General features: G+C 42.6%; 41 protein-coding genes (1 of these 41 running past the window's edge). 21 read left to right on the top strand and 20 right to left on the bottom strand.

What is annotated here, in order from left to right; translation table 11 throughout:
* Positions 1-423: the 3' portion of a hypothetical protein gene (locus tag V7K42_RS03645; protein ID WP_334913629.1), read on the top strand. Its footprint begins 15 nt before the window's first position; only the last 423 of its 438 coding nucleotides appear in the window; its start codon lies off the left edge, out of view; the stop codon is at positions 421-423.
* Positions 424-450: 27 nt separating this feature from the next.
* Here the strand turns inward: V7K42_RS03645 and V7K42_RS03640 are convergent, their stop codons facing one another.
* Both V7K42_RS03640 and psbQ read right to left on the bottom strand, forming a co-directional pair.
* Positions 451-1,563: an NAD(P)/FAD-dependent oxidoreductase gene (locus V7K42_RS03640; protein ID WP_334913626.1), complete on the bottom strand. Its 1,113-nt coding sequence runs from the start codon at positions 1,561-1,563 to the stop codon at positions 451-453.
* A gap of 79 nt (positions 1,564-1,642) precedes the next feature.
* A complete protein-coding gene (psbQ, locus tag V7K42_RS03635) occupies positions 1,643-2,098 on the bottom strand; it encodes a photosystem II protein PsbQ (protein ID WP_334913684.1) in 456 nt (151 codons plus the stop codon).
* A gap of 360 nt (positions 2,099-2,458) precedes the next feature.
* Here psbQ and V7K42_RS03630 point away from each other — a divergent pair, with 360 nt between their 5' ends.
* The 4 genes from V7K42_RS03630 to V7K42_RS03615 all read left to right on the top strand — a co-directional run bounded on the left by V7K42_RS03630 (position 2,459) and on the right by V7K42_RS03615 (position 7,889).
* On the top strand, positions 2,459-2,893 hold the full coding sequence (locus V7K42_RS03630) for a hypothetical protein (protein WP_334913624.1): 435 nt from the start codon (positions 2,459-2,461) through the stop codon (positions 2,891-2,893).
* Between the two features lie 518 nt (positions 2,894-3,411).
* Positions 3,412-4,587: a hypothetical protein gene (locus tag V7K42_RS03625; protein ID WP_334913622.1), complete on the top strand. Its 1,176-nt coding sequence runs from the start codon at positions 3,412-3,414 to the stop codon at positions 4,585-4,587.
* A 189-nt stretch (positions 4,588-4,776) separates the two neighbouring features.
* The gene (locus tag V7K42_RS03620; RefSeq protein WP_334913620.1) at positions 4,777-6,225 is read left to right on the top strand and encodes an NB-ARC domain-containing protein; all 1,449 of its coding nucleotides are present in this window, start codon (positions 4,777-4,779) and stop codon (positions 6,223-6,225) included.
* Complete coding sequence (locus V7K42_RS03615) at positions 6,219-7,889, top strand: tetratricopeptide repeat protein (protein ID WP_334913618.1); 1,671 nt, start codon at positions 6,219-6,221, stop codon at positions 7,887-7,889. Before V7K42_RS03620 ends, V7K42_RS03615 begins: the two co-directional genes overlap by 7 nt.
* A gap of 236 nt (positions 7,890-8,125) precedes the next feature.
* Here the strand turns inward: V7K42_RS03615 and V7K42_RS03610 are convergent, their stop codons facing one another.
* The 7 genes from V7K42_RS03610 to V7K42_RS03580 form a co-directional block, all read right to left on the bottom strand.
* Positions 8,126-8,383, bottom strand: a complete 258-nt coding sequence (locus V7K42_RS03610; protein WP_334913616.1) for a hypothetical protein — start codon at positions 8,381-8,383, stop codon at positions 8,126-8,128.
* Between the two features lie 121 nt (positions 8,384-8,504).
* Positions 8,505-9,998, bottom strand: a complete 1,494-nt coding sequence (locus V7K42_RS03605; RefSeq protein WP_334913614.1) for a catalase — start codon at positions 9,996-9,998, stop codon at positions 8,505-8,507.
* 341 nt (positions 9,999-10,339) lie between these two features.
* Positions 10,340-11,713 (bottom strand): alkaline phosphatase family protein, encoded by a 1,374-nt coding sequence (locus V7K42_RS03600; protein ID WP_334913612.1) that lies wholly within the window; start codon positions 11,711-11,713, stop codon positions 10,340-10,342.
* Positions 11,714-11,728: 15 nt separating this feature from the next.
* On the bottom strand, positions 11,729-12,955 hold the full coding sequence (gene eboE / locus V7K42_RS03595; RefSeq protein ID WP_334913610.1) for a metabolite traffic protein EboE: 1,227 nt from the start codon (positions 12,953-12,955) through the stop codon (positions 11,729-11,731).
* Between the two features lie 200 nt (positions 12,956-13,155).
* The gene (gene eboC / locus V7K42_RS03590; protein WP_334913608.1) at positions 13,156-14,088 is read right to left on the bottom strand and encodes a UbiA-like protein EboC; all 933 of its coding nucleotides are present in this window, start codon (positions 14,086-14,088) and stop codon (positions 13,156-13,158) included.
* Positions 14,089-14,170: 82 nt separating this feature from the next.
* A complete protein-coding gene (locus V7K42_RS03585) occupies positions 14,171-15,076 on the bottom strand; it encodes a TatD family hydrolase (RefSeq protein ID WP_334913606.1) in 906 nt (301 codons plus the stop codon).
* 81 nt (positions 15,077-15,157) lie between these two features.
* Positions 15,158-16,078: an EboA family metabolite traffic protein gene (locus V7K42_RS03580; RefSeq protein ID WP_334913604.1), complete on the bottom strand. Its 921-nt coding sequence runs from the start codon at positions 16,076-16,078 to the stop codon at positions 15,158-15,160.
* Between the two features lie 473 nt (positions 16,079-16,551).
* On the opposite strand from V7K42_RS03580, the gene V7K42_RS03575 reads away from it, so the two are divergent.
* Positions 16,552-17,754, top strand: coding sequence for a 3-dehydroquinate synthase (locus V7K42_RS03575; protein WP_334913603.1), 1,203 nt, complete (start codon positions 16,552-16,554; stop codon positions 17,752-17,754).
* A gap of 6 nt (positions 17,755-17,760) precedes the next feature.
* Here the strand turns inward: V7K42_RS03575 and V7K42_RS03570 are convergent, their stop codons facing one another.
* Complete coding sequence (locus tag V7K42_RS03570; protein ID WP_334913602.1) at positions 17,761-18,459, bottom strand: YdcF family protein; 699 nt, start codon at positions 18,457-18,459, stop codon at positions 17,761-17,763.
* A 312-nt stretch (positions 18,460-18,771) separates the two neighbouring features.
* Between V7K42_RS03570 and ctpB the strand changes: the two genes are divergently transcribed.
* Together ctpB and V7K42_RS03560 are read left to right on the top strand one after the other, a co-directional pair.
* Positions 18,772-20,112, top strand: a complete 1,341-nt coding sequence (gene ctpB / locus V7K42_RS03565; protein ID WP_334913600.1) for a carboxyl-terminal processing protease CtpB — start codon at positions 18,772-18,774, stop codon at positions 20,110-20,112.
* 148 nt (positions 20,113-20,260) lie between these two features.
* Entirely contained in the window at positions 20,261-21,250 is a 990-nt protein-coding gene (locus tag V7K42_RS03560; protein WP_334913598.1) for a glycosyltransferase, read from the top strand.
* 387 nt (positions 21,251-21,637) lie between these two features.
* Here V7K42_RS03560 and V7K42_RS03555 read toward each other — a convergent pair whose 3' ends face one another.
* Positions 21,638-27,139, bottom strand: a complete 5,502-nt coding sequence (locus V7K42_RS03555; RefSeq protein ID WP_334913596.1) for a calcium-binding protein — start codon at positions 27,137-27,139, stop codon at positions 21,638-21,640.
* Positions 27,140-27,562: 423 nt separating this feature from the next.
* Between V7K42_RS03555 and V7K42_RS03550 the strand changes: the two genes are divergently transcribed.
* A complete protein-coding gene (locus tag V7K42_RS03550; RefSeq protein WP_334913594.1) occupies positions 27,563-31,198 on the top strand; it encodes an NB-ARC domain-containing protein in 3,636 nt (1,211 codons plus the stop codon).
* Between the two features lie 32 nt (positions 31,199-31,230).
* Positions 31,231-31,926, top strand: coding sequence for a response regulator transcription factor (locus V7K42_RS03545; RefSeq protein ID WP_334893996.1), 696 nt, complete (start codon positions 31,231-31,233; stop codon positions 31,924-31,926).
* Positions 31,927-32,477: 551 nt separating this feature from the next.
* On the opposite strand, the gene V7K42_RS03540 is transcribed toward V7K42_RS03545, so the two are convergent.
* On the bottom strand, positions 32,478-32,762 hold the full coding sequence (locus V7K42_RS03540) for an Npun_R1517 family heterocyst differentiation transcriptional regulator (RefSeq protein WP_334913592.1): 285 nt from the start codon (positions 32,760-32,762) through the stop codon (positions 32,478-32,480).
* 894 nt (positions 32,763-33,656) lie between these two features.
* Between V7K42_RS03540 and V7K42_RS03535 the strand changes: the two genes are divergently transcribed.
* The 4 genes from V7K42_RS03535 (at position 33,657) to V7K42_RS03520 (ending at position 39,353) form a co-directional block, all read left to right on the top strand.
* A complete protein-coding gene (locus V7K42_RS03535) occupies positions 33,657-34,022 on the top strand; it encodes an NAD(P)H-quinone oxidoreductase subunit M (protein WP_334913590.1) in 366 nt (121 codons plus the stop codon).
* A 542-nt stretch (positions 34,023-34,564) separates the two neighbouring features.
* Complete coding sequence (locus V7K42_RS03530; protein ID WP_334913588.1) at positions 34,565-36,835, top strand: PP2C family protein-serine/threonine phosphatase; 2,271 nt, start codon at positions 34,565-34,567, stop codon at positions 36,833-36,835.
* 145 nt (positions 36,836-36,980) lie between these two features.
* Complete coding sequence (locus V7K42_RS03525; protein WP_334913586.1) at positions 36,981-38,558, top strand: CHAT domain-containing protein; 1,578 nt, start codon at positions 36,981-36,983, stop codon at positions 38,556-38,558.
* A 147-nt stretch (positions 38,559-38,705) separates the two neighbouring features.
* Positions 38,706-39,353, top strand: coding sequence for a hypothetical protein (locus tag V7K42_RS03520; protein WP_334913584.1), 648 nt, complete (start codon positions 38,706-38,708; stop codon positions 39,351-39,353).
* Between the two features lie 357 nt (positions 39,354-39,710).
* On the opposite strand, the gene V7K42_RS03515 is transcribed toward V7K42_RS03520, so the two are convergent.
* The 6 genes from V7K42_RS03515 to V7K42_RS03490 all read right to left on the bottom strand — a co-directional run bounded on the left by V7K42_RS03515 (position 39,711) and on the right by V7K42_RS03490 (position 48,072).
* Positions 39,711-41,093 carry a PrsW family glutamic-type intramembrane protease gene (locus V7K42_RS03515; RefSeq protein ID WP_334913582.1) on the bottom strand — a complete coding sequence of 461 codons (1,383 nt, stop codon included), beginning with the start codon at positions 41,091-41,093 and terminating at the stop codon, positions 39,711-39,713.
* Between the two features lie 439 nt (positions 41,094-41,532).
* Positions 41,533-42,135, bottom strand: a complete 603-nt coding sequence (locus V7K42_RS03510) for a DJ-1/PfpI family protein (protein WP_334913580.1) — start codon at positions 42,133-42,135, stop codon at positions 41,533-41,535.
* Positions 42,136-42,465: 330 nt separating this feature from the next.
* Positions 42,466-42,918, bottom strand: coding sequence for a nitrate reductase associated protein (locus V7K42_RS03505; protein WP_334913579.1), 453 nt, complete (start codon positions 42,916-42,918; stop codon positions 42,466-42,468).
* Between the two features lie 506 nt (positions 42,919-43,424).
* A complete protein-coding gene (locus tag V7K42_RS03500; RefSeq protein WP_334894012.1) occupies positions 43,425-43,883 on the bottom strand; it encodes a phosphate-starvation-inducible PsiE family protein in 459 nt (152 codons plus the stop codon).
* Between the two features lie 282 nt (positions 43,884-44,165).
* The gene (locus V7K42_RS03495) at positions 44,166-46,376 is read right to left on the bottom strand and encodes a molybdopterin oxidoreductase family protein (RefSeq protein WP_334913577.1); all 2,211 of its coding nucleotides are present in this window, start codon (positions 46,374-46,376) and stop codon (positions 44,166-44,168) included.
* 193 nt (positions 46,377-46,569) lie between these two features.
* Positions 46,570-48,072, bottom strand: coding sequence for a NarK family nitrate/nitrite MFS transporter (locus V7K42_RS03490; protein WP_334913575.1), 1,503 nt, complete (start codon positions 48,070-48,072; stop codon positions 46,570-46,572).
* Between the two features lie 39 nt (positions 48,073-48,111).
* On the opposite strand from V7K42_RS03490, the gene V7K42_RS03485 reads away from it, so the two are divergent.
* Positions 48,112-48,507, top strand: coding sequence for a hypothetical protein (locus V7K42_RS03485; protein ID WP_334913573.1), 396 nt, complete (start codon positions 48,112-48,114; stop codon positions 48,505-48,507).
* On the opposite strand, the gene V7K42_RS03480 is transcribed toward V7K42_RS03485, so the two are convergent.
* Positions 48,504-50,126: a ferredoxin--nitrite reductase gene (locus V7K42_RS03480; protein WP_334913571.1), complete on the bottom strand. Its 1,623-nt coding sequence runs from the start codon at positions 50,124-50,126 to the stop codon at positions 48,504-48,506. The two genes, V7K42_RS03485 and V7K42_RS03480, sit on opposite strands and share 4 nt — an antisense overlap.
* A 466-nt stretch (positions 50,127-50,592) precedes the next feature.
* Between V7K42_RS03480 and V7K42_RS03475 the strand changes: the two genes are divergently transcribed.
* The 6 genes from V7K42_RS03475 (at position 50,593) to V7K42_RS03450 (ending at position 55,676) form a co-directional block, all read left to right on the top strand.
* Complete coding sequence (locus tag V7K42_RS03475; protein ID WP_334913569.1) at positions 50,593-51,006, top strand: QcrA and Rieske domain-containing protein; 414 nt, start codon at positions 50,593-50,595, stop codon at positions 51,004-51,006.
* 17 nt (positions 51,007-51,023) lie between these two features.
* Positions 51,024-52,286, top strand: a complete 1,263-nt coding sequence (locus tag V7K42_RS03470; protein WP_334913682.1) for a HEAT repeat domain-containing protein — start codon at positions 51,024-51,026, stop codon at positions 52,284-52,286.
* 325 nt (positions 52,287-52,611) lie between these two features.
* Complete coding sequence (locus tag V7K42_RS03465; protein WP_334913567.1) at positions 52,612-52,887, top strand: BrnT family toxin; 276 nt, start codon at positions 52,612-52,614, stop codon at positions 52,885-52,887.
* Positions 52,871-53,116, top strand: coding sequence for a hypothetical protein (locus V7K42_RS03460; RefSeq protein ID WP_334913565.1), 246 nt, complete (start codon positions 52,871-52,873; stop codon positions 53,114-53,116). Before V7K42_RS03465 ends, V7K42_RS03460 begins: the two co-directional genes overlap by 17 nt.
* Positions 53,117-53,557: 441 nt before the next feature.
* Positions 53,558-54,505, top strand: coding sequence for a LysR family transcriptional regulator (locus V7K42_RS03455; protein ID WP_334913563.1), 948 nt, complete (start codon positions 53,558-53,560; stop codon positions 54,503-54,505).
* Between the two features lie 79 nt (positions 54,506-54,584).
* Positions 54,585-55,676 carry an anthranilate phosphoribosyltransferase family protein gene (locus V7K42_RS03450; RefSeq protein ID WP_334913680.1) on the top strand — a complete coding sequence of 364 codons (1,092 nt, stop codon included), beginning with the start codon at positions 54,585-54,587 and terminating at the stop codon, positions 55,674-55,676.
* Positions 55,677-55,808: 132 nt separating this feature from the next.
* Here the strand turns inward: V7K42_RS03450 and V7K42_RS03445 are convergent, their stop codons facing one another.
* Positions 55,809-57,230 carry an LCP family protein gene (locus V7K42_RS03445; protein WP_334913561.1) on the bottom strand — a complete coding sequence of 474 codons (1,422 nt, stop codon included), beginning with the start codon at positions 57,228-57,230 and terminating at the stop codon, positions 55,809-55,811.
* Positions 57,231-57,671 lie beyond the last annotated feature (441 nt).

Genomic DNA, 57,671 nt, shown 5'->3' with positions numbered 1-57,671 from the left:
CTTTCTGATATAGAAATAGAAATTTTACTTTTTGGAAAATGGCGTTTTGATACAGCTTGGGAAAAAATATCTATTATCTTTAAAGATGATATGACTTACGAACAAACTAGGGTTCAAACATTTATTCTATATAAACCTAAAGAACTGATAACAGGGAATAAATTTAATGGTGTATGGTACGTAACCGATCGCAAATTGTATCTAAATATTAAAACCATTCCCAAATCATTTTTAAATTTACAAATACCCCTAGCTTTTAAAATTTCTGTTGCAGATATTGTAGCTACTGTGGGTTCTTTATTTACAGCCGAAAAGTATGATGTCGTTAAAATTAATAGTTCTAAATTTTTACTAAAGGATGGAGAACAATCAATTATTGGTACAAAAATAAATATCCCATCGGGAATGCGTGGTAACAATTAAAAATTATCAAATTACAGACAGCTAGGTTTACCTACTTGCTACTGCTTGATCGCTAATCATCTCACGAATTGCATAAGCTGTGGCGGGTGCTAGTAAAACACCGTTGCGATAGTGTCCGGTAGCTAGGAGGATGTTACTAAATCCTGGTAATTTCCCAATAACTGGGGCTGGACGACCTTCAGGACGGGGACGTAACCCCGACCAAGTGCGGAGAATTGTTGCTGTGGCTAACTCTGGGCAAAATGCGATCGCTTGTTTTCTCACAGATTCTAATAGTTCTTGATTTGGCGGTATCTCATTTTCATTGCTGGGAAACTCTACAGTCGCACCTACCCAATAATCTGTGCCGCCTATAGGAACAATATGGACATCGTTACCCGTTATCGCTGGCTGGAAGTCGGGATTGCCTAATGGATGCCCTAGACGCATTTGCAACGCTTGCCCAAGTACGGGACGGATATCAATTATCTGATTTAATTTTGCCGTCAGTGGTGTAGAACCTAGCCCTGCTGCAATTACAAACCAATCTGCGGCTATTTTTCCTTCTGTAGTCTCAAGTTGAATGCAAAATTGGGGAGAAGATTCAGGTGATGAGGTTTGAGCATCCAAAACAGTCACGCCAAATTTGAAAGTTACACCGTTTTGCTGGGCAGCCTCAACTAAAGCTAAGGTGAGGGCAGTTGGATCGAGTTGACGATCTTGGGGAGAATAGACAGCGCCAATAATTTTTTCGCAATCAACTTGAGGACAGATATTCTGGAGTTTAGCAGTATCCCATATTTCTAAATGCCAGCCTTGTGAGTGGCGGATTTCTACAAGTTTTTCCCATGCAGCTAAATTCTCTTCTTCCAAACCCAAACTGAGAATTCCCTGGCGGTTAAAAGGGATTTTGCGACCTGTTGAAGCTTCTAATTCGGGAATCAAAGTTTCATAGCGTTGGATGCTAGTTTGTCGCATCTGCCAAGCTTTGCCCTTAATTTTTTGACTGACTGCGCCCATCAAAACGCCAAGTGCAGCGCCCGTGGAAGCTTGGGCTGGTGGTTGGCGATCGCAAACTGTAATTTTCAGCCCTTTTACTTGACTCAGTTCGTAAGCGATCGCAGCCCCAACTACACCACAACCGATAATTACTACATTCATTACTTGTGCTTTCAGCGATAAATGAGGTTAGGAGTTAGAAGTTAAAAATTTTTAACTCTTAACTCCTAACTATGAACTCTTAACCTTCTTCTTTTTTAGGAAGCAGATCGAGGAATTTGTCAAGGTCTGTGAAAGCAGCTTGGGATTGATTCAAAGCAACTAGAGGATTGCTAGCACTAGTAGCTTTATCAAGTTTAACTAGGTCATTAAACAAATCTCGCGTTATTTGACGGGCTGTGGGTTGGTCTTTGGGTAGAAGGTTGGGAGTGACATAAGTCAGGTTCAGCCTTGCTTCCGTTATGGGGCCATGTATAAAGTTACGCACATTTATCCAATCACCTTTTTGGATCAGGGTTTTCAACTCATCTGAGCGATCGCGCACAGCCTGAATTTCAGGAACATAAGTTTGAATTCTTTCAAGTTGAGTTGGTGTGTAACTTGGAGGTGTTACTGAAGCACTAGGGCCGCCACAACTCATGAGGAATGTGGCCAATAATACTAAAACAAATGAAAAAATTGAGCGTTGACGCGCCATGACAATGAACTTAATTGCTTTTTGTTTACCGATTAACAGTGTCATTTTAGATCGTCGCTAGCGCAATCGTTCTTGTCTGCCAAGGATTTTGCAGAAAATCTTGATATTTGATCCAAAGATCAGATTTTCATCTGCTTTTAAGGAATTTTTAAGTACAATTACTTAATAGGTGTTAGACAGTCCCAATAAGAAGCTATTTTTCACATCTACTTAGTTACCAGCATTGTTAGGAAAGTCTGATTTAGAGTTGCTAAATCTCAAAGGTCTTGATAAGCTGAAACACCAATAATATAAGCCTTCTGGCGATTTTTCTATCTTCAGATCACCGAAGATGCCGACGCAATATAGGAGTGTTTTTTAGTGAATGCAGCTGAACAGGCAACAAACCTTGAACTCGCCAGCAATATTGCCACGGTGGTTAACTTGTTCAAATTCGAGTTTCCTGATGCCAAATCCGATCTCAAACCCTGGAAAAATGACCCGGAAACCAGGGAGTTAGTCGATCCAGAGTCTATAGATATTGGCTTTCACTTTCCTGGTATCAGCAAATCTTGGCGAAGTCGCAGTATTTTAATTCAAATCAGATTTCATCAAGATCCCATCAATAATTCCCGGCGTGCGATCGGCGTGGAGGTTGCTGGATTCGATCATCGCGGTGAGGCGTGGCGACTTTCTACGGTAGAAAACTGGAGTGTTGTCGGCACATCTTCGCCTTCTGGTGAAATCGAGGAGAAGCTCAAACAAATTTGCCGCCAGATTTTAGAAGTTTTTAATAAACCAGGACTTACGCATTGAAAACCTGAAACCTAGATCCCCCCTTAAAAAGCTACGGTGTATACACAAGTCTGAAAATAGCTGAAGAACTTAGAGGATGAATGAACAAGTCCTCTCGTTGGTAGCAAAACATTTCAGATCCCCCTAAATCCCCCGATAAATTGGGGGACTTTGATTCTTCCCCTTTTTAAGGGGGGCTAGGGGGGATCTCTAAGTGCCTAAAATCACAGCGAAATACTTGTTCATTCAACCTCTTAGGTCTTACCCCACCCTAACCCTCCCCTTATAAAGGGGAGGGAACCGGAAATATTTATTATTTCCCCCCTTGATAAGGGGGGATTAAGGGGGGTAATACGACTTGTGTATACACGGTAGCCTTAAAAAGGGGGGAACGATAAAAGCCCCCTTTTTAAGGGGGTTGGGGGATCTCTTGTGCGTAAGTTTTATAAACCAAGTGAATGAAATCAACTTGTGTTAGAGAAAGTAGTAAGGAATAATACAGAGAAAAGCTTTGCGTAGGCATAACCTGCCTTATCACAATGACCACCGTAATATTTGTACATGGCACTGGTATTAGGGAACGAGAATACAACGAAACCTTTCAGGTAATTGAGCAAAAGATTCACGCCCAACGTCCTGATATAAAGGTTGCTCCCTGCCTTTGGGGTGCATTGGGTGCGAAGTTCAATAATAATCGGGCATCAGTACCCTTGGAAGATGCGACGCTGGCTTTATCTTCAGGAGAAGAAGACGCAGAGATTGTATTGTGGGGGCAATTATATCGCGATCCTCTGTACGAATTGCGACTGTTTTCTTTGCAACCTATTGAGTCAGGAAATCCCTTTGGGGAAGAACCAGGGGATGTTTTACAATCTCGTGTAGCCAGTCTCACACCGACATCTGAACTGGAAGCTAACTTCCAAGAGGCGGGAATTGCAGAGGTATTTGAGCAAGCACGAGAGGCTATTATCCACAGCGAACCGTATGAACGGGCATTGCTCACAGTTTCCGAAGCTGATTTGAGTGAATATTATGCACTAATAGCTAGAGCAGTTGTGGCTCAAGCAATGTTTATTAGCGAACAGCAAGAAAAATTTCCCCCCATACTCACCGATGCCCAATTGCGCGATAAAGTTGTGGACTTGCTGACTCTGGCTTTAGGAGAGGCGGAGTTAGGATTGGGCGGCTGGTTATTAAAGCCATTTGTTGAACTAGCGCAGCACGGCGGCACAAATTATGTCAGAGGAAACCGCCTAGAGTTAACTGATAAAATTTCGCCTATGCCTGGTGATATTTTGTTGTATCTGACGCGGGGTGAAAAAATTAGGGAGTTTATCAAGCAACAAATCGAAGAAGCAGAACCGCCAGTAGTTTTAATCGCCCATAGTTTGGGAGGTATCGCTTGTGTAGATTTGCTAGTGCAGCAGCAGTTGTCTCAGGTGGAATTATTGGTAACAGTTGGTTCCCAAGCACCATTTTTATATGAGATTAACGCCTTCTACAGCTTAGAATATGGGCAGTTATTGCCAGAGCATTTCCCGGAATGGTTGAATATCTACGATTTACGGGATTTTCTTAGTTACGTGGGTAAGAATATTTTCCCTGAGCGAGTGCAGGATGTGCGAGTGGATAGCAGACAACCATTTCCCCGTTCCCACGGTGCTTATTGGACAAATGCTAAAACCTGGGAGGCGATTATTTCGAGGTTGCCATAATGCTTTACTTTTTACGGTATCTAGAAAACCCCACTCAAAACCTCTCCAATACAAGGCTACGGTGTACACACGAGTTAAATTACCCCCCTCAATCCCCCCTTTACAAGGGGGGAAGCCGGAAATCTAGTTCCCTCCCCTTTACAAGGGGAGGGTTAGGGTGGGGTAAAAACCATGAGAGGCTAAGTCATCATGCTGTTGATGGCTAAACCTGAGCGGACATTTGGGTTAATTGTGGGTATTGAAAAGTACTACGAATCTACTTGGAATGTGACAGGCGGGGGGCCAGCCGATGACGCGCTGAAATTTGCTCATTGGCTGCATCTGCACGGTGTACCGAAGGAGAATATTCGGTTATGTTTATCAGCGCTGGAAGAAAATCATCAGTTAATTGGGGAATGTGGGTTAACTGTAGAGTTAGCAACAGAGCAAAATATCTCCGACATTGTGACTAACTTTTTATCCCCACAATCGGGGGATTTACTCTACATTTTTTGGGCGGGACATGGTTCGATTACCTCCGAACGAGAGCGTCGGTTGTTTTGTGCTGATGCCAATAAACAGAATTGGCAGAATTTAGATTTGAATTCTTTATTAGTTTTGTTGGGTTCCGATAAATTTCAGATTCGGAATCATATTTGTATTATTGATGCCTGTGCCAATTATGTTTTAGAGGCGAAGGGAAGACCAACTAATTTAGGTGGCAAAGCTTTTTTGAATGGACAACCACATAAAGATAGTCAACAATTTGTGTTACTGGCTACGCGGGAAGGAGAAAAAGCTAAGGTAAATTCGGAAAATAAAACAGGTTACTTTTCTCAAGCGGTGAGAGAGGCTTTCGCTGAAGCTAATGGGAATTTTCCGCCGGATATGAAAGGAGTTACTGAGGCAGTTAAGCAGCGATTTAATAGTTCAGATAAAAAACAACTGCCGACTTATTTTTATTCCCGCAGTTGGGATGGAGATATTGAAAAATCTCATTTCAACCCCTTTGATATCCCGCATAATATCCAACAGAGTCAAGCTCTTAAGTTTGTTGGGAGGGATGAGCAAATAGAACAATTGCGTCAGCTATTGCAAGCAAACGATGTTGTGGCAATTAGCGATGTGACTGGACAAGGTGGGGTGGGTAAAACAGAGTTAGCTATTCAATACTCATGGCAATATTTGGCAGATTATTCTGGTGGGTGTTGTTGGTTAAATCCCCAAGGAACTGATTTAGGAACTCAGTTAGTCAATTTTGGAATGATTCATTTCTCTAACTTCAATCCTCCTGAGCAATTAGATGCAACAGGTAAAGTTTTATATTGCTGGAAGAACTGGCAAGCAGGCAAAGTTTTATTAATATTTGATGATGTTAAAGACTGGAAACAAATTCAACCATACCTACCACTCAAAGGTTCTCGGTTTAAGGTGTTAATTACCACTCGGCAAAACACAGGGTTAATATATACCTCACTGCCGTTAGGTAAATTGTCGGCAGAGGGAGCATTAGAATTATTAACAACTCTGCTAGGAAAAGATAGGGTTGAGAAGGAATTAGAGTTTGCTAAGGGACTTTGCAAATTTGTGGATTATGTACCTATTGGACTTTACCAAATAGCAGCACAGTGCCGAGAGCCAGGGAGAGAATTATGTTAGCAGACATCCTGGCACGGCTAGAGAATCAAGCATCAACAGGTGAGTCTGGTGTAGCAGCAGCTTTTGAGTTGAATTGGCAAAGCTTGGAATCAGAAGCACAAAAATTGGCTTGTTTGGTGAGTTTGTTTGCTTTGGCTCCTATCCCCTGGTCTTTCGTAGAATCAGCAGCAAGTGCTAGCCTTATGGAATTTGACCTCAAAGCTAACTGCACTGTTTTAGTTGAGCGTTATCTGCTGCAAGAATTGGCAGAAGACACCTACCAAGTTCACGAACGCATTCAGGAATTATTGCGACAGAAGTTAGAAGAGTTAGCCCAAGTGGATGAACTCAAGCGCGGCTTTTGTCAAGCAATGGTAGCAGTAGCCGAGGATATTCCTCAGATAGCCACATTAATAGAAATTGTTCAAGTAACTCTTGCTATCCCTCACCTTGTGGAAATTGCCACAGTTTACCAAACTTGGTTAAGCGATGATGATTTAATCTGGCCTTTTTTGGGCTTGAATAGATTTTACGCAGGTCAAGGAGCCTATGCACAAGCCTTACCTTGGTGTGAGCAAAGTTTATCAACTGCTAGAAAGCGTTTTGGGGATGAACACCCCTCTGTGGCAACTAACCTGAACAATTTGGCATTCCTCTACGATTCACAGGGAAGGTACAGCGATGCCGAACCCTTATACATCCAAGCTTTGTCCATGAGAAAACGCCTGCTGGGACATGAACACCCGGATGTGGCAACTAGCCTGAACAATTTGGCAGGACTCTACCGTTCACAAGGAAGGTACAGCGATGCCGAACCCTTATACATCCAAGCTTTGTCCATGAGAAAACGTCTGCTGGGACATGAACACTCGGATGTGGCAACTAGCCTGAACAATTTGGCAGGACTCTACCGTTCACAAGGAAGGTACAGCGATGCCGAACCTTTGTACATCCAAGTTTTGGCGATGAAAAAACGCTTGCTGGGGGATGAACACCCCTCTACGGCAGTTAGCCTGAACAATTTGGCTGAACTCTATCGTTCACAGGGAAGGTACAGCGATGCCGAACCTTTGTACATCCAAGCTTTGGCGATGACAAAACACCTGCTGGGGGATGAACACCCCTGTGTGGCAATTAACCTGAACAATTTGGCATTACTCTACTATTATCAAAAACGTTACATAGAAGCAGAACCCTTCTCACTGCAAGCGATAGAACTAGATAAGCGAATCTTAGGAGAAAAGCATCCCGATGTAGCTGTTGACTTGCACAATTTAGCTTTAATATATTGCGCCCAAGGACGTTACAATGAAGCAGAAGCATTATTATTGCAATCTTTGAAACTTAAACAGCATCTACTTTCAGAGAATCATCCTCTTTTGGCAGATACTATTTACGCTCTTGGTTATATGTACAGAGTCCAAGGGCGCTACAATGAAGCAGAACCATTCTGTCTCAAAGCATTAGAACTTGATAAACACTTGTGGAGAAATAACCATCCCACTGTTGCGGAAAGTCTGAACAATTTGGCAGAACTCTACCGTTCACAGGAAAGGTACAGCGAAGCCGAACCCTTGTACATCGAAGCTTTGGAGATCGCTGAAAAACGTTTGGGAGTAAATCATCCCAATACAATAACCATTCGTGAAAATCTGGAAGACTTGCGGCAGAATCCTCAGCCTTGATTCAGGAGAATGGTTGCTTTTGTCTGGCGTTGGTTTCAGTAATTTAGGTAATCTGCACCGGCTGCATTACCCCCCTGGGATTCAAATCCCAGTCTAATAAGTAGGCAAGATAATTAATTACACAATGTCATTGCAAATCCAGTGAAGCAAAATAATGCGATCGCAACGCTTAAAACTACTTCTCTAGGATATGATCTGCGAAGGGTGCGATCGCAATAACTGTTAATATTTATTGTTTATCTACTTAATGAGCCTCTGAACTCCATTAATGAGCCTTTGATACTCATTAAAGAGTCTTTGATACTCATTAAAGAGCCTTTGAACTTCATTAAAGAGTCTTTGATACTCATTAAAGAGTCTTTGATACTCATTAAAGACTCTTTGAACTTCATTAATGAGCCTTTGATACTCATTAAAGAGCCTTTGATACTCATTAAAGAGTCTTTGATACTCATTAATGAGCCTTTGAACTCCATTAACGAGTTTGTTTTCATTTATCAAATCCCCGACTTCTTCAAGAAATCGGGGATCTAAATTTAGCTTCAGTATGTAACCTTCCATCCAGGTTTTCGGTGCGTTAGCCTACGGCATAACACACCCTACGAAACTATGAGGCTACCAGTTACCTACAGGTTGAGCAGTAGCAGGAAGCATTGAAGGATCGATTGAAATCCCCAATTCTTCAGCTACACGACGACCATAAGAAATATCTGCCCGGAAGAAGTGGCAAAGTTGGCGCATTTGGATGTCCGGTCTCGCTTGAGAGAGACTGCCGACGATATTTTTAGCAAGACGCTCTTGCTGCTCAGGAGTTAGTAACCGATACAGATTACCTGCTTGGGTGTAATCGTCGTTTCCTTCACGATGACTGTAACGATCGACTGTGACATCGCCCAAATGCTTAGGTGGCTCTGCATAAGCTGGATTTTCTTTAGGCGTACCCTCAGCACTATTCGGTTCATAGTTAGGAACGCTACCGTGGTTGTTCCCCGGTGCCATAAAGCCATCTCGCTGATAATGCATCACTGGACATTTTGGCTGGTTGACGGGTAGTTGCTGATAGTTACCACCCAAGCGATACCGTTGAGCATCTGGGTAAGAAAAAATTCGAGCTTGAAGCATTTTGTCTGGAGAGAAACTAATGCCAGGAACCACTGCACTAGGGCTAAAAGCGGCTTGCTCTACTTCGGCAAAATAATTCTCAGGGTTACGATTTAGCTCTAATATCCCGACTTCAATTAAAGGATATTCTCCTTGCTTCCAAACTTTGGTCAAGTCAAAGGGATTATCTGGATGTTTTTCTGCTTGCTCCTCAGTCATTACCTGAATGCACATCCGCCACTTAGGATAATCTTTGTTAGCGATCGCTTCAAACAAATCGTGAGTTGCATGATCGGGATCTTCGCCCTTAATCTTGCCTGATTCTTCCTCAGTCAAAGTTTGATGCCCTTGCAGAGTCTTAAAGTGAAATTTACACCAAACGCGATCGCCTTCAGCATTAATTAAACTGAAGGTGTGGCTACCGAATCCATCCATGTGGCGATGGTCTTTTGGAACTCCCCGATCTGAAAACAGGATCGTCACTTGGTGAAGCGATTCTGGACTGAGTGACCAAAAATCCCACTTTGCATTCTGGTCTTTGCAATTGGTTTGGGGATTGCGCTTCTGGGTATGGATAAAATCAGGAAACTTCAAAGGGTCGCGGATGAAGAAAATAGGGGTATTGTTACCTACAAGATCCCAGTTACCCTCCTCAGTATAAAACTTGAGAGAAAAACCTCTAGGGTCGCGCTCGGCATCTGCTGAACCTTTTTCTCCTCCAACGGTAGAAAAGCGCAAGAGAAGTTCTGTTTTCTTGCCAATTTCAGAAAAAAGTTTGGCTTTACTGTAGCGGCTGATGTCATTGGTAATAGTCAAAGTACCGTGAGCCGCTGCACCTTTAGCGTGGACAACTCTTTCAGGAATACGTTCTCTGTTGAAATGAGCCAGCTTTTCTAAGAGGTGAAAATCCTGTATTAATACAGGGCCACGCGCTCCAGCAGTGAGTGAGTTCTGGTTATCACTAACAGGAATACCATCAGCAGTTGTCAAGTTTTGGGGTTCAGTCATGGATAAAGAAGTTCTCCGTTAAGTTCTTGAGATAGCCAAAGTAAAATTTAGCCAACAGATAGGTGGTTGTCCACTGATGGAGCTAATTAATTCATAGTCATAACGAGTTCATAAACTAATCATACTCGATATGATTATGAATTACAACAAAATTGTTTTGTATTTTTGGAATTATTTAAGAACTCACACTTAAGCATTAATGTCAAGCAAAGGATAGGGCAAAGTTCATTCGCGGCTAGACAAACTAAAGTTACCCTACATAGAACAAAGAGCTTAAGCAACTGATTTAACCTACGGAGGTGGGTAAAGTTTAGTGTAGACGAGGTTTCTAACTGCCCTTTTTACTGATTTAAATGTTTGAGAATCAACGAGCAAACATCTGTCGCCTCAATTTGATGTTCATCAACGAGGTGGGTTTGATGGGTGATGAATAGAGGCCCTTCATCTGGAGAAGTAGCGATGTTACCGTGAGAACCACGCACCAATGAAGCATCCAGAGGAATAACATCCATGAGGTAGCGGAAACCCAGTTGTTTCTTAAGTAGCTTGAGAGCAATTTTTCCTTGGGGAAAAGTAATCTGTGGATCGAGGAAAAGTTCTACAGGATCGTAACCAGGTTTGCGGTGGATATCTACAGTTCTAGCAAAATCAGGCGCTTTTGCGTCATCAAGCCAATAATAATAGGTAAACCAAGCATCAGATTTAGCGATCGCTACCAACTCCCCCGATCTAGGATGATCGAGGTGGTAGGCTTGTTTACCCTGTTCATCCAATACCTGCGCTACACCTTCAGTCGCTTCTAAAAGCGATCGCACTTTCGGAATATACGCCGGATCGTTCACATATACATGAGCAATTTGATGATCGGCAACAGCAAAGGCAATGCTAGCCCCAAAATCGAGCAGTTCTCGCCCTAATTCTTCTCGGATAGCAATTAGACCATTCTCCCGTAGTACGCGGTTTAAATCCACAGCTTTGGAGACTGGAGTAATGCCATACTCAGAAAGAATAATTACCTGAGTATTACGTGCTTCATAATATTCAATTAAATCCCCACAAACAGCATCAATTTCTTTTAAATCAGCTTGAATCTGTGTTTGATTGTTACCAAATTTTTGCAGACAGTAATCTAAGTGTGGTAAATAAACTAGTGATAATGTGGGGCTGTAGCGTTCCTCAATCCACTTTGCAGAATTGGCAATCCATTGGCTAGAACTAATAGTAGTTTTTGGCCCCCAGAAATCAAATAGAGGGAAGTTGCCTAAATCAGATTGAATTTGCGATCGCACATCACTAGGATGGGTATAAATATCAGGTAATTTTCTCCCATCTGCGGGATACATCGGGCGCGGTGTAATCGCATAATCTGCTGTAGAGTACATGTTGTACCACCAAAAAAGGTTAGCACAAGTGAAGTTTGGATCGATTGATTTAGCTATTTCCCAAACTTTTGGAGCTTGTACTAGCTTATTAGATTGTCGCCAAAATTTAACTTCACATTCATCTCGAAAATACCAACCATTAGCGACAATTCCATGTTCATCAGGGAATTTTCCTGTTAAATAAGTAGCCTGAACCGAACAAGTAACAGCAGGTAAAACTTTTCCAATTGACGCTACCTGACCTTTCGCAGCCCAAGAAGATAAAAACGGTGTGTTTTCTCCTAATAAACTGGGCGTTAATCCAACGACATTTAAAACAACCGTTTTCTGCATGAAAATAATTCCCTTTTAATTTGCGGCAAATTCATTTAATACCCACTCATACTCACGCTGAATAGAAGTCAGCAAATCTATCTTCATTTCTGATGGCAATACATCCCAAGTGTAAGTCTCAATTTCTAAATGTGAGCAAGCATCGTTTATCTGAAGTAGATTTAAAACAGTTGCAATATCATCTTGCGTAGACTGCAAAATTTGATAATCATGAATAAAAATTGGGACGTGAAAGTGAATGCGCCATTCTTCAGCTAAAGATTGTTCTAAATGTGGTAATGCAGTTATTAAGTCAGGATAGTGATGGAGTGTACCATCATTGCGACGTTCTATTACCTGGTGAAGATAAGTAGATTCAGCAAAAGGACGTAAGCGTTCAACTATCAAACTACGCTTCTCAATATCAGCAGGTATTTTTACTTTAATTGCGGCGCTAATTTGAATTTTGCCAATCTTAATTCCTGCCGATTGCAAACGTGTAAATACAGATTGTGGTTCCTCATATTCAACTGAAAAATGGCAGGTATCATAGCAAACGCGAACGTGTTCTAGCAATTTAATTTCTGCTAAACTCTGCTCAATATTTAACTTTTCTGATAAATAATTACTACCAATTGGCAATAAGTAATTTTGATAAAAATCAATTACTTCTGAAGTATTTTCAATTAAACCATCAGGTTCAGGTTCTAAATCAATATGAAGTATCTTTCCAGTTTCTTCATAGATGCGAATCATTTCTCCAACAACTGATGCTATATTCAAACAACTCTTTTTCAGAACAGTCTCGAAATTTTCTTGGTCTTTTCTCCACCAAGGTTTATAGGATAATGGCAGTGTAGAAATTCCGCCGTCTAATTCTTTTGGTAACAGCACAGCTAAAATTTGTGTCAAGTTTAATGTATAGTTAACTCGTTCTTGTGTAGACCAATCGGGTGCATAAACTTGGTCTTTTACAACCTGTCGATGGAATCCACCATAAGGAAATCCATTTAAGGTAAAGACATATAAATTATGCTGAGTTAGCCATGCTTGAAATTGAGCTAAATTATTACTTTCTAAAAGTTGTGTTGCAGCAATATCTGCTAACCTCAAGCCAATACCGAAAGATTCTGTAGGCGATAAACGTGACTTTAGTTCGGGAATATAGTTTTCTAAATTAGCGAAAACCTCTAGCCAAGTTTCGCCAGGATGAATATTGCTGCAATAAGTTAAATGAAAGTTGCTGTTTTTTGTAATTTTCATTTTCTAGTTTGATGTCCTATATATGTTAAAAATTTTTACTTCGGCTTATAAAATACTTGTAATATATAAAAATAAATCGCAGAGAGAGGAATTAGAGATTTCTAGCACTCATTTTTAGATTGCTATATTCGTGGGTAAGGGCGCACATTTATGCGCCCGTATAGTGAATTAATGGTATTACGGGGTGTGGACATTCAAGTTTAAGTAACAGCAAATACTTTTGCTAACTTCATCGAAAATGGTAGCAAAATTAGAACGGATAAACCGTAATACAAACCAGCAAAACCAGATGCAACGGTTGCATCTAAGACTATTAGAGATAAAACACCTATTTTGACAGCATTGCGGATATTTTCGGCTATCGGTTCCCGCGCAGCTTTGATAAAATTAGGCAAGATTCGGATAGCTAATAAAACAGCAAATGGTAGTGCTGCGATCGCTGTATACTCTCCTAATAATCCTAAAGCTAAAACTGCTGTCAAAACTATTGCAATCAGTAGTAGTGCAACTACTCCCGTAATTTTCTTACCTCCGTGAACTTCCCCCTGGCTAATTGCGGTGATAGCAGCAATATAAATAACTGGAATCAGCGCTAAATACCAACGTTCTCCTATTATTGCTGGTACAGCACTTACGCCTAATAATAAGTTACTACCACGACACAAACCCATATTTAAAGGGCCGAAAAAACGATGATGTTTTGCGAGCGAATCATACAGGAGGCATGAAAGAATGATGAATGTAGCGATCGCAGCACTCAACAACGATACTTGGAAAGCAGCTATAATGCCGATGGCAAAAAGTATACTCCCCAATAAAGCAGCATTTTGACGAGATACGCGACCACTGGGAATTGCTCTATTGGGTCGCTCTTTTGCATCTAATTCCGCATCGAAAACATCATTAAAAACTATACCACCACCGTATAAACCAGTTGTTGCTAATAGCAACCAAGCCAATGGAATTAGTGTGGTGAAACTTGCTTCTCCATTGATTAATTTAGCAAAAATCATCCCAGAGCCGGAAGCAGCAAAACCAACAAGAATATCCGCCCAAGCAGTAACAATATTAGCAGGACGCATCAATTCCAGATAACCCCGCCAGCTTTGAAAATTTAAGCTTGCAACATTCACTTATCTGCCTCCATGCCTACTAATTTCTTAAAATTAAGATAGAAATATCTTTTACAATCCCCCATACCCCAATCCCAATTTTTTACTCAATCAACACATAATCTGAAACTGATTTGATTCCTGGTTCCTGTCCCCGTAGCACCGAATTACCACTAAACAACTGACGCTGATCGACAGATTGCGGATTGAGCCAGTCTGATGCTTTCATTTGCCCAGTTTGACTGTAAGCAGCTAGAGCATTTTCATAACAAACTGCTCGCACATGTTCTTTAGTAATGCCCCTATCTAACATTAACTGAGCCGTTTTCGGAACTGCCAAAGGATCGCTAATACCCCAATCAGCACTACTATCTACAATGATCCGATCGCATCCATATTTGCGTACAACTTCTACCATTCTGGCGTTACCCATCTTCGTTTGTGGATAAATAGTGAAAGCCGCCCAAAAACCTCTTTTTAATACTTCTTCAACGGTTTCCTCGTTGTTGTGATCGATAACTACTTGTGAAGGATCTAAGCCATATTCAATACAGCGTTCCATACTCTGAATAGCACCCGCTTTCTTATTACGGTGGGGAGTATGAATTAGTACCAACATATCGAGTTCTTTGGCTAATTCTAGCTGTTGACAAAAGTACTTATCTTCTACTTCTGTCATGTCGTCATAGCCAATTTCGCCAATAGCAACAACTCCTTCTTTACAGGCAAAAAGTGGTAGCAGTTCTATAACTTCTGCCGCTAATGCCTCATTGTTAGCTTCCTTCGGATTTAGGCCGATTGTGCAGTAATGTTGGATGCCAAATTGACTAGCACGAAACCTCTCCCAACCTACAAGACTGCTGAAGTAGTCTTTAAATGTGCCCGCGTTGGTTCGCGGTTGTCCTAACCAAAAAGCCGGTTCAATAACGGCAACAATGCCATATTCCCGCATTACTAAGTAATCGTAAGTAGTACGGGAACACATGTGAATGTGAGGATCGATAAACATGACGGTGTGGTTTGATAATTGGGCATTGGGATTAGGGGAGAGGTGATAGGTGACAGGCGATCGAGAATAATCTGTAACCTGTTACTTATTCTCTTCTTCACTCCCTTCTATTTGTAAACAAAGAGGCGTTGGCACGCAGGCATCGCGGCTAAAACTGCTCCAAGTCAGATTACCTTGTTGAATGGATGACTGTAAATCTGGGTAACGAGAAAGTAGTGCTTGGGCTTGGGGTAAAGCAGATTCAGCACAAGCTAACGCTGCTGCTTGTTGCTCATCTGCATCTCCACTAGCTAGAACTTTTTCCAAATCTGTGATGATGGTGCTATCTGCAAACCGCCCTACAGGTCGCCAAAGTTCTGGCGTAACTGAGCGTTTAGCTGCCCAACGTTCATGAGCATAATCTGCCAACATCCTCGCCAATTCTGGGTTAGCACGCCGATCGAGTCCCCAAATTAGATGCAAAGGACTGCCGACAAACACAGCCTTTAGCACCATCTGATTCCAAGCAGCATTATCTAAATAATCGGCTGGATAAGGGTTACGTAGGGCTATGGCTTGGAATACATTACTCATATTGCTGCGAATTCCCTCAGCAGCGCGGTGGCGATGTAATTCTGGATGTGGTAATAAGGGCAAACTTTGATACAGGGCAACTAACTCCCCCATATCGGCAGTAGAAAAGACTCGATCGAGCGATCGCACATACCCCTCAGCATCATCGTGGGGCAAAGCTAGAAGCAAAAGTGTGCGACCTGCTCGATCTACACTCCAATTACCAGGATACCAACCGGGAATTACATCCTGTGCTGCTTTCAAGTCCTGGAATGTTAGCTGCAAATCCTGTTTACCTAGATAGCGCGGCACAGCACTAAATGCCGTGAAAAAAACTCTCTCAGCAGCGCCGCTAGTAATCTGGGACTGCTTCTGCTCCAGCCAAGCAAAAGCTTTGTCTGAAACAGACTTTAACAGCCACTGATGCAGTAAGTTGTTTACTTTACTCATGATGAATTTCAGGAGAAGTTGCCCAACTTTTTTGTGACAACTAAGTATAAAATTTACCACTAAACTTGATAATTTGTGATTAAAGCAGCTAGATAACATACTACTAATATCAGAACTTCATGGAATCTATAAAAATCTCCTAACTTTAAAGAAGATATTGTAAAGATATAATTTTGATTAGGTAAAATTTAAATTTATCTTACGGAAAAATTTTAGAATTTTTGTGTAATGATGATATCTATTGCCAACCTCAGATATACAATCTAGGCATCAATCAAATTAGACATTAATGTTATTTGGAACTTTATCCTACTAGGTAAAAGCAGTTACAGAACCTATTTTTTTAGTATTTATACTTGTCTAGTAAATTATTTATATATTGAAGTTCTCAATTTAATTATTGTGTTAATTCTGCTGCTAACTTTAATTTTATTGCCTCTATTTCCTGTTAGTTAAAAACTTCTAATATCCCAATGACTATTCAACAAAAAACTGCTCTGACTCTGCAACCAATTAACCAACGTGTCCGCGTCACGTTCAATTATGATGTTCATTTCACTAAAGGTCTGTTTGAGTTAGATAATCCTTTACTAGCACAAGCGATCGCTACAGAAGGAGAGACAACTCCAAAACAAGTGCTAGCAGTGGTAGATGAAGGATTTTTACAGTATCAGGATAGGTTGCTAGAAAAATTATCAGTTTACGCCCAGTATTATGGAAATGCGATCGCTTTGGCTGGTGAGCCGATGGTAGTTCCGGGCGGAGAAGCTGTCAAAAACGATACTAGATTTATAGAGCAAATTCATCAGCGAATCAATGCAGCTGGATTGTGTCGTCACTCATACGTCTTAGCAATTGGAGGTGGTGCCGTACTAGACATGGTAGGATACGCAGCAACAACGGCTCACAGAGGAATTCGGCTGCTACGAGTACCAACAACAGTATTAGGGCAAAACGATTCGGGCGTAGGAGTAAAGAACGGAATCAATGCCTTTGGTAAGAAAAACTTTTTGGGTACATTCATGCCACCTTATGCTGTCTTGAATGACTTTGATTTTCTTACTAGCCTTGACGATCGAGATTGGCGATCGGGTATTGCAGAAGCGGTAAAAGTTGCGCTGATTAAAGATGCAGATTTCTTCGATTTCATTATGACTAATGCCAAGAAATTGGCTAACCGAGACATGGACATAATGGAAAGGCTGATCTATCGCTGTTCGCAGTTACATTTAGAGCATATTGCTGGTAGCGGCGATCCCTTTGAAATGGGTTCATCGCGTCCTTTAGACTTTGGACACTGGGCTGCTCACAAACTAGAGCATTTAACTAACTACAGCTTACGTCACGGCGAAGCTGTAGCGATCGGTATTGCTTTAGATACAACCTATTCATATTTAACAGGGCAACTCTTACAATCTGAGTGGCAAAGAGTTATGAGTACACTCAGTAAATTAGGCTTTACTTTGTACGTATCAGCACTGACAGAACAATTAGATCGACTAGACCATCCCCATTGTCTATTTAGGGGGCTTACCGAGTTTCGCGAACACTTGGGAGGAAAATTGACAATCACCCTTTTACAAAGAATCGGACAGGGAATAGAAGTTCATCAGGTGGATTTGTCTTTATATAGAGATGCTATTTTGATGCTGCAAGATTGGGAACTTTCGCATTAACTCTCCTTATCTCCCCAACCCCCCTTGATGTTCGCAATGAAAACCTTTATGCTCCCAAGCTTGCATATCTACTTGGGTAAGTCTTGTGACATTTGAGCATTGCGGTTGAATAATTTGACTTAAAATCGCCCACAACAGGCTGCGGGTTAAATCTAATGCAGTTTTACGCCAAGATTCATTATTACCAGGAATACCCAACTCCTCAACAATCTGTGGCTCTACCCAAATACCATGAGCGCCCAAGAGAATCTGTGCCATCCATTTGGCTCTGGGTAAGTGACTTGGCGAAGTAATCAACATGACTTTATGCACTCCCCAACGCCGGAGAATCGGGATACCATAATAAAAATTTTCAAAAGTAGAATTCGCGCACTTTTCTAACCAAACATTTTGTAACTCTGCTAATTCCGGCTGAAAAATTAACCATATACAAGGATCTGGGGAACCATGAGAAATTAAAATTGGGGTTTGCGGGTATTGTTTGGCTTGTTGGGCAACATAAATTTCTCGACGAATACTGCCACCAAGCACAAAGAAGGCATCTACTGGCTGTGAAGAAGCAAAAACTAAGGTTATAGTAGTAAAAATCAGCCAACTGCCCAAAATAAAGTACAATACGCCAGTTAGTTTTTGTAACAATTGCCACAGATTAGCAATTTTTTTTTTAATAGAAATTAACGATTTGATGGTAAATTTACGTTTCATGACTTTGGTAAGAAAACCTGATTTAATAGCTGTCTAACAGTCCTGCAATTGAGCGATCAAAGTGCTATCTTATAAAAGTAATGAATCAGTACAAAGATGACGCTAATCAAAGTGTCACATGTTAAGTATAGCCTTCCGGAGACGGCTAACAAACTGAGAAATGGTTGTTAATAATGCAGTATTTTCGGCATCATTACAACAATAAAAATCATGAAGAGAGCATAGCTTAGTTTGGGGTATAAAAACTTAAAAATTTCTGGAAAGCCTGATTGCTAAACTGTCAACAACACAATTATTCCAGCTAAATTATACATGAACCAATCTGCGAAAAGTTACTCACCGCTCCAAGTAGCCTTGATTGGTGGAGCGATCGCCACAACTGCTACAATGTCTGTGTTCGGCCCCGCTTGGACTCGTGGTGTTCGTGCTGCTCTAGCCCTACAAGACAGCCCGAAAGTGATAGTTGACCAAGTATGGCAACTGGTGAACCATGAATATGTTGATGGCAAATTTAATCAACAAGATTGGCAAGCAACCAGGCAAAGCCTGTTGAGCAAAGACTATTCTTCGCGAGAAGAAGCATACACTGCCATCCGCGAAGCTTTACAAAAGTTGGGAGATCCTTACACTCGATTCATGGATCCCAAACAGTTTGAAGCCCTGACTAGCCAAACATCTGGAGAAGTCTCTGGTATTGGTGTTCGGATGGAAGTAAACGAAAAAACTCAGCGCCTCACTGTTGTCGAAGCCATAGAAAATTCTCCAGCACTGAAAGCTGGGATCAAAGCAGGCGATGAAATTTTGGCGATTGACGGCAAATCCACTCTCAAAATGAAAGTGGATGACGCTTCCAAGTTAATTCGCGGGAAAGCGGGTAGTCCCATCAAGCTACGACTGGGACGAGCAGGGCAAAATGCCTTTGAGTTGAAGCTAACGAGAGCAAGTATTGAAGTACCAACGGTACGTTATACCCTCAGACAAGAAGGAAATCGTCGCGTTGGTTATATCCGTTTGCGAGAATTTAGCGCCCACGCCGCAGATCAAATGCAACGAGCCATCCGCGATTTGAACAGTAAGAAAGTTGATTCTTATGTCTTAGATTTGCGGGGAAATCCTGGCGGTTTGTTACAAGCGAGCATTGAAATTGCGCGTATGTGGTATGATAATGGCGGAATTGTCAAGACAGTAGACCGTGTAGGCGGCACTGAGGAAACTAAAGCCAATCGCACTGCTCTAACAAATCGTCCCTTGGCAGTCTTAGTGGATGGTAATTCAGCTAGTGCTAGCGAAATTCTCACAGGGGCACTCAAGGATAATAAGCGGGCGGTAGTCGTAGGTGGTCAAACCTTTGGTAAGGCCCTAGTGCAGTCAGTTCATGAACTTGCAGATGGTTCCGGCTTGGCTGTCACCATTGCCCATTACTATACCCCGGCAGGAACAGATATTAACCATAAAGGGATTGCCCCAGATATCAAGCTAGACTTGACGGAGGCACAAGAGCGGCAGTTAGCTTCTAATCCAGATTTAATCGGAACTAAGAGCGATCCGCAATATGCTCGGGCGATCGCAATTTTATCAAATAACAACTTTGCCCAGCCGCCAGCAAATCAGCCCACTCGACCCATGAGCCGCGCCGATAGCTTGAAATTTTAGATTGACGCAAATGATTTCTTACCAGGTGTTTATATAGTAGTATTCCCAAGTCCAGATTTTTGGAGTTACGAAAACTACTTAGATATACCGTTCTAAGATTTTGGTTTGGGAATACTAGCTAGTAATCCCAAACCAAAATTTCAGATTTATGAATCATCAGCCAGTTGATGCAACCACCACCACCAGTTTTTTACCAATGGTGTCGGTGGTTGTTCCTATTTATAACGGTGAGGCGGATTTACCAGAATTAATCAATTGTCTGTTGTCTCAAACTTACCCAAAAGAGCGGGTCGAGTACTTGTTGGTGGACAATAACAGTAGCGATCGCACTCTCAGTAACCTCAAAACATCTGCTGAAAACTGCCCAATTAAAATTCGCCCCTTGAGCGAAAACCAAATTCAAAGCTCTTATGCTGCTCGGAATACTGGAATTCGCGCCACTACGGGTGAAATTATGGTTTTTACCGATGCAGATTGTCGCCCACAACCGCAATGGCTAGATGCATTAATTCAGCCTTTTGTCAACAAAGAAGTGGTAATTGTCGCTGGAGAAATTTTGGCATTACCAGGCAAAACTCTGCTAGAACAACACGCAGACCGTGAAGAAACTTTGTCGCAAAAGCATACCCTTAACCATGCCTTTCGTCCCTATGGACAAACGGCTAATTTGGCGATTCGACGCATAGCCTTAGAAAAAGCGGGTTTATTTCGTCCTTATCTTACTACTGGTGGCGATGCCGATATTTGCTGGCGGATTTTGAGGGAAAACATCGGGCGTTTGGAATTTGCTCCAGATGCGATCGTTCAGCACCGCCATCGCGCCACACTTCAAGAACTGCAAAGTCAATGGCGGCGTTATGGACGCTCAAATCGCTATCTGCACGAATTACATGGTGTAGATTTGATGCGAGAGATGACACCCAAAGAATACGGCTATCGTTTGTTACGTTGGTTATTGAAAGAAATACCAAGGGATATTAAAAAGGCGCTGGCGCAGCCCACCGCAGGCATCACAAGTCAAGCCACCCTTGTAGATTTATTAAATACCCCCATTGGTTTGTTCACAGCGAGGGCGCGTACTGCTGGACAAAGAGATGCTAAGCTGCCAGATAATGCCAAGATAATCGATCGACTGTAATGGAATAGGGGCGCACAAATATGCGCCCCTATTCCATTACCTATAATTCTCTCTTATGCGAATGGCACTAAGTTAAGCTGAAGAGTATGCAGCGTAAAGATTGCAGAGGGGCAGGGGGGCAAAGGTGCAGAGGGGAATTTTTAAATATCCGAACGCAATACCTAAAACTTCTTCTTTCTCCCCCCCCCTGCTCCCCTGCACCCCTGCACCCCTGCTCCCCTGCTCCCCTGCTCCCCTGCTCCCCTGCTCCCCTGCTCCCCTGCTCCCCTGCTCCCCTGCTCCCCTGCTCCCCTGCACCCCTGCACCCCTGCTGCCTCAACGATTTTCCCTTTACAAGCGTGCCATTCCTCTCTTATACTTTGCAAGTCAGCGAAGGGACAATAATTATCATCCTAGATTGCTGAAATCCCACAGAGTAAGGGTATTGGCTTTTACTCCAATGAGTGTGGCTAAGAGTTCACCATCCTGTTTACTGATTAGAGTATCACTGCTATTAGTGCCAATACCTTGAGTAATAGCGAGCTGTTCAAAGGTCAGACCACTCATTAAACCGATGTAATCGCTACCGACCGTAAAGTTGAAAATAGTATCATTCCCAGACTCGCTTGCCAGCACAAACATATCACGACCGCTACCGCCGTACAATGTATCTTCACCTGTTCCACCATTCAAGATATTGTCACCACCTGTAAGATAGTCGTTGCCACCCCTGTTGTAGATTGGTTCCTTACCGTCATTACCGAAGAGATAATTATATCCGCCCTGTGCTTGGGGGATATCGGCATAAAGTACATCGTTACCAGCACCACCATCTAGCGAGTTGTTACCAGCACCACCGGAAAGTTGATCGTCGCCGTCATTACCAAAGAGATAATCATCTCCATCCTCGCCTTTCAGGATATCGGCATTGTCGCCACCCTGAAGGTTGTCATTACCACTGCCTCCATAAAGAGTGTCGTTACCTTCTTGACCAAAAAGTTGGTCGTCACCTTCACCGCCTATAATCTGGTCATCACCCAATCCACCATCTAGGTAATCATTATCAGCGTCACCATCAAGAATATCGTTACCTGCGCCGCCGTAGAGTTGGTCGTTGCCCGATCCGGCCAGGATTTGGTCATTGCCTAACCCACCTTCTAGGTAGTCATCGCCAGCACCCGCATTAAGAATGTCGTTCCCTTCTTGACCAGAGAGGAGATCGTTGCCATCGCCTCCCAAGAGATTGTCATCACCGACTCCACCATATAAGTTGTCATTATCAGCGCCGCCATTCAGGGTGTCGCTACCGTCTTGACCGTAAAGGTAATCATTACCTATACCTCCGGTCAGTTGGTCATCACCGTTTCCACCTTCAAGGTAATCATTGCCAACACTGCCATCAAGGATGTCATTACCGTCTCGACCATATAGTTGGTCATTGCCGTCGCCACCATCTAATTGATCGTCACCAGCGCCACCATCTAAGTAGTCATTGCCAGTCTGCCCTAGCAACTTATCAGCATCATTACCCCCATAAAGGAAATCATCGCCGATGCCACCATCGAGGTAGTCACGCCCTTGCTGACCGAAGAGTTGGTCATCACCCGTGCCCCCTTCAAGACGGTCATCGTCATTGCCGCCATCAAGGTAGTCCTGACCAGCTTGACCGTAAAGGCGATCGCTACCATCTCTACCATAGAGATAGTCATCTTCAGTACCACCATCCAGGAAGTCAGCGCCAGCACCACCATCTAGGATGTCGTAGCCTTGCTGACCGTAGAGGCGATCGTTACCTTCATTGCCATTGAGTTCGTCATTGTCTAACCCGCCATCAAGGTAGTCATCGCCAGTATTACCGTTAAGTAGGTCATCACCAGCTTGACCGTAAAGGCGATCGCTACCTTCATTACCATTGAGTATGTCATCCCCCGATCCACCATCGAGGTAGTCATCACCCACTTGCCCTAAAAGGGTATCTATACCAGTATCTCCGTAGAGAGCGTCATTTCCCGCTCCACCATTGAGGTTGTCATCACCAGCTTGACCGTAAAGTTTATCGTTACCGTCGTCGCCATAAAGTAGGTCATTATTATCACCTCCATCTATGAGGTCATTGCCTAATCCACCATGTAAAGTGTCTTCACCGACTTGACCATAGAGGCGATCGTTACCGTCGTCACCATTGAGTTGGTCATTACCGTCACCCCCATCCAGCAGGTCATTACCCAACCCGCCATTTAAGGTGTCTCTGTCGTCTTGACCGTAAAGTTGATCGTCTCCGTCTCCGCCAGTGAGGTAGTCCTCGCCGATGCCACCATCGAGGAGGTCATCGCCTGTGCCACCTTGAAGATAGTCATTGCCTTCCTGACCATAAAGTTGGTCATTATCTTCCTGACCATAAAGATTGTCATCGCCTGTGCCGCCTTCGAGATAGTCATTGCCAGCATCGCCATTTAAGGTGTCTCTGCCGTCTTGACCGTAGAGTTGATCGTTGCCGTCTCCTCCATTCAAGTGGTCATTGCCAGCTTCACCTTTGAGGAGGTCTTCATCAGCTTGACCATATAGGTTGTCGTTACCGTCTCCACCGTAAAGGCGATCGCTTCCTGTACCACCATCAAGCCAATCGTCGCCTGCTTCACCGTAAATTAGGTCATTGCCACCCAATCCACTGAGGATATTCTTGCCAGCGTCGCCGAAGAGTAAATCCTCAAATTCTGAACCTTCGAGGTTTTCAATGGCTTGGAGGCGATCGCCTTTGGCATCTCCAGCCCAACCAGTACCTGTTGTGAGACTAACAGATACAGGTGTTGCTGAGGTGAAATAGGAAGCTGTGTCATTGCCTTCTCCACCATTGAGATTATCGGCATCCGTACCGCCAACGAGGAAATCGTCACCGTTTTCGCCAGAGAGAGTGTCTTTACCACCTTCGCCAAAAATGATGTCGTTGCCATTTCTGGCGTTAATAACGTCATCGCCATTTCCAGCGTGAATGATATTGGCTTGGGCATCACCGATGATTTCATCATTGAAGGCAGAACCGATGACGTTTTCAACGTTAAAGATTTGGTCAGTACCACCAAAACCATCCTTAGCGTAGTTTTGCTCTAAGTTAACTATGACTTGGTTAGGATCGCGGCGGTAGCTGACAGTATCAATGCGATCGCCTCCGTCAAGGGAGTCATTGCCAGCATTGCCAACTAACAAATCATTCCCGACTAAGCCTGAGATGCGGTTATCTAGGCTGTTGCCAATTAGAACATCATCAAATCCAGAGCCGATGATATTTTCTAGATTTCGTAGGGTATCTGTAGTGCCAAAGCCATCTAAAGCTTTGCCTGCGGCGATCGTAAAGTTTGGTTCTGTGTCGGTAGGTATGAGGCTGGTTGTAACTATAGTTGTGTGGAAAGTTCCGCCAGGATTTTGGTAGTTCTGTGCTTCATTAATATTTACAACTACACCACTGGGGGAGTTGTCGTAGCTGACGGTATCGATTTCAGTATCACCATCAATTAGGTCATTACCTGCTTCACCCAGCAGTAAGTCATTGCCAGCATCCCCAAACAGCTTATCATCGTCAGCACCGCCGTATAGAGTGTCAGCATCAGCCCCACCGTATAAACTATCAGTACCAGTATCGCCCGCTAGCTCGTCATTCCCCTTACCGCCATCCAGGACATCGTTATCTAAACCACCAGCAAGGATGTCGTCATCGTCTCCACCTTCTAGCAGATCATCCCCGTTACCACCACTGAGAGAGTCATTTCCCAAACTACCATAGATTTTGTCATTACCTGCTTCACCAGAGAGGGTATCGTTGCCGTTTTCACCATAGATTTTGTCATTATCCTCCCCAGCTGCCACAAAATCATTACCATCTCCCGCTGTGATGGTATTGGTGTTAGCATCGCCGATAATATAATCATTGAAGGCGGAACCGATAACATTTTCAACGTTATAAATAACGTCAGTACCGCCAAAGCCGTCTTTAGCTTGCTTGGCAACCAAATTGATGTTAATCGAACCTGGGTCACTGTGGTAGCTCACAGTATCAATCCCCTCACCGCCGCTAAGGGTGTCGTTCCCACCTTCTCCCTTTAGCGTATCACTACCAGAATTGCCTAATAGTTGGTCTGCACCATCTCTACCTTCTAGAAGATTGGCGGCATCATTGCCAATAATGACATTATCTAGATCGTTACCGTAACCATCGCTGGCACCATTTCCTATAATATTCAAGTTCTCGACGTTAGATCCTAAAGTATAGCTGCTGCTTGAGGATTGAACGGTATCTATGCCGCTTGCAGTGTTTTCAATGACAACATCACCTACATTGTCTATCCAATAAATGTCATTACCTAGTCCACCACTCATTGTATCGACACCTGCGTAACCATAGAACGTATCGTTACCTCGTTCTGTTCTAGTGACTAATGCATCATTACCATTCGTGCCTTTAATGATGTAAAAATCATCAGGATTTAAGCCCAGAAGATCGATCAGATCATCTGCATTAGTAGGGACATTAAAGATTGTAGTTTTGGAAAAACGATAGCCATCAGTTGATATCGGAATAGTCGCACTACCACCAACTAGCTTGGAGGCGTTGAGAATTGGCAACTTTTGTTTGTTAAACAAGGAAATATCAACGAGATCAGTATTTGGATTGATTGTAAAGCCCAACTTAATCTCAGTGCCAATATTAACTTTGAACTTGCCAGCTTCAAGAGTTGCTGAGAGATCTGCATACAGTCCATAATTCAAAACGTAACTGGCTTTGTTATAACCCCAATCAAATTTAACAGTTGCTTTACCATCGCCATCGGTGTCTAGAAATTTCTTAAGCTCAGTTGTGTTTAATACTTCAATACTGTTTGAAGATCCGTTGCTAGTTCCACTAAGATTCAGAGATTTGCCGTTTTCAAAGGTAGCGCTAGAACTTTGTTCTGAAAGATTTAATTTTCCATCATATTTAATCTTCAAGCTGGACTCAATAGAAAGGTCTAAAAGTTTGTAGTCAACACTATAGCCACTACCCTCAATATGTTTTGCTAGAAGATTGAGATATGGAAATGCCTTTGCTCCCAGTTTGTTTAGACTAGCACCCAGCGTGAACAAAGGGATTTCTCCTGATAAAGATCCGTCCGAGTTGATCTTTATCCCCTTATAGATATTTCTGAGATCAGATGTTATTTTTATGCCTTCAAACTCACTTTCAAGTATGCCCTTACTAGTCTGCTTTTTTCCATATATACCTGTAGCTTTCCCTTCGATTATCTTCTTTATACTGAGATCGACCAGGGAAATTGAGATAGGAGGAGCTGTTTTGATACCACTAAGAATTCCAAATCGAGGTAAATCAACAGTCTTACTTGCTGTTCCCAAACTGCCTTTGATTTTACCATCAAAGGCTAAGGCTCCAATGTCAAGGTTCGCAAGCAGACTTGCTTTAAGATAAGCTTCGGGTAACTTGACTGACACACTCGGATTACCACTAAATGCTGATATTGTTTTAGCAGATAATTTAATTCCATTCCCCCCACTACTGGGAACAGAAGCGAGTAATTCTGTTGAACCTGTTTGCTTGACACCAATTTTGACACCACCCAGATTGTAGCCTGCCGATTCTATTAGAAGTCCAGACTTGGCATAAACTCTAGCCAGAATAAGCTCACCAGAAGCCTCTATTTTTGCTCCAGATAGCTTAAATCCATCAGAAAATTCCTCGCTATAACCGCCGTTAAATATCTTTTGAACTTTTGGATAGTCTTTAAAGAGAGCTTGAAAATCCTTACTGCTTGTGTCGATTCCGATAAACTTGTTTTTTACATCAAGCGCTTTAAGACCAGCAGCTTGGTTGAAATCAAGATTAACTGTCTGAGCATCTCCAGTAACATTTAGCTTTAATGGCATAGTAAATTTTAGGTGTAGAGTTTATAGATGCGTTTTCCGAAACAAGTTTTGAGCTATGGTCGCCCCTCCAAAACCCCGATAAATTAAGTGCAATCGCATCCCCATTTCAAACCATTAGTCAGAAGAAACCAGCGAACGAAGAAACATCGTCGCTCACAACTGCTATGGCTCAACTAGATGAAAAATTTATCGCACTCAACACCTTCCGGTGTTTGGGTAAACACTTTACCTGTGTTTAATCATTGGGTAAATTCCTGTACTACAACTGAATCACATCAATACTCTACAGCCTTATATCAACTTTGACGGTCGGAAAAGGTCGGAAAAAGGTCGGGTTTTTTTAGTAGATTTACGTAAACTTTTACGAAAAAATCAAGTTTATCGTGGGAATATTGTAGTTAGCCTGTATTACTACGTGGATAAATGACGGTTGAAGAAGCGATCGCAATCGTTGAGCGATTATTGAAACGAGGACGCTTAACGAGAGCGCAAGAGATTGTATTTCGCTACTCCTGGGAAGGGAAAACTTACCTAGAAATGGCGGGAGAAGTCACTTATGACCCAGGTCATATCAAAGATGTTGGTTCGCAACTATGGCGATCGCTATCTCAAGCTTTAAATGAAAAAGTTACCAAGAATAATCTGCACGGAGTCCTAAACCGAACCGCACACCAGCAGAATGGTGCAAATACCTCCCCAACCTTCACGCCTCAAATCGATTGGGGAGAGGCGATCGACGTTTCCCACTTTTATGGACGGACAACTGAATTAGAAACCTTGAGCCAATGGATTGAGCGCGATCGCTCTCGTGTGGTGACACTACTAGGTATGGGTGGTATGGGTAAAACCGCACTCTCGGTAAAGTTGGCAGAACAATTACAGGGAGAATTTGAGTATGTGATTTGGCGATCGCTCCGACACGCACCTTTTTTTCATGACAAACTGACGGACTGCATCAAAATTCTTTCTAATCAACAGGCGATCGCATTACCTGCTGACCCTTATGAGCAAATTACCTGTTTAATCGAGTCCTTTCGTAAATCTCGTTGTTTGCTGATTTTGGATAACTTTGACACCCTGTTGCAACATGGCAGGCAAACAGGCTGTTACCGAGAAGGCTATGAATCCTACGGTGAACTTTTGTGGCGATTAGGAGAAACTCGGCATCAAAGCTGTGTTTTACTCACCAGTCGGGAAAAACCTGCTCAAGTTGCGGCTTTGGAAGGTGATGGTTTACCAGTTCGTACCCTTGCTCTCTCAGGATTGGAAATCGCAGCAGGAGAAACAATTCTCTCCCTCAAAGGGCTATTAAGTACAGAGAACGAAACCCGCCAACTAATTGACTGTTACCGTGGTAATCCCCTAGCGTTGAAAATTGCTGCAACTTCAATTCGAGACTTGTATGAAGGTAGCATTGTTCGCTTTTTTACCGAAGGGACAACGGTATTTAATGGAATTGGCAATCTCATAGAGCAGCAATTCCAACGACTCTCTGTCTTGGAGCAACAAGTCATGTACTGGCTGGCGATTCACCGGGAAAGCGTTTCTGTGGCAGAATTGCAAACCAATCTTGCAGTACCAGTGTCTAAACCTAAGTTAATAGAAGTGTTGGAGTCTTTATGCTGGCGTAGCTTGATTGAAAGCAACACTGGGGGATTTACACAGCAACCTGTCGTGATGGAATATGTGACAGACTGTTTGATTGAGCAAGGATGTCAGGAAATTGTCACAGAATCGCCGCGATATCTGCTGAGTCATGCCTTGATGAAAGCTCAGGCAAAGGACTATATCCGCGATAGTCAAATTCACCTGATTGTGCGGCCTATCCTGGATCAACTGCAAGTAACCCTTGGCTCTACTCGTCAGCTTGAGCATAAACTTGGCAGACTAATTAATAAATTGCAAGATGAAGCTATAGATACAGTTGGGTATGGTGGTGGCAACCTGCTGAATTTGTTGGCTCAATTAGAAACCAATTTGACTGGGTATGATTTTTCCCGTCTCAACATTCGTCAAGCAGATTTGCAAAGGCGCAGCTCAACCCAGGCATCGCTCAACTTACATCAAGTTAACTTTACCCAAACAACATTTCGAGAGTGTGTATTTGCTGCGACCTTTGGCGGTATTACTAGCGTTGTCTTTAGTCCAGATGGATGTTGTCTTGCTACCAGTGATACCAACGGTGAAATTTATATTTGGGATGCCAACAACGGCAAACAACTCTTTAGCTGTAAAGAACACAACAGTTGGGTGTGGAGTCTTGCCTTTAGTCCTGTGTATCCGGTCTTAGCGAGTTGCGGTCAAGATTACACTATCAAACTTTGGGACACTACCACAGGAAAATATCTGAAAACGCTGTATGGACACACCAGCATCGTCATAGCCCTGGCTTTTAGTCCAGATGGACAAATTTTGGCCAGTGCTAGCGACGATCGCACAGTTAAACTCTGGGATCTAACAACAGCAGAATGCGTGCAAACTCTAGAAGGACATGACTTGTGTGTGTGGAGTGTCGCCTTTCATCCTACAGGAAAAACCCTAGCAACAGGTGGTGAAGATAACACAATCAAGTTGTGGAATCTAGAAACTGGGTGCTGCGTACAAACCCTTAAGGGACATCAGCATTGGGTAAAAGCGATCGCTTTTAGCCCAGAAGGGGAAAGGTTAGTTAGTGGCAGTTTCGATCAAACGGTGAAACTTTGGGATCTGCGGACTGGGGTGTGGATGTGTGCGATGACGTTGCTAGGACATACAGGATTTGTCACATCAGTAGCATTTAACTCCAAAGGGGATCGAGTAGCAACTAGCAGCTATGACCAAACTGTGAAGATTTGGGATATAGATACTGAAAAATGTCTAGATACCCTAAAGGGGCATACAAACCGGATTTGGTCAATTGCTTTTCATCCCCAAGGACACTTAATCGCTAGCGGTGGGGATGACCATGCAGCTAAAGTTTGGGAAGTTTCGACTGGACAGTGTACCAAAACCATACAAGGATACAGAAATGCGATTTATGCGTTAGCTTTGCTCCCCGGAGGTATCGCCCACAGTTGCCAGCAAAACCTTCTTGCTAGCGGACATGAAGACCAGACAATCAAACTCTGGGATGTCAACCTCAATGCCCTGCAACAGTTAAAGCTTGGCCTCCAGCCTTTTCGTGTACTATACGGGCACAGCAATCGGGTCTTTTGTGTTGCATTTAGTCCCAACGGACAATTTCTCGCCAGTGGTAGCGCCGACCAGACTATTAAACTTTGGAGTCCCCATACAGGAAAATGTCTGAATACTTTGCACGGTCACGGGAGTTGGGTCTGGGCAGTTGCTTTCAGTCCAGATAATAACTTACTTGCTAGTGGCAGCCACGACCATACAATCAAAATTTGGGATGTGCATTCTGGGGAATGTTGGCAAACATTGCAGGGGCATCCTGGATCTGTGCTAGCGATCGCTTTTAGCCCTGACGGCAAAACTTTATTCAGTAGTGGCCATGAAAAGATAGTTAAACAGTGGGATGTTGAAACAGGAAAATGTCTAAATACTTGGGAGGCGGACTCCAACCGCGTTTGGGCAATTGCTGTCAGTCCAAATGGTCAATATATTGCTACTGGTGGTGATGAGCAGACAGTCAAACTCTGGGATATTCACACCGGAATTTGTCAGCGAGTATTCCAAGGACATATCGGCCAAATTGTCTGTATCCTCTTCACCGCAGATGGTAGCCGCATGATTAGCAGTAGTAGCGATCGCACCATCAAAATTTGGCATCTAGCTACTGGAGACTGCCTTGCGACACTAGAGAATCATCAAAATTGGGTATGGTCGCTCAGTTTGAGTCACAACGAGCGAATTCTCCTCAGTGGTAGCCAGGATGAAACAATCAATTGCTGGGATCTGACTACAGGGGAATGCTGGACAACTTTACGGTCAGCCCGTCCTTATGAAGGCACGATTATTACAGAAGTTAAAGGGTTGACCGAGGCAGAGATGTCAACTTTAAAAGCTTTGGGGGCGGTAGAGGTGAATTCTGATTGTTCAATGACTGTCAACTTTCGCTAAATTGGAAAAAGGAAAACTTAAGGGAATTTTAAATGTCAGCACAATTGTTACTGGTGGATGATGAACCAGGGATACGGGAAGCCGTGAAAGACTATTTGCAAGAGAGCGGTTTCAGCGTTCAAGTCGCCAGTAACGCCCTCGAAGGTTGGGAATGGATGCAGATGAATACACCGGACTTAGTAATTTCCGATGTGATGATGCCCCAAGTCGATGGCTATCAGTTCCTCAAACAACTGCGAGAAGATCCCCGCTTCCAAGCACTCCCAGTAGTATTTTTAACTGCTAAAGGGATGACAGGCGATCGCATCCAAGGCTATCACGCTGGTGTTGATGCCTATCTACCCAAACCCTTCGATCCAGACGAGTTAGTGGCTATAGTCGAAAATTTACTAGCCCGCCGCGCCGCTAAGGCCGCAAGTACGGGAGATGACTCTGAAACCCCCGATCTTGCTGAACTAGCCAATCAGATTGCCCAAATTAAGGCATTATTAACTCAAAGAAATGCTATTTCCCAATCGCCAGCCCCTTTTAAAATTGATTTGACACCGAGAGAACAAAGTGTTTTAAATTTGGTCGCTGAAGGGTTGATGAACAAAGAAATCGCCCGTCGTTTAGAAACCAGCGTCCGCAATGTAGAAAAATACGTCAGTCGTTTGTTTAGCAAAACTGGCACTAATAGCCGTACAGAGTTAGTTCGTTTTGCTCTAGAACACGGTTTGGCTAAATAGGGATTGGGGATTGGGAATTGCTTATTTTCCTATCCCTGTTCTTGCCATTCCCCATTCCCCATGTCCTCTTATCTTTTGACTTGTGAGTAATTGGTAATAGGTAACTAGTTGCTAAACCATAACCTACTACCAGTGATACATAAAACATAAGTATTTCAGCAAATCAGGCACTTAGCTAAAGCAAAAAGCTAAAAGGAAGGTTATTTATATTTACTTTGGTCTTTTAGGTTTTCATTGGATTTGCGCCTGTTGTCCAATTCCCCATCTGTAAAGACACAGAATTTTGTTATTCCTACAATGTTTTGATAAAAACTCGGTAAAATGCACCCGGCTGAGTTTATTCTCAGATTCTACCAGTACCCTTTGCTACAAAGTTTTTAATAGAGGAGACTGGTCCTGGGACTTTGCGCTGCTAAATAAGACTTTCGTAAAGTAGAAATCACAATATTTTATGAATTCTACTTGCTGATTAGTTTTTATGGCAACGAGGATATAGGATCAACATTTGATTTGATGCTCAATTCATGTTTTTCACTACTTAAATTACACATTTAAACTTGGGTATTTTCAGCAGCATTACGCAAGCGCATAAGCTGACGACGCATTTGAGGTGAAGCTTTAAACTCAGACACTTCCTGGGCTTTAACGGACGCTTGCAGCGTTTCTAGAAAGTCATCAGAACCTTCAGTCAAAGCATCAAGTAGCACCTGTAAGAGTTGCTCGCGATCGCTCAATAGACTCTTTTCCTCAATCAACCGGAATTTAAGATGGATTTCGCACTCATAAACACCTACTTCGAGATTATTTATCTGGCGTGGTAATGCTTTGGAGTTCATAACTATTGAGATTCCTTTACTTGGTTGTCATGAGGGTAAGGAGGTAGATGCCCAGCAAAAATTCTTTATATCCCTTTTAAATCCAAAGTGCTTGAATTAAGAATTTTTCTTCATCAATCACTTTTGCATTCCATTTTCCTCTCCTGTGTTTTTTTTACAAGCTCAATTTTCACTGTCTAGATTTTGATGTTCCTGTACCAGATGTAGCTTATGGTAAGCCATAACTATTATTCAGTTTTTAAGATTCTACACAATAAAGTTTCTGTAAGATGTTGTTCAACCTTTTTAAAGGTTTTTACATCAACTTTATGTTAACGTCAATAAAAGTTTGACTTGCTACTCTAATTTTGGTGTTTATACGTAAGTAAAATCGCTTAATTTTTTGGAACTTATTACAGCCGGAGGTCGATGTAGCGCTATTCAGTAAAATTACTTGATGTACGTTTTTTGCAATAGAAAATCCCCAAGAAATTGGTGAGCGCAATTATTAAGGTAAAGACTTTTGTTCTCTAGAAAAAAAATTACACAGATCGAGTTATTCTTGGTGAGTCCTTTACCCTACTGGCTTTTAGACTTGAGGAATAGGAAAATTTTAGCAGTAGGTAAGATTAGCACATCGCAATAAGTTGTTTATATACTCCAAATGAAAAGATTTTATCAAGTAATTTTTACAGAAAATAATTGGACTACTGTCAGTACTAGCAACTAATTGCGTCTTCAAGTCCTAACAAAAGTAGTAAGTTAATCAGTACAGGTGATATTTTTACTTATGCCCATTCAATATACCCTTTTGAAACTGCCTTCAAAGCTTGTAAATTGAGAGCATTCATAGCTTGAATATAGCGTCTACAATAATTTCAGTGTAATCCACCCAAATCTTACACCCTTTTTTTTATGGATAACCCGATGCTGCTCAAGTCCACAACCCGGCATGTCCGCATTTTTGCAGGCGAAATTGACCGGGATGGCGATCTAGTTCCCAGTCAACAGGTCTTAACGTTAGATATTGACCCAGATAACGAATTTAACTGGAATGAAGATGCGCTGCAAAAAGTTTATCGAAAATTTGATGAACTAGTAGAAGCATCTAGTGGCGAAGACCTCACGGATTATAACTTGCGTCGTGTGGGGTCAGATTTAGAGCATTATCTGCGATCGCTCCTGCAACTCGGCGAAATCAGCTACAATCTCTCTGCCCGCGTTACCAACTACAGTATGGGAGTCCCTCAAATTGCAATTGACGACAAGCAAACGGCCTGAACCCTGCTGACAATTCAGGCGAACTGGAAAAATCTCCGAAAACCTAACTCCTTTCCCGACTAGGGAAAGGAGTAAATTCAAAGTATCTCTCCTGTTAGGAGAGATATTTCGAGGCAGGTTTTCTTGATTCGTCAGGTACTTTTGCCAAAATTGTATTTGCTAGTATTAATTCTTAATTAAAGTTAATTCTTGCTATCTTACTTATAAACTAAATAAATGCCAACATTATCCGCCTCTTAATGATGCGATAATTCAGCAAAAGCTTGGGGCGCAGTTATGCTTGGGTTATGCTTTGGTAACAGGGTTGGAGCTAGTTGCTTTGGCGATGGAGAGTCACAGAGCAATAGAAGCTATGATGAGGCTGTAGAGTTGACTAAGGAGCGGATTTTTTGGATAAGTTAAGTATTAGCACTTGCTGATATTCGCCAGCTAAAATCATCATCTAAAGTCTGGATATGTCAAGTTTAAGAAAGATGAGCGGTCTAGATTGTCCCTACTAATGCTGTTAAAGAAATTGCCAATCGCTGATCGGTGCGAAAACTATGGAAAATGACGCGGCAACGCTCTACTGTCCAAACGAAAATTGTCGGGCTGCCAACCCCCTGACTCACAAGTTTTGCCAGCGATGTTCCACGCCCTTACCCAAAAATTATCTCTGGGCTGTGGTAGATGGCCCAAGTGTGGGTAGCCCTGGAGAAATATTAGCCGATCGCTATTTAGTCATTGATAAATTTGTTCTTTTAGATACGAAACCTGGTTTTATATCACTAACGCCTGAGTTAGAGAATTTACAGCCTCTCAGAGCTTATTTGAGACTCATTCCCTACCGCTTACACGTACCGCAGGTATATGGAGTCCTATTTATCGCTGACGGTTCTTCCCATGAAAGAGAAATATTACTCTTAGAAAAACCGCCACTATTAATAGATGACACAAGCCAAAAAGTGCATTTGGGTAGTGAGTTAACCACCGCTTGGCGTGATGCTACATCGATGCGCCAACTCAATTGGTTATGGCAAATAGCTCATCTGTGGCAACCTCTTGCAAGTGAAGGTGTCGCCTCTAGCTTGCTTGACTCATCTGTATTACGGGTAGAAGGATCCTTAGTCCGGTTGTTGGATTTGCGTTTTGACTCCGAAACATCACCAGAATTGCCCCAATTAGGCGAATTTTGGCAGCAGTTGGTTAGTAGTGCGAAACCAGCCATAGTTGAATTTGTTAATCGCGTTAGCCTTGCCTTAATTCAGGGAGAGATTAACTCAACCGACCAATTAATCGGAGTTTTAGATGGAGGACTGGCTGGGTTAGGGCGATCGCAAACACCCACGATCAAAATTATCACCAAAACCGACACTGGCCCAAGTCGCCAACGCAACGAAGATGCCTGTAGTCCTCCCAGTGGAACAATGGTGAGCAAACCACCCCAGCCAACAGCTTTAGCAATTGTCTGTGATGGCATTGGTGGACACGAAGGTGGTAATGTCGCCTCAAATTTAGCCATTGAAACCATTCAGCAGCAAGTACAGCAACTAACAAAAGTTCCCTACGACCACATAGACCCCTCACTACTGCTAAATGACCTAGAAAAAGCAGTGGCAATTGCCAATGACAAAATTAGTCAGCGCAATGACGGAGAAAATCGCCAAGGACGGCAGCGCATGGGCACGACTTTAGTCATGGCATTACCTGTTGCCCACGAAATGTACATTACCCACGTAGGTGATAGTCGTGCTTACTGGATTACCCGCCAAGGCTGTTATCAAGTCACCCTTGATGATGATGTCGCTTCCCGCGAGGTGCGGCTAGGCTATGCCATTTACCGCGATGCTGTCCAACAAAGTTCTGCTGGCTCTCTTGTGCAGGCTTTGGGCATGGGTTCTAGCACTTCATTACATCCCACATCGACACGGTTTATGCTCGATGAAGATGCAGTTTTTCTCCTCACATCCGATGGTTTGAGTGATTTCGATCGGGTGGAGGAATATTGGGAAACAGAAATATTGCCGATTCTAGCTGGAGAAGCAAATATAGCAAGTGTTGCGGATAGATTAATCGAAATCGCTAATACTAAAAATGGACATGATAATGTCACGATCGCTTTAGTTCATTATCAAGTCCAATATTGGGAACCAGAAATTACCATCAAAGCCTTCATTCCAGAGAGTTATTCTGCCAAAACGGTTGATTTGGCATCCAAGGCGACAGATGTTCCCCTTTTAGGTAGCCCAAACCAGAAAACTCAGGTGATTCCAGACACTAAGCCGGCTAAAACTTCCAGTTTACCGCTACAGTGGATTGTTCCTTTGATATTTGTTGTACTAGCAGGCTGTCTAGGATTGTTCGTAAGGCAACTGCGTGAGCCATCAGGCTCATTGCCAATTTTTGCCAATCCATTAACTCAAAATCCTAGCATCGAAGCGACACCCGAACCGCGATCGCTTGATAACCTTTCTCCAGGTTGGGTAATTAAAGCCAACAATCAAATCCCCTTGAAAAATAACCAATCGCTTCCCCCTGGAACTTTTTTAGAAGTGATCGATACAAATCCAAATCCTAAACCTACTTCGGGAAATTTTGCAGTGTCTATGCGAGTCTGTGCCAATAAAAGCACGCAAACTCCAGTTAATACTAATAAACCAGCAGTAACTACCTCAGTTCCACCCAATTTGAAACCTTTGCCAGAAACAGTATTGCTAGACTTATCCCAACTAAAACGCTTTGGTGTATCTGTTTTACAATCAAATGTACAAAATCCGTGTACAACCGTCACGCAACCGCCAGCGACTCCATCATCTGACACCAGTCCAACTTAATCAAATACTCGATAAACTGGTAAAAACCTGGAATAATAACAGATATAACGAGAGTAAAAAACTTACAAGGTAAAAAATAGAAACCTTTTACCTTGAAGAATTGTTATTTGAAATTATTTGTTTTAGCTTTTAGTTTTATGAATCCATGCCATCCCTGAATTTGGCGATCGCCCGTCTCCTAAACACTGGCACTGACAACTTCGCCATTTGGGTGGTCAAGGCTCCCTATCCGAGTGGCTACGTTTTGCGTGACTCTGTATGGCCTGTTGAACTCAATCAAGTTTGGCAAGAATGGCAACAGATGTTTGCTGGCCATAGTCGTCTAGATATTTCCCCAAACTCCGCATCTCAATCCAACCCATTCCCCATAGATTGGATTTCACCCCCTTCATCTCAGACTACTGGCCCCTACAGCAGTCGTCTGATGCAATACTTGGGAATGAATTTATGGCGCTGGATATTCGACGGGCAAATTCTCGGTAGTCTAGAACGCAGTCGCGGGATTGCTATGGGTGAGCATACACGTTTGCGCTTTCAGCTAGAAATTCGTGACCCGGATCTGATTGCTCTGCCTTGGGAAATTATGCAGCGTGAACCTGGTCAATCGGCGATGTCTCTTTCCCAAGATTTGCTATTTAGTCGTACCAGTAGCGAAGTTGACCCCTTACCCTATTTGCGAACTGACCAGGCTTTAAGTATCTTGCTGGTTTTAGGTCATGATGAAAAGCTGCAACTAGAACAAGAAGCGGCTATTTTACAGCAAAGTCTTGTAGATACACCTGTGGGTGGTAATTCCCAAAGATATGCACCTTGTATAGTAAATCAACTTATACAACCAACTCCACAGGAGTTGATTCAAGAATTAGAAACCAAAGCATACAACGTTTTCTTTTACGCTGGACATGGTTTGCCAGGGCCAGACGGAGGGTTACTATTTTTGCGACCAGACATGCCCTTGAATGGGATAGAATTGGCACAAGTTTTGACCCGTACAGGTGTGAAACTGGCGCTTTTCAACGCCTGTTGGGGCGCACAACCAGCTGCAATCAATCATCAAGCTATACCTGCCAGCAGTTTAGCAGAAGTATTGATTCGTCATGGTGTGCCTGCTGTTTTGGGGATGCGCGATGAAATCGCCGATCGCGAAAGCCACAGTTTTATTCAAGCATTTACCGAAGCTTTGCGATCGCACAAACCAATAGATGAAGCCGTAGCACTAGCTAGGCAAGAGTTATTGACACTGTATAAATTTAATCAACCTGCTTGGACTTTGCCTGTTCTCTACCTGCATCCAGATTTTAATGGCGAACTCATTAAGAATCTAGATGAAGGTATTACTGAACTACCAGATACAGCGATTCCTGATATGGGTTCCCTGCTTCCCACTGCTTCATTGCGATCGCTCATTCCAAAAGGTAAAACCTGGTTACTGCGTTATGGAGTCACTCGCATCGGCCGCACGAAAGACAATGATATTGTCATTCCCGAACCATCTGTATCCAAACGCCACGCTGAAATCTTCTGCCGTAATACTCTTACTGATGCTACATTGGTACGAACTTATTATTTACAAGATTTTTCTACCTACGGGACAACCTGGTTTTTAGGGCCTAATGGCTGGCAACAAATCCTCCGAGAGGAAGTCCCTTTGAAATCGGGAATGCAGTTAAAGTTTGGAAGTGCTAGGGGTGAAACCTGGGAGTTTATTATTGAAGACTCCTAGTGTAGCCACTGCGTAGGTGAATTTTGATGTTGAATATCAGCTTTTAAAATCTATTTTTCCCGAAGAAAAAATCAACTGTTTTTGCGGAAATCTATTTTTAAGGATTGTAGCTGTAAATACCACCAAAGAATCGGGAGACAATAAAAAATGGCTAAAAAAATTAACGGCTCAGACACTTTCTCTTCTTTGCAATCTCAAGTAGATTTAGATTTATTAGAAGCGCTACTAGAACCAGACGATGCTACCTATCCCTGGAACCCAGCTGATGAGGAATCAGAAGCTTATTTTCAGGAATTAGAACAACAATTCGGAATGCAAGATTTACTCGAGGAAGAACTGACGACGCGATCGCAAGATTTTTATAGCAATCTAGATACACTTTGGTCTAATGTCTCCCTCGCCTCAAGCCATCCTCATCACCCTCAACAGGCATTAGTGCTGAATCTTCAAGAAACACTCCGTACTACTTTTGCCGCCTGTGTCCCCCAAACATTGCTCAATACCATCGCCCAGAAAGCTGCTGAAATTTTTGCTGCCCAGCAATCAATGGGTGAACAACTAGTTGAGTGTGTTCAAACAGTACTACCAACTTGGGGAACAGAGGATCTTTTAGTCTTAGCTCGTCCTTTTGCCTACGCTATGCGGAGTAGCGAATCGAAAAACGCGGCATCTGCTATCAGTAGTCTTAATAATAACGAATGGACAGCTTTATCAGAAGTAGAGAAAGCAAAGGTTAGTTTAGCGATCGCTTTTTATGCTTTTACTCAACTCAACCAGTCTCAGTCTGAACTATAAACTAGGGGACAGGTGACAGTTAATAGCTAACGGGCAATAGAAAAAGTAGATAAAGCTAAAATTTTCATTATGCGCTGTTTTGGCGTAGCCCGCGCTTTGTACACGCTCTGTTTAGAGGCATCTCTTGCAAAGATGTTGATTTACATTACGCAGAGGCAGAAAAAAGAGTCGAAAATCAAGACTTTTGTAAGAAGTTTAATGATTTTTACTTTTTAGGCATAGTTAACCCAATGTTAGATTACGGTACGCTTCTTTTCTAACTAGGCCATCTATCCAAAGATATAAATATTGAATAGTCATTGGGCATTTTTCTTATCCCCCTGCACCCCGCTCCCTGCACCCCTGCACTCTCATCTCTTATTTTGGGTCCAGAAATCGGGTAGCAAAATTTTGCGATCGTGTCGGTGACAGTGCCCGTGCCTTGAGAATTGCCGCCATCAAAAAGGCGTAAGATAATACCCCAACAACTACCAACAGCAAGGCATTGATAGATCCTGTAGCATTCCACAGAGCGTGGAGCGCAGCAGCACTAAGATAACCAATAGAGAGAATTTGCCAACTTCTACTGGGCTTGAGAACAGCCAACCCGATAAAATAACCCAGGTAGCCACTATAAGCCATGTGTCCAGCTACAGAGCCTAAAATTCGCGGGATTAGCAGCTGTAAACCCGCTAGTTGACCAGCAGCGCCTGTACCCACCTGTTGCGCTACATTTTGAGTGATATCTGGCACATACTGTCCAAGAGTTTCCAAGAGAGTGAAGCCTACAGCAGAAGCAGTTCCCAGGAGAATACCATCTAGAGGTTCCCAGACACCTATCTTTTCCCGCCAAGGTGAAGACAACATTCTACCGATGGCAAACGCCCCTAACACAGGTAATGCCTTCAGTAATTCCTCCATCAACCCAGCACCAAAAAACATCCGTACCAGCAATTCTGTGAAGGTGATAGATTCTTGGGGTGAGGGCAAGCTTCCAGGAAGGATGCCGCGAAACACGAAGATAAATAGATCCAACACTGGACTGAGCAAAATCGCTGTTGTACCCAATGCCGCAGCCATTAGCACCCACCAAGGCTTCTGTTTACCGCAAAGTTGGTAAACAAAATAGTAGGCGGCAAAGGCGATGTAAGTTGCGACGATAACTTGATTAGCTTGGGGCTGACCGACTGTAGCAAACATTAACACTACAAAAATTACGGTCAGTATTCCTGGTACAAGGTAAGCTTTACGAGTTAAATCTTTACCAGTGGAAATAATCGGGAAAAGCTGGGTGAAGCTAACAGAATCTGGCTGCTTTAATTGCGTGTGGCTGTGGTAGTTTGTCGCCGAAGGTAATGGTGTAACTTGGTTAACTGTTGTGGCCGGGGTTTGGTAAGTAAACTCGTACTCAAAAACGTATTGTGGACCATCAGCACCTAGAGAAATGCTATCGCCTGGGTGCAATTCCTGACATTCATATAAGCGTTGTCCATTCAAAAAAGTGCCATTAGCACTATTTAAATCACAAAGCACCCAGCTGAATTTGCTATCTGGGGATAAAGAGAGGGGACGAACCACCGCATGACGACGAGATACCATCCGGTACATCATGGCATCCAAGACAACTTGGCAGCTGGGGTCGCGTCCAATTACCATCTCTTTACTGGGGGGCAGCGAGTAGCGAGATTCCGATCCAGAAGCTGCCCCATTACCAGACACTAGCCGCAGAAATGCATTATGTCTTGCGTTTTTGCCTGTCATCGAGTTAGTGTGCTTTTCTAAATTAATTCTTCTTCATATATTTGGCAACAGGACTAACCTTAGCCACATTAACAGCAGCATTGCTAAATCCACTATAGCTTCACTTACTGCTAAGAAATTTAAAATTCTAGATGGAAAATTTAAAATTGTTTCACCTAATGTTAATAAGTATTCCATGTACTGAGAGTTTGTCCTAAACGGGCTTGTCATGCGGATAAATCAGACTGGATGGTTTGTCTGCTTTTGACATCCTAGCTGTAAATTTAACCCAAGGCAATTTATTAAAAAACAGTAGTTTTCACTGCATTTGGTTTCATTTAGAAAATATATAATTTCTGGTGGTCTGTTGTCAGTTGTTTTTGCCACAATCTATTTAAAGTAGAGTGTGGCAAAATAAACGGCCCCAAATATTGCACCCAAATATTTTTGGTGTGTTGCTTCAAACCACTTTAGCCAGTTCTGGGTGTTCAATCTTAGTTCCAAGTACTATGAGGAATTCTGCCAGCCAACGGGGGTGAGCAGGCCAAGCTGGGGCTGTTACCAAATTACCATCAACTATTGCCTCATCAACAGGGATATCGATATAAAACCCTCCAGCACTTTTAACATCTGGACTACAAGCGGGGTATCCAGTACATCTCTTCCCTTGCAATACATCCGCAGTTGCTAATAACTGTAAGCCGTGGCAGATGGCAGCAATAGGTTTATTCGTTTGGGCAAAGTGACGGGTGATTTCTAGCACTTGCTGATTCAAGCGGATATATTCTGGTGCCCTTCCTCCGGGAATAACTAAGGCATCGTATGTTGTGGCTTCTACTTCTGCGAAGGTAGCATTTAAAGTAAAATTATGACCGGGTTTTTCGCTATAAGTCTGATCTCCTTCAAAGTCGTGAATTGCTGTCCGTACTTTGTCACCAGCTTTTTTGTCTGGGCAAACTGCATGAACAGTGTGTCCCACCATTTGTAACGCCTGGAAAGGAACCATCACTTCATAGTCTTCTACATAGTCACCAACTAGCATCAAAAGTTTCTTGGTAGCCATATTTTTCCCTTACCTATTAGTTAATAGTCAATAGCTTAAAGCGAATATTTAACAGTTATTTATAAAGTAAATATTAATTTAGAGTTAGGTACATTAGGCGTTAGCATCTACACGAATTTTTGATATATTACAGCACTAACTCTGCGGTAATATATCATTTAAGGCGGCAACTTAACAAAGTGTAATACACCCTACAGATTTGTTCTGGAAATGACGATATAGCTGTCCTAAATCATTTGTGAAAGATTATAATCCCAACAATTTTTACGAAGTTTGGGATCTTGAGACTGCGAATTTTCACAAATCAGATAGGATTGCTATACCGATCGATTAAAGCAAATTAAATTCTGCGATCGCTGTGGGAAAGTTTTTGTTTTCATGTCCTGGATGGCTGAGTTTAATCAAGGCAAAACGCTGTAAGGGCGTTAAAGCTGCCCAATGTTGCTGTGTCAGGGTAACACCGATTTCTTGAGCTTTTCCCTGGAGGCTGGCTGGTACAGTGGCAAAATCAAGCCATGCAGGATAAGGGTCAATGGGCAATTTTGTAGGTGCTATCCCCGTACCTTGTATAATTAATCGCTGAATATGCTCGCTGTAAGACTGAATTTCCGTTTCTGTAGTACAAGGTAACTCAACTAGAGCTTGACGCTCTGCTGTAGTCATTCGATTCCAGTCAGACAATTTTAGCTTGATGCCACAAGTATCTAATTTAAAACGCACCTGCATGGGGATGCAACGCAGGGAATCAACAAAGTCTGCTTCAAATTGAAAGAAATCTGTCATAATCAAGTATTCAAAATTTGCTCATTTCAAATTAAGGATTTTTAACTATAGGAATCCGGTTTGATTTTTGAAAATATACTTAGGGGAGCCAGTCGTGTGGGTGGGTTTCCCGACTTGAGCGTTAGCGACTGTGCGTAGCGTCACTGGCGTTGTGTTAGCGTAAAGAGTACAGCATCAAACCCTTGCTTATGGTGTATTAGAACGCAGTTTGTAACGCACCCTACAATACCTAATTTTGTTCAAAAATCAAATATGATTCTTATATATTATTTTGCTGTGAGATTCAGAGGATGTTTGAAAAGTTATGATTGATGTATCAAATATTTATTACCCCACCCTAACCCTCCCCTTATAAAGGGGAGGGAACCAGATTTTACGGTTTCCCCCTTTATAAAGGGGGTAATAATTCGATTAAAATCACAACATACCACTTTTCAAACAATCTCTCAGACTAACCTATGTCTTCCTAAATTTTATGTCTGACAACATCTTATCAAGCTCTCTTTTTAACTGATCCTTTTGTCATTACTGAGACGAATGATTAAGTAACTAATTGAAAGGGCGAGAATAGCAATTCCTAAACCAATTATATCAATACCAGGGACTTTTTCTAAATCAAGAATAATAATTTTTCTGGCGACAGCAATTAAAGAAGTAACAATAACTAATTCAACCTGGAAAACGTGTCTTCGCAAATAAGCTGTGATATTTTCTAAGATTTCCAAAGCAATTAAAATATTCAAAAACAAGCCAAAAATCTTATATAATGTTGTGTTAAACTTAGCGTAAGGGGCTGTAAATAACTCTTTGAAAATAAAAACCCCTAAGTCACCGATCGCAACTAAAATTACAACTACCATAAAAATAGATAGAATTTTAGAAACTAGTACCTCTATGTTTTCAATGACATGCATGAAGTTCTCGTCTTTAGTAACTCCGAGAATTCCCCTTAGTAACTTTTTCATTTGCTGCACCCGATTTTTAAATAAAATAAAATCCCATAGATCGATCTAGAGGATTAAAAAAAGATGATTTGTAAGTTTATTATCTGATTTTTCTTTACCATATATAAACTCGGCACTAGTAAAACCTCTGGTTACTAGAAATTTAGTCTCTTGATATATGGTAATTGCTATGAGTCAAGAGGAGAGAGTCATAAAAAATGATAATAACTATTAGTTATCTAATATTGACTAAGTTACCTATTAGTGATTATTAATTACCTCTTTATAAATACACTTGGCAGCTTACCATTGCAAGGACTGGATTTGATGATTTTTGACTGTAACTTCTACAGAAATTAGGATTAATTGCACTGCACAGGCTTTTAATTCTGGTTGCAGGGAATCGGGGCAAGATTCTGGATGAGTGAGGGCGTTAGCTTCGGCATTATCTGCCCACAATGAACCCCAGTGCATGGGGACGAAAACTGTACCAGGTGCGATCGCTTTTGTCACTTTAGCAGAAAACTGAGCTTTACCTCGACGCGATCGCACTTCCACTTTCTGGTTATCTAAAATACCCAACTTAGCAGCATCACGGGGATGAATTTCGATAAACGGTTCTGGGTGCATTTTGCAAATTTTTTCAATGCGACCGGTGCGTGTCTGGGTGTGCCAATGTCCGTAAAGTCGCCCATTAGTTAGCACAAACGGATAATTTGGGTCTGGTGGTTCTGCCAATCCCTTTGAGTAATATGCCCCAAATCGAGCGCGTCCGTCAGGAGTGTGGAAACGTAAATCTGTATATAGTCGCTTTCCAGAGGTTTCTCCCTCTGCTTCCCCTGCTCCTCTACTCCCCCTGCTCTCTTCAGGATGGGGCCATTGAGTCGCGCCTTCTGTCAATTGTTGATGACTGATACCCGTCATATCGCAGGGGCGATTTTGAGTTAATTGGACAAACTCAGCATAAACTTCGGCAGAGTTAGCAAAGGCAAATTCTTTTTCAAAACCTAACCTCCGTCCAATTTCAGCGAAAATTTCCCAATCGGCTTTAGCTTCTCTTGGTGGTTGGCGGAATGCTTGACACAGAGTTACCATCCGTTCTGAGTTTGTCATCACACCAGTTTTTTCACCCCACTGGGCTGCTGGTAGTAAAACATGAGCGTAGGCGGAGGTTTCTGTGGGATAATATGCGTCTTGGTAAATGGTGAAAGGCGATCGCAACAATGCCTTTTTTGTCCGCTCCAAATCTGGCATACTTACAGCTGGATTAGTAGCTGCAATCCACAGTAACCCGACAGCATCATTTTCTAAGCTAGTAATCATTTCCCAAACACTTAAACCGGGGTTGGGTGAAATTTGCCCTGACTTGAGTCCCCAAAACTCCTCAACTTCTGCGCGATGCTGGGGATTTTTCACTGTCCGATAACCAGGTAATAAATGCGCCAAACCTCCGGCTTCCCGTCCCCCCATTGCGTTCGGCTGACCAGTGAGAGAAAAAGGGCCAGCCCCAGGTTTACCAATCTGTCCAGTCATCAGGTGCAGGTTGATGATAGTTCTTACCTTGGCTGTCCCTTCTGATGATTGATTCACTCCCATCGACCACAAAGAAAGTACTCGCTGTGATTCACCCCAATAACGAGCGGCTGTTTCTAAATCTTCAATGCTGATTCCACATTGACGAGCCACGACTTCTGGGGGATAGTGGCGAATCACTTCAGCATAAGCGGGAAAGTTGCTGGTGCAGTCGTCCATGAACATGGTATCAATGTAGTTCCAGCGCATCAATAAGTGGGCGATGCCGTTCAACAAATCGATATCTGTACCAGGACGAATCGCTAAATGCAAGTCTGCGGCTTCTGCGGTTGGCGTGCGTCGGGGGTCTACCACAATCATTTTTACCTTGCGGTTCTTTTTGTGATATTTTGCTAGTCGGTTAAAAACGATGGGATGACATTCGGCTGTATTAGTGCCAATTAAAAATGCACAGTCAGTTAACTCTAGGTCTTCGTAACAACAGGGTGGGCCATCTGCGCCAAAGCTTTGAATGTAGCCAGCTACAGCACTAGACATACATAAACGCGAGTTTGCATCAAAATTATTACTACCCAGACAGCCTTTCATAAGTTTCTGGGCTATGTAATAATCCTCAGTTTGAAACTGACCTGAACCGTACATACATAAGGCTTCTGGCCCTTGTGTGAAGCGGACTGTTTGAATGCGTTGCGTAATGAGATTAAAAGCTTCATCCCAACTAACACGGCGAAACTCTCGATCTAATGAGTCTCGCACCATTGGGTAATGTAATCTATTTTTATCTAAAGATTCTGCGATCGTTGCACCTTTGACACAAACCATTCCTTGACTAGATGGATGGGCTTTATCACCCCGCACCCGCCAATTCGGATTTCCTTGACTATCTCGATTAGTTGCTTTGCCAAGTTGGGCTGGGGGTGAAACTTCTAGTCCACAGCCAACACCACAGTAAGGGCAGAGGGTTTTGGTAAATTCACTCATGGCAGTTGTACCATTTTGTTATTTTGATTGTGCAACCTCATTTTTTTAAACTCTTTACTCTGCGTCTCTGTGGTTAAATAAATTATTTTTAAACCGCAGAGGCGCAGAGAGCGCTGAGAAAAAACTTCATGAGTTGCACTCACAAGACAAGATGAAAATATCTCTTGTAATGCTCTATTTTCAAAGCAGAAGTCTATTCTTCAGTTAAGAAAACAGAGTTTTTAGTTGCAGTTTCTGATGATTCACCTTCATAAGCTACGGCAAAGGAACCTTTTGGTTCTTTGAGGAAGAAGGCACACATAAAAGCACAGATTAGTGCAGCTATACCCATTGTGGTAAACAATGTGGGAGCGTCGGTTAAGCTAAAAATTGTTAGGTAAACTACGCCGCCAAAATTACCGTAAGCTCCCACATTGCCAGCAATTTGTCCAGTGGCTTCTTTTTTAATCATGGGTACGATGCTGTAGGTTGCACCGCAACCAGCTTGGGCAAAGTAGGCGGCAAACATTGTAACTGCGATCGCTACCGGAATCGGCCAGTTACCATTAATAAAATGTGCCATCAAATAACTAACACCGATACCAACGCTGATAATGGTCATTGTCCACTTACGGGAACCAAATTTATCAGAAATTAACCCACCACTAGGACGAGAAACTAAATTTAAAAAAGGATAGGTGGCGGCAATCATCCCAGCAATAACATGCTCTAAACCAAAGGTTTTTTCAAAAAATGCTGGGAGCATAGAAACGGCTGCCAGTTCGCTACCAAAGCTAGTGATATAAGTGAATTCGAGTAAAGCTACTTGACCAAATTGAAAGCGTTCAGATGTAGGGTAAGTTTTCTTGCCAATTAGTAGTTCTCGGTTTACTTGCCAAGCTTTGTAACTTTGATAAGCAAACAATCCTGCTAATAGCAACCAAGTCAAATACATTTGACTCAGAGTTAGGAAGTGAATGTTCTTTTGTTCCAAGCGCCAAGCTAATAAACCCAAGGCGAAAATCAAACCGAAATTCGAGATAATCATCGCCCAGAAGCTTTTGATGCTAGTCACTTCTAGGGAACCATTTTTCTTAGGTTTCTTGTAGACTTTGCCTGTGGGTGTATCTTGGACGGTGTTGTAATAAATTACGCCGTAAATAGCAGTTATGATCCCTGTAAGTGCGATCGCAAATCGCCAGTTAGAAGCGCCACCAGCAAAAAAGCTAGTAGAAACTGCAAGTATTGGTAAGGCAAACTCTGCACCAAAAGCCCCAAAGTTGCCCCAACCGCCATAAATGCCTTGAGCAACGCCCATCTCCTTCGGCTGGAACCATTCTGCCACCATGCGGATACCCACAACAAACCCAGATCCGACAATTCCCATCAGCAAACGACTGATGACTAGTTGATTAAAATCTTGTGCTAGGGCTGTTGCTAAACAGGGAACTACTGCAAACATCAGCAAGATTGAGTAGGTGATTCTGGGGCCAAAACGATCCAGAAGCATCCCAATAATTAATCGGGCGGGAATTGTGAGAGCAAGGTTACAGATGCCCAAAGTTTTGATTTGCTCAGGGGCTAAATGTAGCTCTCTGCCAATGGTTGTAGCGAAGGGAGCAAAGTTAAACCAACAGACAAAGGTGAGAAAAAAAGCAAACCAAGTTTGATGTAAAATCCGGTAGCGATCGCTAAATGAAAATAAGTTTTTAAGCATTCTAATTTTTGTAATTGAATAAAACACAGAGAAGAGATAATGGCAGTTAAGCCTTTGAACTTGGAAGTTGCACCTTTGAACTCGGAAGTTGAGCCTTTTTGCTCGGAGGTTGAGCCTTTGAACTCGGAAGTTGCACCTTTTTGCTCGGAGGTTGCACCTTTTTACTCGGAGGTTGAGCCTTTGAACTCGGAGGTTGAGCCTTTTTACTCGGAAGTTGAGCCTTTTTACTCGGAGGTTGAGCCTTTTTACTCGGAAGTTGCACCTTTTTACTCGGAGGTTGAGCCTTTGAACTCGGAGGTTGCACCTTTTTACTCGGAAGTTGCACCTTTTTACTCGGAAGTTGCACCTTTGAGCCTGAAGATTCAGCCTTTAAGGTTGAAGTATGAATTTTGCTCAATGCCCAATGCCCAATGCCCAATGCCCAATAAGTACTAGTAGTTACTAACTAATAGAGCTTCTTGCTTGAGTTTTGCCCCGAAGTTTTTGATTAATAAGTCTTGCAAAAATGGCTGCAAGTCTTCGCAGGGTATGCCTTTGGTGACACAAGTTCCTAAATGAGCGTCTTTGCCGACTTTACCGCCCATATATATGTCAACGCCTTCTAAGGTTTTGCCATTTTTGCGAGTTTTAGTTCCCATCAAGCCGATGTCTGCAACTTGGGGCTGGGCGCAAGAGTTGGGGCAACCTGTCCAGTGAATTCGGACTGGATTGATGAAGATTAAGTCTTCTTCTAAGGCTTTAATCATTGCCAGGGCGCGGTTTTTAGTTTCGATGAGGGCGAAGTTGCAAAATTGTGCGCCTGTGCAAGATACTAGCGATCGCGCCAGTAAACCTGGATTAACCGAAAATCTTTCTAGCAATGGTTCTGTTAAAAATGTTGCTAACCGCGAGTCAGAAATGTTGGGGATAACTATGTTTTGCTCAACGGTAAAGCGGATTTCACCACTACCAAAAACTTCTGCTAAACGGGCAATTTCAAACATATCTCCGGCATACAAGCGCCCGACGGGAATATTTAAACCTACGTAATTTAATCCCGCTTGCTTTTGTTTATATACTCCGATATGGTCGCGTTTTTCCCAGTCGATCTCATCTTTTGCGGCTGCGGGTAATAATGATTTACCCAAACGGCTTTCTACTTCTGCTCGAAACTTTTCTAAACCCCATTCATCAATTAGCCACATCAAGCGGGATTTTTGCCGATTAGCACGCGGCCCGTTGTCCCGAAATACTTCCAAAACCGCTCTACATAAACTTACCACATCTTCTGGAGCCACCCAAGCATTTAGAGGAATCGCCGCCTCACAACGTTTAGCAGAGAAAAAGCCACCGACTAAAACGTTAAACCCAAAAATTTTTTGGTGGGAATGGGCAGAGGAGAAATTTTGCTCCTCCGCTCCCCTGCTCCCCTGCTCCCCTGCTTCTTTAAATGCTGGAACAAAAGCTAAATCGTTAATTTCGGCGTGAACTGAATTGTCTCTTCCACCTGCGATCGCAATATTAAATTTCCGTGGTAAGTTGCTAAACTCTGGGTTTCCTTTGCCTTTGTTGGTCAGCATATCTTGAATTTGCTGTACTAACTCTCGCGTGTCGTACAACTCATCTGCATCCAACCCCGCCACCGGATCGCCTGTGATATTGCGGACGTTATCCATCCCTGACTGGACACTGGTTAAACCAACTGCGTGAAATCTATTAAAGATATCTGGTAAATCTTCAATTCTGATTCCCCGTAATTGGATATTCTGTCTCGTAGTAATATCGGCGCACCCATCATCACCGTAACGCTGCACCACTTGGGCTAAAACACTCATCTGACTGCTGGTGAGAATACCGTTAGGCATCCGTAACCGCATCATAAACTTGCCTGGGGTAACTGGGCGAAAAAACACGCCTACCCACTTAAGCCGATGATCGCGATCTGTTTCGTCCATTGCTTCCCAGCCCAAGGCGGCAAATTTCTCTATCTCATCTCTGATGGCGAGTCCATCTTTTTGCGCCTTGAATTTCTCGAATTTATTAAGGCTGGTAGTCTTAGTTGTTGTGTCTGTCATGAGGCTGACTCTCGTGAGAATTTTTGCTGCTAATTGCCCAATATCAATCAACCCGTAGTTCCATTAGGTGGTGTATCTACGAGGGTTAGGGAATAAAAACTTAGTATTCGATTACGGCTGATTATTGTTACTCAAAAGCATTCCAGTGTGAAACTTCAAACCCGTGGCTAGTTAAGGGAAACTTGTAGCCATATACATCTTGGAAATCTGTCAAGCAGGTTTAGATAATGTTCATGTAACAATTTCGATACTCATAATTTATGATGATATTTCTGTTAAAATCGTATAAATTGTTACGATTTTTTAGTAATTTTGCTGAAAATGGATGTGTAATATGCATTTTTTGCATCAAGGTCGGCTAATGAGCCACTTAAAGCGCTTGACGAAGAGTGTTTAAAACGATCCAAGCGGTTGGGGATTGCCATAGATTAATCAAAAATCAAAAATCAAAAATTGAGTGGCACTTATGAAACGTCGTGATTTTATTAATTGGGTAGGTTTGGGTTTGATAGCGAGTTCTCTACCTGTAGCGATCGCAGCTTGTTCTTCTCAAACAACTTCCGCAACTGGCGATTGGCAAACAGTAGGCACTTCGGCAGATTTAGATAAAACTGGTCAATTGCTGGCTAAAAACTCACCTGCTGGGCCTGTGTTGGTAGTCGGCACATCTAAAGGTGCAAGCCTGACAGCTGTTAATCCTACCTGTACTCACGCAGGTTGCACCGTAGCATGGAAAGCTGAAGCCAAAAAATTCGCTTGTCCCTGTCATGGTTCAGAATTTGGATCTGATGGTAAAGTGCAAAAAGGCCCAGCGACAGAAGCTCTTAAAACTTACGCCGCCAAAATTGAGGGTAGTTCAGTTCTAGTCAAGCCAACTTAAACAATACAATTCAGGGGATCGTGAGTAATATCAACCAGCTTTTGGTGCAAGCCCAGACAGCATACAATGCAGCTGATTGGTCATCATTGATTCAATATTTACAACAATTAATTTTAGGGGCAGACTCGAAACATCCAGAGATAGTTAAAAATCGAGAATATCTCCTGACATTAGCACTTTCAATCTTAGAGGTGGGAGATTTTCAGCAACGTTGGGAAATCACCAAGGTGTTGACTAACTTGGGAAATATTGCCATCCCACCACTCATTGACATCTTAAAAGATGAAGATGCAGAGGAAGAATTACGCTGGTATGCAGCGCGAACTTTAGGCGAATTTCAACAGCCAGAAGCGATCGCACCTTTAGTTGAATTGTTGAAAACCGATGATGATGAAGAACTCAAAGCGATCGCAGCCACAGCACTAGGACAAATGGGTACTGTTGCGATCGCTGCCCTCTCTGAACTTCTATTAAATGAAGATACACGACTTTTAGCAGTGCGATCGCTTTCTTGTATTCCCCAAACAGAAACCATCACCCCACTGTTGAGTGTAGTACAAGATTCACAAGCAACAATCCGCACTGCTGCGATTGAAGCCCTCAGCAGTTTTCGTGACGAACGTATACCACCAATATTGTTAAACGCTTTGGATGATATCGCTGCGACAGTTAGGCGTGCAGCAGTGCTTGGTTTAGGTTTTCGCCCCGACTTACGCGAAACCTTAGATTTGGTGACAAGATTGCAACCCAAGCTTTACGACTTTAATCTTGATGTTTGTTGTGCAGCCGCAGTTTCCCTTTCTCGGATGGGTTGTGATGACGCTGCAAAACATTTATTTGATTTGCTGATTTCACCTCAGACACCAACAAAGCTGCAATTAGAAACCATCCGCGCTTTAAGTTGGGTAGGTACACCATCTAGTTTGGAATGTTTGCAAACAGCATTTAATCAAATCACTTCAGAGACACTTTGGCAAGAAATTGTCACCGTTTTGGGGCGAGTCCAAAAGCCGCAAACTACACAAGCGGCAGAAATATTATTGAAAATATTGCCATCGCAGCATCCAGCCACAGAAATTGTGAGTGTAAAAAGTGCGCTCGCGCTATCTTTAGGTCAGTTAGGCGAAATCCAAGCTATTGAACCATTGATTTGGCTGCTAGCTGATTTTAATGTATCGGTGAGACTACATGCGATCGCTGCACTAAAAAATTTAGCAAATAACACTGCACTCACAGCAGATTTGCAACAAAGAATAGCGATCGCTTTGGCTGAGTGGTAAATTCTCTTCAAAGAGGATGGGAAGATAGAAGGAGGAATACTAGCCTTGATAATTTCCCAAGTTTAGCAATATGCCCTATCGGAAACTTCGTACAATCCCCGATCTCAAGTAACTTGAGAGAATATTACGCTGATAGTGAAGTCTGTTAACTAAGCTACGGTATTGGCTACCTTTTAGAGCAATACAGTTCAGTTAAGCATTTCTTCCTTCTCTTGCTTTGTGTACTTTGCGCCCTTTGCGGTTCGTTGAAAAATTGACCTTGATAAAGAGTTAAGCCTTAACTGAACCGTATTGCCTTTTAGAGGATAAGAAAAAAATATTTTGCATGGAATTTGAATGGAACCTAGACAAAGCGGCGTTAAACTTTGAGAAACATGGTATTTCTTTTCCTGAAGCCGCAACCGTGTTTAACGATCCGCTATCTTTTACCTTTCCCGATCCTGACCATTCTATTGGAGAAAGTCGTTACATTATCATTGGTGTATGTAGGTTTGGACAACTCTTAGTTGTTGCACACACCAATCGAGGAGAAAAAGTACGAATTATCAGCGCTCGAAAAGCCACCCGTCAGGAGAAAAGGTTTTATGAAGAAAGAAATTGAGAATGAAGTGGAAGACGAGTTACGTTCTGAGTACGATTTTGCTCAAATGGAGGGAGGCATCAGAGGCAAGTATATTGAGCGGTATCGTCAGGGTACAAACTTAGTCCTTTTAGATCCCGATGTTGCCCAAGCTTTTCCTAATGATAAAACGGTGAATGACGCATTAAGGTTGTTAATTCAGGTTGCCCAACGTCAGCAGCCTAACAGTGCGGTGCAGCAGACAGAATAGAAGTCAATATAAGCCGTAATTAGTAAATGCAAATATGACGCGATCGCAGCCGTATCTGTAACAAAAATTACGCAAGAACCCTTTAAAACTCTTATTCCTTTGCGTCCTTTGCGGTTCGTTTTATCATGATTTTGGGTAAGTCCTATGCAAGTTGCACAAAAATTTGTGTTACCGACACCTGATAATAATCCGATCGCATAATGTGATGGCTTGAAAATCTGATCTAAAAATTCATATATTTCAGCAAAAAATAGTCAAGTCTTTTTTGGCGATATTTTCCGAAAAAATCCGTGCAAAGCGGATAATTGATGACAAAGGCAGTAAAAACTGATTTAGATAAATGTAAATCAGAGAAAACATACTGTAACAAACTATACTAAATTGTGGTTAAAAAGCCGTTAACTTAATGAAGCTGATAAATGTAATTCAGGCTACATAAAAATGCGCCTAGAGCAGTTGCAAGCCTTTCTAGCGATCGCACAAACCGGCAGCTTTCAACAAGCAGCGCGAACATCTGGTGTTACCCAATCGACGATTAGTCGCCAAATCCAGGCATTAGAAGCAGATTTGGGTATAGAACTTTTTCACAGAACAACTCATGCCAAATTAACGCTGGGAGGTGAATGTTTATTACCCCGTGTCCGCAAAATTTGCCAAGAATGGGAGACAGCTACCCAAGAATTAGCTGATTTAATCGCCGGAAAGCAACCAGAACTTTGCATTGCGGTGATTCACTCTTTATGTGGATCTTACTTACCCCCAGTGTTGCAAAAATTTTGTCATGATTATCCAGATGTGCAATTGCGGGTGACTTCATTAGGAAGCGATCGCGCCTTGAAAGTCCTTAAAGATGGATTGGTGGATTTAGCAATTGTGATGAATAATCGCTTTTTAACCACTGGTAGAGAAATGGTGGTACAAGTACTTTATGATGAACCAATAGAAATTTTAACCGCAGCCAATCATCCCCTGGCACAATATGAATGCGTCCCTTGGTCGGAGTTAATTCGTTATCCCCAAGTGGTTTTTAAAGATGGTTATGGGATGCAGCGCTTAATCCAAGATAGATTTGAGCGAATGGAAGCTACACTCCAAGCAGCTTTAGAGGTAAATACCCTAGATGCCTTCCGGGGAGTGGTGCGTCAAGGAGAACTAATAGCTTTGCTACCTCAATCAGCATTACTGGAAGCGCGTCTTGACCCTACCCTAGCGGTTCGTTCCTTAGAGAACAATAATACTAATGGTTTAGTGGATGGTTCAAGTTTGACTCGGCGGGTAGTTATGGTAACAACTCAAGACCGATTGCAAATCCCTCCCATCAAGCACTTTTGGCAACTCGTGTGCGAAAATATCCCATTACAAATTGACCAGCAGCGATCGGCTTCATGAAGCGTCATTAGTTATTAGTCATTAGTCATTAGTCATTTTCACAAAGGACAATGGACAAATGACAAAGGACAAAGCACAAATGAGCAATGTATTTAGGGAATTACTGAAAAAAGTAGGTAGCGGAAACCACACAGGTGAAAATTTAACTCGTGCTGAAGCAGCCAGCGCTACTAAAATGATGCTGCTGGGTGAAGCGACACCAGCCCAAATCGGAGCGTTCTTGATTGCTCATCGAATCAAACGCCCTACGGGGGAAGAATTAGCGGGAATGTTGGATGCTTATGATGAACTCGGGCCAAAGCTGCAACCATTCGACTCTGGACGACCAGCGATCGCTCTTGGCATCCCTTATGATGGCAGAACCCGCACAGCACCAATTAGTCCGGTAACAGCTTTACTACTCGCCGCAGTTGGACAACCTGTGATCATGCACGGTGGCGATCGCCTCCCAACCAAGTATGGCCTACCCCTGATCGATATTTGGCAAGGTTTAGGAGTCGATTGGACTACTCTACCATTAGCAAAAACCCAACAAGTTTTTGAGCAAACAGGAATCGGCTTTATTTATCTACCCCAGCATTTTCCCTTAACTACAAGTATTTGGGAGTACCGAGACCAACTTGGCAAACGCCCACCCTTAGCGACAATGGAGCTAATTTGGTGTCCTTATGCTGGCGATGCTCATGTAATTACTGGGTTTGTTCATCCGCCCACAGAAGGGATGTTTAAGATAGCTTTAGGGTTGCGGGGAATAACCAAATTTACATTAGTGAAAGGATTGGAAGGTAGTTGCGACTTACCGCGCGATCGCACTGCAATTATCACCTTATCTCCATCCGTAGCATCTCAAGAGGTAGAACGATTGCACCTCGTACCGCGTGATTACGGCTTTACTACCAAGAACGTACCTCTTGGAACTACTGAAGAATTAGTGGCGGATATTCAGGATGTTTTGGCAGGTAAACCAGGCGAACTAATGCAAACAGCCTTGTGGAATGGTGGATTTTACTTATGGCGGAGTGGTATTTGTTCAGATATGCCAGAGGGTTTAGCTAAAGCAGAAGAATTATTAACCAATGGTACAGTAGCAGCTAAACTCCAAGAACTTAGCCAGTCAACCCCTTTGGGGAATTCAAAATTCAAAATTCAAAATTACAATCTCCATAAATAAATTCAATTGCTCTGTATCCTTTGCGTTTTTGGTCAGTAAATTCCCTTTCGCGGCATTTATGTCAGTGTAAAAACTTCGGGACTTCAGAGTGCTAAGATAATTCGCAATTAATTACGAATTACGAATTACGAATTATTTACTCAGCGACTTATCCAAAATAGATTTTTGTTGTAGCCAATCTTGACCAACTTGGATACTGACATCTGAGCCAAGATTGCCAGTACTTTCCACACGCACTTCGCCAAATCCCAAAGTGTTGCGAATTGATTCGGCACTGTTACCATCTCCTTGTTGGGCGACAATATGAGTCACATCTAAAGGTTCACCCCATGCCTTAGCTATATAAATGTTACGATATCCCGATTTTTCCAAGGCTCTAATTAATGGTTGAAGATTAGAGCGATCGCCACCTGTACTATCTTGAATTGCTATCCGCAAAGAACGTGGATCGGTCGTCGTCTGCTGACTCTGTTCTGACTCTAAACCAAAGTGTTGAGCCATAAGTTTGGCAATACCATCTTTATTAGGCAACCAATAGCTAGCATCAAACTCGCCTTTCTCGCTAAAGCGACCTGGCAGCATTAACATTTGCATATTAGAGCGATTAGTTCTCACCCCAAAACCCATTAGCGCCACTAACTCCTCAACCGTCAAATTGGTGTCGATGTGGTCTTTAACTACATCCAGAACTTTAGGTAATTGAGCAACAGTAGTTGGGTTGAGTGTTTGATCCATCAAAGCCCGAATGACCATTTGCTGCCGTTGAATCCGACCAATATCACCAAGTTCGTCATGGCGAAACCGCAGCAACTGCAATGCCTGATCGCCGGAGAGATGCTGTTTACCCGCCTTCAAATTGATGTACAAATGCTGAGAATCATCTTGATACTTCATATTTTTGGGAACATAAACTGTTACGCCACCCAAAGCATCAATTAGCTTGGCAACTCCCAAAACATTAATTCGGATATAGCGATCGATTCCCGCTCCACCTAAGAGATTACTGACGGTTCTGGCAGTCAAAGCTGGCCCCCCGTCAACATTGGCAGCATTAATTTTTTTCACTCCATACCCCTCTATTTGTGTGCGGGTATCTCTGGGGATGGAGAGCATAATTATTTTTTTCGTCTCTGGATCGAATTTAAGCAAGAGCATTACATCCGAAAGACCATCAAAGGAGTTTACCTGGGGCTGGTATCTGAGGTTTTTCGTTTCTGGGGGAGGGTTTTGGATATCTGGGGGAAGTACACTCATCCCCATAACTAAAAGATTCACCGGGCGAGTTAATTCTGAAAATCGCAGTACACCTCCAGAAATGCGATCGCCATCAAAGGCCGCCTCTTCCTGTGGACTTAGCTGGGCTTGCTGCAAAGGCGTACTAGTTAAAGACACCGCCAAAAGTGCCCCTGCTGTTGCTGACACCATTGCAATCCCACTCATCCCTACCCAAAACCACAGCCAACGTCCAGATTTTGAGCTTAGAGCAATTTTTTTATTGGACTTTGAGGCTTTTCCCGACTGGTTTTCTTCCGCCGAACTTCTTTGAATGGTCACAGACTTCCTCACACTTACTCAATAATTAAATTCGGTAAATTTGCAGACCAAAAACATCCAGACAAATCAACCCATAATAGCTAACTCTTAATTATCAGTGCTAACTTTTTTAATGTAGTGTCAACCACAACACTTATAGCAGCATTTTTCCTTCTTTTGGGACAATCTAGAGATGTTTTACTGAAGTATGGCAATAATAAACTGGATTTGACTAGATATATAAATAAATCAATCGTAATTTTTTATTAAATAAGTAAAAACACTGATAAATTATCACTCAAAAAAATTAAGATAAATACTTGCCAAACACTCGTTCTGCTAAAGTACTAAACCCTGGTAAACGCCCAGATTTGCCCTGTGTCAGGCGCAAAATCAACCAGATACTCACTAAAAAGTAACCCGATGTGAGAAAGCTATTCAGGATAAATAGACGTAGCGGAA

Source organism: Nostoc sp. (genome assembly GCF_036917455.1).
Lineage (GTDB): Bacteria > Cyanobacteriota > Cyanobacteriia > Cyanobacteriales > Nostocaceae > Nostoc.
This window is presented reverse-complemented; position numbering and strand designations above follow the sequence as displayed.

Excerpts from the sequence above, each read along its gene's own strand:
- V7K42_RS03640 (WP_334913626.1), bottom strand. The coding sequence starts at position 1,563 with ATGAATGTAGTAATTATCGGTTGTGGTGTAGTTGGGGCTGCGATCGCT.
- psbQ (WP_334913684.1), bottom strand. The coding sequence starts at position 2,098 with ATGGCGCGTCAACGCTCAATTTTTTCATTTGTTTTAGTATTATTGGCC.
- V7K42_RS03625 (WP_334913622.1), top strand. The coding sequence starts at position 3,412 with ATGACCACCGTAATATTTGTACATGGCACTGGTATTAGGGAACGAGAA.
- V7K42_RS03620 (WP_334913620.1), top strand. The coding sequence starts at position 4,777 with ATGCTGTTGATGGCTAAACCTGAGCGGACATTTGGGTTAATTGTGGGT.
- V7K42_RS03615 (WP_334913618.1), top strand. The coding sequence starts at position 6,219 with ATGTTAGCAGACATCCTGGCACGGCTAGAGAATCAAGCATCAACAGGT.
- V7K42_RS03610 (WP_334913616.1), bottom strand. The coding sequence starts at position 8,383 with ATGAAAACAAACTCGTTAATGGAGTTCAAAGGCTCATTAATGAGTATC.
- V7K42_RS03605 (WP_334913614.1), bottom strand. The coding sequence starts at position 9,998 with ATGACTGAACCCCAAAACTTGACAACTGCTGATGGTATTCCTGTTAGT.
- V7K42_RS03600 (WP_334913612.1), bottom strand. The coding sequence starts at position 11,713 with ATGCAGAAAACGGTTGTTTTAAATGTCGTTGGATTAACGCCCAGTTTA.
- eboE (WP_334913610.1), bottom strand. The coding sequence starts at position 12,955 with ATGAAAATTACAAAAAACAGCAACTTTCATTTAACTTATTGCAGCAAT.
- V7K42_RS03585 (WP_334913606.1), bottom strand. The coding sequence starts at position 15,076 with ATGTTTATCGATCCTCACATTCACATGTGTTCCCGTACTACTTACGAT.
- V7K42_RS03580 (WP_334913604.1), bottom strand. The coding sequence starts at position 16,078 with ATGAGTAAAGTAAACAACTTACTGCATCAGTGGCTGTTAAAGTCTGTT.
- V7K42_RS03575 (WP_334913603.1), top strand. The coding sequence starts at position 16,552 with ATGACTATTCAACAAAAAACTGCTCTGACTCTGCAACCAATTAACCAA.
- V7K42_RS03570 (WP_334913602.1), bottom strand. The coding sequence starts at position 18,459 with ATGAAACGTAAATTTACCATCAAATCGTTAATTTCTATTAAAAAAAAA.
- ctpB (WP_334913600.1), top strand. The coding sequence starts at position 18,772 with ATGAACCAATCTGCGAAAAGTTACTCACCGCTCCAAGTAGCCTTGATT.
- V7K42_RS03560 (WP_334913598.1), top strand. The coding sequence starts at position 20,261 with ATGAATCATCAGCCAGTTGATGCAACCACCACCACCAGTTTTTTACCA.
- V7K42_RS03555 (WP_334913596.1), bottom strand. The coding sequence starts at position 27,139 with ATGCCATTAAAGCTAAATGTTACTGGAGATGCTCAGACAGTTAATCTT.
- V7K42_RS03550 (WP_334913594.1), top strand. The coding sequence starts at position 27,563 with ATGACGGTTGAAGAAGCGATCGCAATCGTTGAGCGATTATTGAAACGA.
- V7K42_RS03545 (WP_334893996.1), top strand. The coding sequence starts at position 31,231 with ATGTCAGCACAATTGTTACTGGTGGATGATGAACCAGGGATACGGGAA.
- V7K42_RS03540 (WP_334913592.1), bottom strand. The coding sequence starts at position 32,762 with ATGAACTCCAAAGCATTACCACGCCAGATAAATAATCTCGAAGTAGGT.
- V7K42_RS03535 (WP_334913590.1), top strand. The coding sequence starts at position 33,657 with ATGGATAACCCGATGCTGCTCAAGTCCACAACCCGGCATGTCCGCATT.
- V7K42_RS03530 (WP_334913588.1), top strand. The coding sequence starts at position 34,565 with ATGGAAAATGACGCGGCAACGCTCTACTGTCCAAACGAAAATTGTCGG.
- V7K42_RS03525 (WP_334913586.1), top strand. The coding sequence starts at position 36,981 with ATGCCATCCCTGAATTTGGCGATCGCCCGTCTCCTAAACACTGGCACT.
- V7K42_RS03520 (WP_334913584.1), top strand. The coding sequence starts at position 38,706 with ATGGCTAAAAAAATTAACGGCTCAGACACTTTCTCTTCTTTGCAATCT.
- V7K42_RS03515 (WP_334913582.1), bottom strand. The coding sequence starts at position 41,093 with ATGACAGGCAAAAACGCAAGACATAATGCATTTCTGCGGCTAGTGTCT.
- V7K42_RS03510 (WP_334913580.1), bottom strand. The coding sequence starts at position 42,135 with ATGGCTACCAAGAAACTTTTGATGCTAGTTGGTGACTATGTAGAAGAC.
- V7K42_RS03505 (WP_334913579.1), bottom strand. The coding sequence starts at position 42,918 with ATGACAGATTTCTTTCAATTTGAAGCAGACTTTGTTGATTCCCTGCGT.
- V7K42_RS03500 (WP_334894012.1), bottom strand. The coding sequence starts at position 43,883 with ATGAAAAAGTTACTAAGGGGAATTCTCGGAGTTACTAAAGACGAGAAC.
- V7K42_RS03495 (WP_334913577.1), bottom strand. The coding sequence starts at position 46,376 with ATGAGTGAATTTACCAAAACCCTCTGCCCTTACTGTGGTGTTGGCTGT.
- V7K42_RS03490 (WP_334913575.1), bottom strand. The coding sequence starts at position 48,072 with ATGCTTAAAAACTTATTTTCATTTAGCGATCGCTACCGGATTTTACAT.
- V7K42_RS03485 (WP_334913573.1), top strand. The coding sequence starts at position 48,112 with ATGGCAGTTAAGCCTTTGAACTTGGAAGTTGCACCTTTGAACTCGGAA.
- V7K42_RS03480 (WP_334913571.1), bottom strand. The coding sequence starts at position 50,126 with ATGACAGACACAACAACTAAGACTACCAGCCTTAATAAATTCGAGAAA.
- V7K42_RS03475 (WP_334913569.1), top strand. The coding sequence starts at position 50,593 with ATGAAACGTCGTGATTTTATTAATTGGGTAGGTTTGGGTTTGATAGCG.
- V7K42_RS03465 (WP_334913567.1), top strand. The coding sequence starts at position 52,612 with ATGGAATTTGAATGGAACCTAGACAAAGCGGCGTTAAACTTTGAGAAA.
- V7K42_RS03460 (WP_334913565.1), top strand. The coding sequence starts at position 52,871 with ATGAAGAAAGAAATTGAGAATGAAGTGGAAGACGAGTTACGTTCTGAG.
- V7K42_RS03455 (WP_334913563.1), top strand. The coding sequence starts at position 53,558 with ATGCGCCTAGAGCAGTTGCAAGCCTTTCTAGCGATCGCACAAACCGGC.
- V7K42_RS03450 (WP_334913680.1), top strand. The coding sequence starts at position 54,585 with ATGAGCAATGTATTTAGGGAATTACTGAAAAAAGTAGGTAGCGGAAAC.